General features: G+C 72.1%; 69 protein-coding genes, 1 tRNA gene and 1 pseudogene (2 of these 71 only partly in view). 55 read left to right on the forward strand and 16 right to left on the reverse strand.

What is annotated here, in order from left to right:
• The 5 genes from VMF51_RS17820 to era all read left to right on the forward strand — a co-directional run.
• Positions 1-17 carry the end of a cytidine deaminase gene (locus tag VMF51_RS17820; RefSeq protein WP_325475802.1) on the forward strand. It extends 328 nt beyond the left edge of the window, so 17 of the gene's 345 nt are visible here — the last part of the coding sequence; its start codon lies beyond the left edge, outside the window; the stop codon is at positions 15-17.
• A gap of 101 nt (positions 18-118) precedes the next feature.
• Complete coding sequence (locus VMF51_RS17825; protein WP_325475803.1) at positions 119-1,483, forward strand: FAD-binding oxidoreductase; 1,365 nt, start codon at positions 119-121, stop codon at positions 1,481-1,483.
• Positions 1,480-2,766 carry a cyclopropane-fatty-acyl-phospholipid synthase family protein gene (locus VMF51_RS17830; RefSeq protein WP_325475804.1) on the forward strand — a complete coding sequence of 429 codons (1,287 nt, stop codon included), beginning with the start codon at positions 1,480-1,482 and terminating at the stop codon, positions 2,764-2,766. The genes VMF51_RS17825 and VMF51_RS17830 overlap by 4 nt, the downstream gene beginning before the upstream one ends.
• A 40-nt stretch (positions 2,767-2,806) precedes the next feature.
• Positions 2,807-3,586, forward strand: a complete 780-nt coding sequence (locus VMF51_RS17835) for a siderophore-interacting protein (RefSeq protein ID WP_325475805.1) — start codon at positions 2,807-2,809, stop codon at positions 3,584-3,586.
• Positions 3,583-4,509 (forward strand): GTPase Era, encoded by a 927-nt coding sequence (gene era, locus VMF51_RS17840; protein WP_325475806.1) that lies wholly within the window; start codon positions 3,583-3,585, stop codon positions 4,507-4,509. Before VMF51_RS17835 ends, era begins: the two co-directional genes overlap by 4 nt.
• Before the next feature lie 19 nt (positions 4,510-4,528).
• Here the strand turns inward: era and VMF51_RS17845 are convergent, their stop codons facing one another.
• The 4 genes from VMF51_RS17845 to VMF51_RS17860 are packed head-to-tail and all read right to left on the reverse strand — an operon-like array spanning position 4,529 to position 7,797.
• Positions 4,529-5,344 carry a septum formation family protein gene (locus tag VMF51_RS17845; RefSeq protein ID WP_325475807.1) on the reverse strand — a complete coding sequence of 272 codons (816 nt, stop codon included), beginning with the start codon at positions 5,342-5,344 and terminating at the stop codon, positions 4,529-4,531.
• A 10-nt stretch (positions 5,345-5,354) separates the two neighbouring features.
• A complete protein-coding gene (locus VMF51_RS17850) occupies positions 5,355-6,164 on the reverse strand; it encodes a septum formation family protein (protein ID WP_325475808.1) in 810 nt (269 codons plus the stop codon).
• A gap of 44 nt (positions 6,165-6,208) precedes the next feature.
• Complete coding sequence (locus VMF51_RS17855) at positions 6,209-6,940, reverse strand: GAF and ANTAR domain-containing protein (RefSeq protein WP_325475809.1); 732 nt, start codon at positions 6,938-6,940, stop codon at positions 6,209-6,211.
• A 5-nt stretch (positions 6,941-6,945) separates the two neighbouring features.
• Positions 6,946-7,797 carry a sigma-70 family RNA polymerase sigma factor gene (locus VMF51_RS17860; RefSeq protein WP_325475810.1) on the reverse strand — a complete coding sequence of 284 codons (852 nt, stop codon included), beginning with the start codon at positions 7,795-7,797 and terminating at the stop codon, positions 6,946-6,948.
• A 247-nt stretch (positions 7,798-8,044) separates the two neighbouring features.
• Between VMF51_RS17860 and VMF51_RS17865 the strand changes: the two genes are divergently transcribed.
• Both VMF51_RS17865 and VMF51_RS17870 read left to right on the forward strand, forming a co-directional pair.
• The gene (locus tag VMF51_RS17865) at positions 8,045-10,000 is read left to right on the forward strand and encodes a SpoIIE family protein phosphatase (RefSeq protein WP_325475811.1); all 1,956 of its coding nucleotides are present in this window, start codon (positions 8,045-8,047) and stop codon (positions 9,998-10,000) included.
• Between the two features lie 115 nt (positions 10,001-10,115).
• Complete coding sequence (locus VMF51_RS17870) at positions 10,116-10,457, forward strand: STAS domain-containing protein (RefSeq protein WP_325475812.1); 342 nt, start codon at positions 10,116-10,118, stop codon at positions 10,455-10,457.
• Between the two features lie 10 nt (positions 10,458-10,467).
• Here the strand turns inward: VMF51_RS17870 and VMF51_RS17875 are convergent, their stop codons facing one another.
• Both VMF51_RS17875 and VMF51_RS17880 read right to left on the reverse strand, forming a co-directional pair.
• Complete coding sequence (locus VMF51_RS17875) at positions 10,468-10,956, reverse strand: flavodoxin family protein (protein ID WP_325475813.1); 489 nt, start codon at positions 10,954-10,956, stop codon at positions 10,468-10,470.
• Positions 10,957-10,983: 27 nt separating this feature from the next.
• The gene (locus tag VMF51_RS17880; RefSeq protein WP_325475814.1) at positions 10,984-11,829 is read right to left on the reverse strand and encodes a sigma-70 family RNA polymerase sigma factor; all 846 of its coding nucleotides are present in this window, start codon (positions 11,827-11,829) and stop codon (positions 10,984-10,986) included.
• Positions 11,830-11,971: 142 nt separating this feature from the next.
• On the opposite strand from VMF51_RS17880, the gene VMF51_RS17885 reads away from it, so the two are divergent.
• Genes VMF51_RS17885 through VMF51_RS17895 form a run of 3 tightly spaced genes read left to right on the forward strand, consistent with a single transcriptional unit; the run spans position 11,972 to position 14,772 of the window.
• Positions 11,972-13,837, forward strand: a complete 1,866-nt coding sequence (locus VMF51_RS17885) for a PAS domain S-box protein (protein ID WP_325475815.1) — start codon at positions 11,972-11,974, stop codon at positions 13,835-13,837.
• Positions 13,834-14,616, forward strand: a complete 783-nt coding sequence (locus VMF51_RS17890) for a response regulator (protein WP_325475816.1) — start codon at positions 13,834-13,836, stop codon at positions 14,614-14,616. The genes VMF51_RS17885 and VMF51_RS17890 overlap by 4 nt, the downstream gene beginning before the upstream one ends.
• Positions 14,617-14,625: 9 nt before the next feature.
• Positions 14,626-14,772 carry a DUF1059 domain-containing protein gene (locus VMF51_RS17895; protein ID WP_325475817.1) on the forward strand — a complete coding sequence of 49 codons (147 nt, stop codon included), beginning with the start codon at positions 14,626-14,628 and terminating at the stop codon, positions 14,770-14,772.
• A 152-nt stretch (positions 14,773-14,924) separates the two neighbouring features.
• Here the strand turns inward: VMF51_RS17895 and VMF51_RS17900 are convergent, their stop codons facing one another.
• Positions 14,925-16,415 (reverse strand): FAD-dependent oxidoreductase, encoded by a 1,491-nt coding sequence (locus tag VMF51_RS17900; protein ID WP_325475818.1) that lies wholly within the window; start codon positions 16,413-16,415, stop codon positions 14,925-14,927.
• Entirely contained in the window at positions 16,412-17,497 is a 1,086-nt protein-coding gene (locus VMF51_RS17905; RefSeq protein ID WP_325475819.1) for a YihY/virulence factor BrkB family protein, read from the reverse strand. Before VMF51_RS17905 ends, VMF51_RS17900 begins: the two co-directional genes overlap by 4 nt.
• A gap of 202 nt (positions 17,498-17,699) precedes the next feature.
• Between VMF51_RS17905 and VMF51_RS17910 the strand changes: the two genes are divergently transcribed.
• Positions 17,700-18,638 (forward strand): iron-containing redox enzyme family protein, encoded by a 939-nt coding sequence (locus VMF51_RS17910; protein ID WP_325475820.1) that lies wholly within the window; start codon positions 17,700-17,702, stop codon positions 18,636-18,638.
• The gene (locus VMF51_RS17915) at positions 18,635-18,850 is read left to right on the forward strand and encodes a CDGSH iron-sulfur domain-containing protein (RefSeq protein ID WP_325475821.1); all 216 of its coding nucleotides are present in this window, start codon (positions 18,635-18,637) and stop codon (positions 18,848-18,850) included. The genes VMF51_RS17910 and VMF51_RS17915 overlap by 4 nt, the downstream gene beginning before the upstream one ends.
• On the opposite strand, the gene VMF51_RS17920 is transcribed toward VMF51_RS17915, so the two are convergent.
• Genes VMF51_RS17920 through VMF51_RS17935 form a run of 4 tightly spaced genes read right to left on the reverse strand, consistent with a single transcriptional unit; the run spans position 18,837 to position 20,696 of the window.
• The gene (locus tag VMF51_RS17920) at positions 18,837-19,451 is read right to left on the reverse strand and encodes a class I SAM-dependent methyltransferase (RefSeq protein WP_325475822.1); all 615 of its coding nucleotides are present in this window, start codon (positions 19,449-19,451) and stop codon (positions 18,837-18,839) included. The genes VMF51_RS17915 and VMF51_RS17920 overlap by 14 nt on opposite strands.
• Positions 19,448-19,882, reverse strand: a complete 435-nt coding sequence (locus VMF51_RS17925; protein WP_325475823.1) for an SRPBCC domain-containing protein — start codon at positions 19,880-19,882, stop codon at positions 19,448-19,450. Before VMF51_RS17925 ends, VMF51_RS17920 begins: the two co-directional genes overlap by 4 nt.
• Positions 19,879-20,028: a hypothetical protein gene (locus VMF51_RS17930; RefSeq protein ID WP_325475824.1), complete on the reverse strand. Its 150-nt coding sequence runs from the start codon at positions 20,026-20,028 to the stop codon at positions 19,879-19,881. The genes VMF51_RS17925 and VMF51_RS17930 overlap by 4 nt, the downstream gene beginning before the upstream one ends.
• 50 nt (positions 20,029-20,078) lie before the next feature.
• The gene (locus tag VMF51_RS17935; RefSeq protein ID WP_325475825.1) at positions 20,079-20,696 is read right to left on the reverse strand and encodes a response regulator transcription factor; all 618 of its coding nucleotides are present in this window, start codon (positions 20,694-20,696) and stop codon (positions 20,079-20,081) included.
• 257 nt (positions 20,697-20,953) lie between these two features.
• Between VMF51_RS17935 and leuA the strand changes: the two genes are divergently transcribed.
• The 4 genes from leuA to VMF51_RS17955 all read left to right on the forward strand — a co-directional run bounded on the left by leuA (position 20,954) and on the right by VMF51_RS17955 (position 26,062).
• On the forward strand, positions 20,954-22,663 hold the full coding sequence (leuA, locus tag VMF51_RS17940) for a 2-isopropylmalate synthase (RefSeq protein WP_325475826.1): 1,710 nt from the start codon (positions 20,954-20,956) through the stop codon (positions 22,661-22,663).
• 136 nt (positions 22,664-22,799) lie between these two features.
• Entirely contained in the window at positions 22,800-23,528 is a 729-nt protein-coding gene (gene recO, locus VMF51_RS17945) for a DNA repair protein RecO (protein WP_325475827.1), read from the forward strand.
• Between the two features lie 60 nt (positions 23,529-23,588).
• Positions 23,589-25,241 (forward strand): sensor histidine kinase, encoded by a 1,653-nt coding sequence (locus tag VMF51_RS17950; RefSeq protein WP_325475828.1) that lies wholly within the window; start codon positions 23,589-23,591, stop codon positions 25,239-25,241.
• 41 nt (positions 25,242-25,282) lie between these two features.
• On the forward strand, positions 25,283-26,062 hold the full coding sequence (locus VMF51_RS17955) for an isoprenyl transferase (protein WP_325475829.1): 780 nt from the start codon (positions 25,283-25,285) through the stop codon (positions 26,060-26,062).
• An 11-nt stretch (positions 26,063-26,073) separates the two neighbouring features.
• On the opposite strand, the gene VMF51_RS17960 is transcribed toward VMF51_RS17955, so the two are convergent.
• The 4 genes from VMF51_RS17960 to VMF51_RS17975 are packed head-to-tail and all read right to left on the reverse strand — an operon-like array spanning position 26,074 to position 29,264.
• Positions 26,074-26,475, reverse strand: a complete 402-nt coding sequence (locus VMF51_RS17960; RefSeq protein WP_325475830.1) for a Fur family transcriptional regulator — start codon at positions 26,473-26,475, stop codon at positions 26,074-26,076.
• Positions 26,462-27,466, reverse strand: coding sequence for a metal ABC transporter permease (locus VMF51_RS17965; RefSeq protein ID WP_325475831.1), 1,005 nt, complete (start codon positions 27,464-27,466; stop codon positions 26,462-26,464). The genes VMF51_RS17960 and VMF51_RS17965 overlap by 14 nt, the downstream gene beginning before the upstream one ends.
• Positions 27,463-28,266, reverse strand: a complete 804-nt coding sequence (locus VMF51_RS17970) for a metal ABC transporter ATP-binding protein (protein WP_325475832.1) — start codon at positions 28,264-28,266, stop codon at positions 27,463-27,465. Before VMF51_RS17970 ends, VMF51_RS17965 begins: the two co-directional genes overlap by 4 nt.
• The gene (locus tag VMF51_RS17975; protein ID WP_325475833.1) at positions 28,263-29,264 is read right to left on the reverse strand and encodes a metal ABC transporter substrate-binding protein; all 1,002 of its coding nucleotides are present in this window, start codon (positions 29,262-29,264) and stop codon (positions 28,263-28,265) included. The genes VMF51_RS17970 and VMF51_RS17975 overlap by 4 nt, the downstream gene beginning before the upstream one ends.
• 70 nt (positions 29,265-29,334) lie before the next feature.
• Here VMF51_RS17975 and VMF51_RS17980 point away from each other — a divergent pair, with 70 nt between their 5' ends.
• From VMF51_RS17980 to VMF51_RS18165, 39 genes and pseudogenes are all read left to right on the forward strand, one after another.
• On the forward strand, positions 29,335-29,655 hold the full coding sequence (locus tag VMF51_RS17980) for an antibiotic biosynthesis monooxygenase family protein (RefSeq protein ID WP_325475834.1): 321 nt from the start codon (positions 29,335-29,337) through the stop codon (positions 29,653-29,655).
• 63 nt (positions 29,656-29,718) lie between these two features.
• On the forward strand, positions 29,719-31,116 hold the full coding sequence (locus VMF51_RS17985; RefSeq protein ID WP_325475835.1) for a glycine--tRNA ligase: 1,398 nt from the start codon (positions 29,719-29,721) through the stop codon (positions 31,114-31,116).
• A gap of 23 nt (positions 31,117-31,139) precedes the next feature.
• Complete coding sequence (locus VMF51_RS17990) at positions 31,140-31,775, forward strand: hypothetical protein (RefSeq protein ID WP_325475836.1); 636 nt, start codon at positions 31,140-31,142, stop codon at positions 31,773-31,775.
• 51 nt (positions 31,776-31,826) lie between these two features.
• On the forward strand, positions 31,827-32,963 hold the full coding sequence (gene dusB, locus VMF51_RS17995; RefSeq protein WP_325475837.1) for a tRNA dihydrouridine synthase DusB: 1,137 nt from the start codon (positions 31,827-31,829) through the stop codon (positions 32,961-32,963).
• A gap of 224 nt (positions 32,964-33,187) precedes the next feature.
• Positions 33,188-33,961, forward strand: coding sequence for a hypothetical protein (locus tag VMF51_RS18000; RefSeq protein ID WP_325475838.1), 774 nt, complete (start codon positions 33,188-33,190; stop codon positions 33,959-33,961).
• Positions 33,962-34,010: 49 nt separating this feature from the next.
• On the forward strand, positions 34,011-35,261 hold the full coding sequence (locus VMF51_RS18005) for a deoxyguanosinetriphosphate triphosphohydrolase (protein WP_325475839.1): 1,251 nt from the start codon (positions 34,011-34,013) through the stop codon (positions 35,259-35,261).
• 11 nt (positions 35,262-35,272) lie between these two features.
• Positions 35,273-36,187, forward strand: coding sequence for a 2-hydroxyacid dehydrogenase (locus tag VMF51_RS18010; protein ID WP_325475840.1), 915 nt, complete (start codon positions 35,273-35,275; stop codon positions 36,185-36,187).
• Positions 36,188-36,215: 28 nt separating this feature from the next.
• Positions 36,216-36,401, forward strand: a pseudogene (locus VMF51_RS25900) (CHC2 zinc finger domain-containing protein); the annotation flags it as partial.
• A 417-nt stretch (positions 36,402-36,818) separates the two neighbouring features.
• Positions 36,819-39,050, forward strand: a complete 2,232-nt coding sequence (gene dnaG / locus VMF51_RS18015; RefSeq protein WP_414689484.1) for a DNA primase — start codon at positions 36,819-36,821, stop codon at positions 39,048-39,050.
• Positions 39,047-39,526 carry a hypothetical protein gene (locus VMF51_RS18020; protein WP_325475842.1) on the forward strand — a complete coding sequence of 160 codons (480 nt, stop codon included), beginning with the start codon at positions 39,047-39,049 and terminating at the stop codon, positions 39,524-39,526. Before dnaG ends, VMF51_RS18020 begins: the two co-directional genes overlap by 4 nt.
• A gap of 63 nt (positions 39,527-39,589) precedes the next feature.
• Positions 39,590-39,662 (forward strand) — tRNA-Asn (locus tag VMF51_RS18025).
• 412 nt (positions 39,663-40,074) lie between these two features.
• Entirely contained in the window at positions 40,075-40,290 is a 216-nt protein-coding gene (locus VMF51_RS18030) for a MerR family DNA-binding transcriptional regulator (protein ID WP_325475843.1), read from the forward strand.
• Positions 40,287-40,592, forward strand: a complete 306-nt coding sequence (locus VMF51_RS18035; RefSeq protein WP_325475844.1) for a hypothetical protein — start codon at positions 40,287-40,289, stop codon at positions 40,590-40,592. The genes VMF51_RS18030 and VMF51_RS18035 overlap by 4 nt, the downstream gene beginning before the upstream one ends.
• On the forward strand, positions 40,592-41,062 hold the full coding sequence (locus tag VMF51_RS18040; protein WP_325475845.1) for a hypothetical protein: 471 nt from the start codon (positions 40,592-40,594) through the stop codon (positions 41,060-41,062). Before VMF51_RS18035 ends, VMF51_RS18040 begins: the two co-directional genes overlap by 1 nt.
• 40 nt (positions 41,063-41,102) lie before the next feature.
• A complete protein-coding gene (locus VMF51_RS18045) occupies positions 41,103-42,677 on the forward strand; it encodes a ParB/RepB/Spo0J family partition protein (RefSeq protein WP_325475846.1) in 1,575 nt (524 codons plus the stop codon).
• Positions 42,674-42,832, forward strand: coding sequence for a hypothetical protein (locus VMF51_RS18050; RefSeq protein ID WP_325475847.1), 159 nt, complete (start codon positions 42,674-42,676; stop codon positions 42,830-42,832). The genes VMF51_RS18045 and VMF51_RS18050 overlap by 4 nt, the downstream gene beginning before the upstream one ends.
• Positions 42,829-43,641: a hypothetical protein gene (locus VMF51_RS18055; RefSeq protein WP_325475848.1), complete on the forward strand. Its 813-nt coding sequence runs from the start codon at positions 42,829-42,831 to the stop codon at positions 43,639-43,641. The genes VMF51_RS18050 and VMF51_RS18055 overlap by 4 nt, the downstream gene beginning before the upstream one ends.
• A complete protein-coding gene (locus VMF51_RS18060) occupies positions 43,638-43,826 on the forward strand; it encodes a hypothetical protein (protein ID WP_325475849.1) in 189 nt (62 codons plus the stop codon). Before VMF51_RS18055 ends, VMF51_RS18060 begins: the two co-directional genes overlap by 4 nt.
• Entirely contained in the window at positions 43,823-44,188 is a 366-nt protein-coding gene (locus VMF51_RS18065; RefSeq protein ID WP_325475850.1) for a hypothetical protein, read from the forward strand. The genes VMF51_RS18060 and VMF51_RS18065 overlap by 4 nt, the downstream gene beginning before the upstream one ends.
• Complete coding sequence (locus VMF51_RS18070) at positions 44,185-44,340, forward strand: hypothetical protein (protein WP_325475851.1); 156 nt, start codon at positions 44,185-44,187, stop codon at positions 44,338-44,340. The genes VMF51_RS18065 and VMF51_RS18070 overlap by 4 nt, the downstream gene beginning before the upstream one ends.
• Entirely contained in the window at positions 44,340-44,738 is a 399-nt protein-coding gene (locus VMF51_RS18075) for a hypothetical protein (protein ID WP_325475852.1), read from the forward strand. The genes VMF51_RS18070 and VMF51_RS18075 overlap by 1 nt, the downstream gene beginning before the upstream one ends.
• Positions 44,735-45,247, forward strand: coding sequence for a hypothetical protein (locus VMF51_RS18080; protein ID WP_325475853.1), 513 nt, complete (start codon positions 44,735-44,737; stop codon positions 45,245-45,247). Before VMF51_RS18075 ends, VMF51_RS18080 begins: the two co-directional genes overlap by 4 nt.
• Entirely contained in the window at positions 45,247-45,603 is a 357-nt protein-coding gene (locus VMF51_RS18085; RefSeq protein ID WP_325475854.1) for a hypothetical protein, read from the forward strand. The genes VMF51_RS18080 and VMF51_RS18085 overlap by 1 nt, the downstream gene beginning before the upstream one ends.
• Positions 45,600-45,914: a hypothetical protein gene (locus tag VMF51_RS18090; RefSeq protein WP_325475855.1), complete on the forward strand. Its 315-nt coding sequence runs from the start codon at positions 45,600-45,602 to the stop codon at positions 45,912-45,914. Before VMF51_RS18085 ends, VMF51_RS18090 begins: the two co-directional genes overlap by 4 nt.
• Positions 45,915-45,928: 14 nt before the next feature.
• Entirely contained in the window at positions 45,929-46,876 is a 948-nt protein-coding gene (locus VMF51_RS18095; RefSeq protein WP_325475856.1) for a hypothetical protein, read from the forward strand.
• Positions 46,873-47,148 carry a DUF3263 domain-containing protein gene (locus VMF51_RS18100; RefSeq protein ID WP_325475857.1) on the forward strand — a complete coding sequence of 92 codons (276 nt, stop codon included), beginning with the start codon at positions 46,873-46,875 and terminating at the stop codon, positions 47,146-47,148. Before VMF51_RS18095 ends, VMF51_RS18100 begins: the two co-directional genes overlap by 4 nt.
• Entirely contained in the window at positions 47,145-47,546 is a 402-nt protein-coding gene (locus tag VMF51_RS18105; RefSeq protein WP_325475858.1) for a hypothetical protein, read from the forward strand. The genes VMF51_RS18100 and VMF51_RS18105 overlap by 4 nt, the downstream gene beginning before the upstream one ends.
• On the forward strand, positions 47,543-48,331 hold the full coding sequence (locus VMF51_RS18110) for a hypothetical protein (protein WP_325475859.1): 789 nt from the start codon (positions 47,543-47,545) through the stop codon (positions 48,329-48,331). Before VMF51_RS18105 ends, VMF51_RS18110 begins: the two co-directional genes overlap by 4 nt.
• Positions 48,328-48,717: a hypothetical protein gene (locus VMF51_RS18115; protein WP_325475860.1), complete on the forward strand. Its 390-nt coding sequence runs from the start codon at positions 48,328-48,330 to the stop codon at positions 48,715-48,717. The genes VMF51_RS18110 and VMF51_RS18115 overlap by 4 nt, the downstream gene beginning before the upstream one ends.
• On the forward strand, positions 48,714-49,418 hold the full coding sequence (locus tag VMF51_RS18120) for a hypothetical protein (RefSeq protein WP_325475861.1): 705 nt from the start codon (positions 48,714-48,716) through the stop codon (positions 49,416-49,418). The genes VMF51_RS18115 and VMF51_RS18120 overlap by 4 nt, the downstream gene beginning before the upstream one ends.
• On the forward strand, positions 49,415-49,543 hold the full coding sequence (locus VMF51_RS18125; protein WP_325475862.1) for a hypothetical protein: 129 nt from the start codon (positions 49,415-49,417) through the stop codon (positions 49,541-49,543). Before VMF51_RS18120 ends, VMF51_RS18125 begins: the two co-directional genes overlap by 4 nt.
• Positions 49,544-49,554: 11 nt before the next feature.
• On the forward strand, positions 49,555-50,001 hold the full coding sequence (locus tag VMF51_RS18130) for a hypothetical protein (protein ID WP_325475863.1): 447 nt from the start codon (positions 49,555-49,557) through the stop codon (positions 49,999-50,001).
• Positions 49,991-50,932 (forward strand): ParB/RepB/Spo0J family partition protein, encoded by a 942-nt coding sequence (locus VMF51_RS18135; RefSeq protein ID WP_325475864.1) that lies wholly within the window; start codon positions 49,991-49,993, stop codon positions 50,930-50,932. Before VMF51_RS18130 ends, VMF51_RS18135 begins: the two co-directional genes overlap by 11 nt.
• Entirely contained in the window at positions 50,929-51,276 is a 348-nt protein-coding gene (locus VMF51_RS18140; protein ID WP_325475865.1) for a hypothetical protein, read from the forward strand. The genes VMF51_RS18135 and VMF51_RS18140 overlap by 4 nt, the downstream gene beginning before the upstream one ends.
• Positions 51,273-51,806 (forward strand): hypothetical protein, encoded by a 534-nt coding sequence (locus VMF51_RS18145; RefSeq protein WP_325475866.1) that lies wholly within the window; start codon positions 51,273-51,275, stop codon positions 51,804-51,806. Before VMF51_RS18140 ends, VMF51_RS18145 begins: the two co-directional genes overlap by 4 nt.
• On the forward strand, positions 51,803-52,282 hold the full coding sequence (locus tag VMF51_RS18150) for a hypothetical protein (protein ID WP_325475867.1): 480 nt from the start codon (positions 51,803-51,805) through the stop codon (positions 52,280-52,282). Before VMF51_RS18145 ends, VMF51_RS18150 begins: the two co-directional genes overlap by 4 nt.
• Positions 52,279-52,776 (forward strand): hypothetical protein, encoded by a 498-nt coding sequence (locus VMF51_RS18155; protein ID WP_325475868.1) that lies wholly within the window; start codon positions 52,279-52,281, stop codon positions 52,774-52,776. The genes VMF51_RS18150 and VMF51_RS18155 overlap by 4 nt, the downstream gene beginning before the upstream one ends.
• Complete coding sequence (locus VMF51_RS18160) at positions 52,773-52,991, forward strand: hypothetical protein (protein ID WP_325475869.1); 219 nt, start codon at positions 52,773-52,775, stop codon at positions 52,989-52,991. Before VMF51_RS18155 ends, VMF51_RS18160 begins: the two co-directional genes overlap by 4 nt.
• Positions 52,992-53,111: 120 nt before the next feature.
• On the forward strand, positions 53,112-53,225 hold the 5' portion of the coding sequence (locus tag VMF51_RS18165) for a hypothetical protein (protein WP_325475870.1). The gene runs 102 nt beyond the window's last position; only the first 114 of its 216 coding nucleotides appear in the window; it begins with the start codon at positions 53,112-53,114; its stop codon lies beyond the right edge, outside the window.

Consider the following 53,225-nt stretch of genomic DNA (forward strand, 5'->3'; position numbering starts at 1 on the left):
AGACGACCCGGACCTGACGAGCTCGTCGGCACGGCGCGGAGGAGACCGCCGTCACTCCGCGCGCCCTGGTTACCCACCCGTAACGACGGGCGGTCCGCACAGGAGTAACTTGCACTACGTGAGTCGTGCGAGCGCTTGGGAAGCGCACGAGCAGGCCGTCGACCGGCTGCGTGCGTCGTACACCGCGATCCCGTCGGGATCGCCCGTCCGCCTGGCCAAGAGGACCTCCAACCTGTTCCGCCCGCGGGCCGCGACGACGGCTCCGGGACTGGACGTCTCGGGCCTGACCGGGGTCATCGAGGTCGACCCGGAGACCCGCACGGCCGAGGTCCAGGGCATGTGCACCTACGAGGACCTCGTCGACGCGACCCTCCCGCACGGCCTGATCCCGCTGGTCGTCCCGCAGCTGCGCACCATCACTCTCGGCGGCGCCGTCACCGGCCTCGGCATCGAGTCGACCAGCTTCCGCAACGGCCTGCCGCACGAGTCGGTCCTCGAGATGGACGTGTTCACGGGGGCGGGCGAGGTGGTGACGACCCGGCCCGGCGACGAGCTGTTCGACACGTTCCCCAACAGCTACGGCTCGCTCGGCTACGCCACCCGGCTGCGGATCGAGCTCGAGCCCGTGCCGTCGTACGTCGCCCTGCGCCACGTGCGCTTCGACGACGTCGGGCTGCTCGCCAAGGCGGTCAACGCGATCGTCGAGACCGGTGAGTACGACGGGCGCCGCGTCGACGGCCTCGACGGGGTCGCGTTCGAGCCGGGGGAGTACTACCTCACGCTGGCCACCTGGCAGCGCGAGCCCGGCGAGACCAGCGACTACACCGGGCAGCAGATCTACTACCGCTCGATCCGGGAGCGGGAGACCGACCTGCTCACGATGTACGACTACCTGTGGCGCTGGGACACCGACTGGTTCTGGTGCTCGGGCGCGTTCGGCGTCCAGAACCCCCGGGTCCGGCGGGTGTGGCCGCGGCGCTGGCGGCGCTCGGACGCCTACCACCGGCTGATCGGGCTCGACAACCGTCTAGGCATCGTCGACCGGCTGGACCGCCGGGCGGGCCGGCCGCAGCGTGAGCGGGTGATCCAGGACATCGAGGTGCCGGTCGAGCGGCTGGGCGAGTTCCTGGAGTGGTTCGACGACGAGGTCGGGATGCGGCCGGTATGGCTGTGCCCGCTGCGCCTACGCGGCGAGAAGGAGTGGTCGTCGTACCCCCTGGCGGTCGGGACGACGTACGTCAACGTCGGCTTCTGGGGCACCGTCCACGTCGGCCCCGAGGCACCGCACGGCCCGACCAACCGTGCCATCGAGACGCGCGTGCACGAGCTGGGCGGCCACAAGTCGCTCTACTCCGAGGCGTTCTACGACCCCGAGACCTTCGACCGGCTCTACGACGGCGACAACCTCGCCGCCGTGAAGCGGCGCTACGACCCTGATGACCGGCTCACGAGCCTCTACGACAAGGCGGTGAAGAAGAGATGACCCTCCTCCAGCGACCCACGATCTCCATCGGCGAGGCCGTCGCCTCCCTGCTGCGCGACGGCATGCCGGTGCGCTTCACGGCGTACGACGGCAGCAGCGCCGGCCCGGAGGACGCCGAGTTCGGCCTGCACCTCGTCAACGAGCGCGGGCTGCGCTACCTGCTGACGGCGCCGGGCGACCTCGGCATGGCGCGCGCGTACGTCGCCGGCGACCTGGAGCTGATCGGCGTGCACCCGGGCGACCCGTACGACGCGATGGTGCTGCTGATGAACCACCTGCGCTTCCGCAAGCCGACCGCCGCGGAGGCGCTCCACCTGGTGCGCGGGCTCGGTCTCGGCAACCTGCTCCGCCCGCCCCCGCCGCCGCCGGAGGAGCACCTGCCGCGCTGGCGCCGGGCCGTGGAGGGGCTGCGGCACTCGATGGCCCGCGACGCGGAGGCCATCCACCACCACTACGACGTCTCCAACGCCTTCTACGAGATGGTGCTCGGCCCGTCGATGGCCTACACCTGCGCGGTCTTCCCGACCGAGGACGCGACCCTGGAGGAGGCCCAGTTCGAGAAGTTCGACCTGGTCTGCCGCAAGCTGGCGCTGCAGCCCGGGCAGCGGCTCCTCGACGTCGGCTGCGGCTGGGGCGGCATGGTCATGCACGCCGCGAAGCACTACGGCGTGAAGGCCCTCGGGGTCACGCTGTCGCGCGAGCAGGCGGAGTGGGCCAAGCGGGCCATCGACGACGCCGGTCTCAGCGACCTGGCCGAGGTCCGTCACCTCGACTACCGCGACGTGCTCGAGGAGGACTTCGACGCCGTCAGCTCGATCGGCATGACCGAGCACGTCGGCGTGAAGAACTACCCGGCGTACTTCGAGTTCCTGCGCAGCCGCCTGCGCCCCGGCGGGCGCCTGCTCAACCACTGCATCACCCGCCCGCACAACCGGCCCACCGACACCGGCGCCTTCATCGACCGCTACGCGTTCCCCGACGGGGAGCTCACCGGCTCCGGCACGATCGTCACCGCGGCGCAGAACGCCGGCCTCGAGGTCATGCACGCGGAGAACTTCCGCCCGCACTACGCCATGACCCTGCGGGAGTGGTGCCGCAACCTGGAGGAGAACTGGGACGCGTGCGTCGCCGAGGTCGGCGAGGGCACGGCGCGCGTGTGGGGTCTGTACATGGCCGGGTCGCGGATCGGGTTCGAGCGCAACGAGATCCAGCTGCACCACGTGCTGGCGACCCGGACCGCCGACGACGGGACGAGCGGCTACCCGATCCGGCACGACTTCTGAGGCTTATCGGTTCCGGCGTGCGCACCGGTAGCCTCGTCCGGTGAGCACGAGGGCCCAGCAGTACGACGCGCAGGTGCTGCGGCGGGAGCGGCTCTCGCCGCACCTGCTGCGGCTGGTGCTCGGCGGACCCGGTCTGGCGGAGTTCGCCTCGACCGGCATCGCCGACGAGTGGGTCGGGCTGGTCGTCCCCGGGCAGTTCCAGAGCCGCTACTACACCGTGCGGTCGTGGGCCGAGGGCGAGCTGACCCTCGACGTGGTGGTCCACGACGTCGGCCTGGTCACCGAGTGGGCGCAGCGCGACGACGCCGTGGTGGGGGAGACCGTCACAATCACCGAGCCCAAGGGCTCCTTCCTACCGCCGGGCGACGCCGGCTGGCTGATGCTGGTCGGTGACCTCACCGCGCTGCCGGCGATGTCGCGGATCGCGTCCGAGACCACGTTGCCGACCCGGATCTGGGCCGAGGTGCCCGAGCGTCCCGAGGGCTACCTGCCCGACGGGGTCGAGGTGACCTGGCTGGCCCAGCCCGGCGACGGGCAGAGCGCCCTCGCCGAGGTGGTCGAGGACCTGGTCTGGCCCGACGGCCCGGGGTACTTCTGGATGGCCGGCGAGTCCGCGCAGATGCGGGCGATCCGCAAGCACCTGATGCGCGAGCGCCAGCTCCCGTCGACGGCGTACGACGTGATGGGCTACTGGCGCGGTGTCGCGCAGCGCCAGCCCCGCGCGGTCGACCCCGGACCGATCTGGCGGGCCGGCAAGGCGGCGGGCAAGAGCGACGAGCAGATCTGGGCGGAGTACGACGAGGCGAGGGAGCAGGGATGAGCGGGACCGAGGAGCACCGCAGCGGGTTCGTCTCGTTCGTCGGCCGTCCCAACGCGGGCAAGTCGACGCTGACCAACGCGCTGGTCGGGCAGAAGGTCGTGATCACCTCCGACAAGCCGCAGACGACGCGGACCGTCGTACGCGGCATCGTGCACCGCCCGGACGCCCAGCTGATCCTGGTCGACACCCCGGGCCTGCACCGCCCGCGCACCCTGCTCGGCGAGCGGCTCAACGACCTGGTGACGACGACCCTCGCCGAGGTCGACGTCGTGGCCGTGTGCTTCCCGGCGAACGAGAAGATCGGGCCGGGGGACCGGTTCATCGCGACCGAGATGGCCAAGATCAAGCGCACGAGGAAGGTCGCGATCGCGACCAAGACCGACCTCGCGACCCCGGAGCAGATCGGCCGGCACCTGCTGGACATCCAGGCGCTCGGCGGCGAGATCGGCGTCGAGTGGGCCGAGATCGTCCCGGTGTCGGCCGTCGCCGGCGACCAGGTGTCGCTGCTGCAGGACCTGCTGGTCGGGTTGCTGCCCGAGGGGCCGCAGCTCTACCCCGACGGCGACCTCACCGACGCGCCGGAGGAGATCCTGGTCGCCGAGCTGGTCCGCGAGGCGGCGCTCGAGGGCCTGCGCGACGAGCTCCCGCACTCCGTGGCGGTGGTCGTGGAGGAGATGCGCCTGCGCGAGGACCGCCCCGAGGACAAGCCGCTGCTCGACATCCACGCCAACCTGTACGTCGAGCGCGACTCCCAGAAGGGCATCATCATCGGCCCCAAGGGCGCCCGCCTGCGCGACATCGGCACCCGTGCCCGCCAGCAGATCGTCGCCCTCCTCGGCACCCCCGTCTACCTCGACCTGCACGTCAAGATCGCCAAGGACTGGCAGCGCGACCCCCGCCAGCTGCGCAAGCTCGGCTTCTGATCGATCCGGCGACCCGGCGTCAGGCCGGGGCCCAGCAGCGGCCGTAGGTCTGGCCGGCGCGCCACTGCTTCGCGGTGGGCCACTCGTAGCCCCAGCGGAAGTCGAGGGGGTCGTCGGCGGCATCGCGGCCGGCGTCCTCGCAGGGGGTCTGGCCGGCGTCGCGGACGGCCCGGGGGCCGGGGTACGACCCGGCCGGCAGGTCGACGACGCTGACGGCGCGCCAGGAGTGGTCGGCCGAGCAGGGGACCCGGGTGAAGTCACGGGCGTCGGGGGCGGCGGTGCCGCACATGCCCCACCGGTCCCGGCCCTCCGGCTTGCCGAGGACACCCTTCAGGGTGCCGGTCACCGGAGCGAGCCGCTCGGGACCGGCGAGGGCGATGACGTCGCAGCGGTACCACGCGGCACCGCCGTCGGAGTCCTCCACGGTCGGGGTGAACCAGACGGCGCGGAGCATGCTCAAGCGCCGGTCGTCCTCGGAGCCGCCGACGAAGTCGCCGAGCGCCCGCGGGCAGGCGCGCGCGACCTGCTTGCGCACCCGCGCCGAGTCGACGGCGAGCAGGTGACCGTCGACGACGGTGTCGAGCCGCCCCACGACGTACGTCTGCGAGGTGTGCCGGCGAGCGCAGTCCACCGGCTCGCGGTCGTTCGTGGGGGCGAGGGCGTCGTCGTACGCCAGCCGGTAGCAGACGCCCTCGGGCGGGACGGGCGCCTCGGTCGCGCTCGGCAGCACGGTCGGCGTCGGGGTGGGGGACGGGTCGGCCCCCGGCTCGTCGGACCCGGTGCACGCGCCGAGCGCGAGCGTCGCGATCGCCACCGGGACCAGCAGGGCTCTCACGGGGTCGTCCTCACTGGGTGGTCTTCGCCCAGCACACCGAGCGGCGGTTGCCGGCGTCCCACTCGGCCTCGCGGAACCAGGTGTAGGCGAAGTCGTACTTGACCGGGTACTTCAGCCACGCCGCGACCGACCTGGAGCAGAAGTCGCGGCTCTTGACTTCGACCAGCCGGTCGCCGGGGTACGGCGCGTCCTGGTCGGCCGGGATCTTGATCGTCGTGACCGCCCGCCAGTCGTGCTTCTCCGAGCAGGCGACCCGCGGCGCGCCGGGGACGCTCGGCCCGGCCACGCAGGCCATCCAGGTGTCGTCGGGGAGCCCCTCGAGCATGCCGGCGGCGTCCTCCGGGAGATCGACGTACGACGCGGACTGCTCGCCGCCGCCGATGACGTCGCAGCGGTACCACCGGGCGCCCTCGTCCCAGGCCTTCGGGGAGGGTCGGAACCACGCCCAGCTCACCATGGTCCGCATGACCGTGCTCTCGTCGGCCTTCATGAACTCCCGGAACGCCTTCGAGCAGGTGCGGTAGGCGAACGAGCCGAGCCGCGGGTCGTCGTGGTCGAGGTCGGTGTGCGTCTCCGGGAGCTCGCCGACCGCGAAGGTCTGCGCCGTGTGCGGCTCCGCGCAGTCGACAACCGGGCTCGCGTTGCTGGGCTCGGCGACGTCCTCCGGGGACAGCACCCGGCACACGCCGTTCTCGGGTGCCTCGACCGTGTCGATCGGGTCAGGCTCCGTGTCGGCGCCGCAGCCGGCGAGGAGCGCGGCGGCGAGCACCAGCGCGACCGCCCACAGGGGGAGGGGCCGGAGCCGGGAGTCGCGCAGCACGGGCGCGATGCTACCCGCGTGTCGCAACGCGGCCGGGGTCGCACTCAGGCCGGGTCCAGGTCGCCAACGTCTGCGACGACGGGTCCGCGCGGGGCGCTGGGCAGCTCGCGCGACTCCAGCACCGTCCGGGCGACGTCGCGCAGCTTGATGTTGTTGTCATTGGAGTAGCGCTGCAGGACGGTGAAGGCCGACTCGTACGACACGTCGTAGCGCACCGCGATGACTCCCTGCGCCATCCCGATGACGTGGCGCGACTCCAGGGCGGCCTCCAGGTTGCCGACCAGCCGCGCCTTGCTGAGCGCCTCGGCGGCGTGGGTGGCGAAGATCAGGGCGGTGTCGACGGAGTCCTGGTCGAAGGCGCCGGCGCGTCCCGCGTAGAGGTTCAGGGCGCCGAGCGTCGTCCCTCCGGAGTGCAGCCGGATCGCCAGCGCCGCGTGGACGCCGTGATCGGCTGCGACCTGCGACCACCGCGGCCAGCGGTCGTCGGCGCGCACGTCGTCGACGACGCAGCTCCCGGACTCGAACGCGGCGTCGAGGCAGGGACCCTCGCCGAGGGCGTACTGGGCGGCGTCGACAGCGAGGACGACGTCGCCGGTCGCCGCGACGGTCTCCGCCCGGCCGCGGCGCTGACGCAGGGTGATGCCGCAGTGGTCGGCCGGGGGCACCACCTCCACGGCCCGCCGGACGACGCGGTCGAAGGTGAGCTCGCCCGGGTCGGCGAGGAGATCCTCGGCGACCTGGGCGAAGTACGCCGCCCACCTCATGTCGTCGTTCACGGTGCTCAGCCGACCTCCGCCCTGATGTCCTGGAGGATGCGGGAGAGCAGACGCGAGACCTGCATCTGGGTGACCCCGAGGTCCGCACCGATCTCCTCCTGGGTGCGGTCCTCGAAGAAGCGCAGGTAGAGAATGCGCCGATCGCGCTCGGAGAGCCGACGTACGACGGGGGCGAGCGTGACCCGGGCGTCGGCGGCGTCGCGGTCGACGTCGTCCTCGGCGATCAGCGCCCCGAGCGTCGTCGGGGACTCCTGGCCGACGGGAAGGTCGAGCGAGGTCGGCTGGAAGCACCCCGACGCCTCGTGGGCCTCGCGGTACTCCTCCACCCCGATGTCGAGGTGGCCCATCACCTCCGCGTCGGTGGGCTCGCGGCCCAGCTCCTGAGCGAGGTCCTCCTGGGCGCGGTTGACGCGCCACTGCAGCTCCTGGATCCGGCGTGGGGGCCGGACGGTCCAGCCCTGGTCGCGGAAGTAGCGCTGGATCTCGCCGCGGATCGTGGGGACGGCGTAGGTCAGCAGGTCGTTGCGCAAGTGGGGGTCGAAGCGCATCACGGCCTTCGTCAGGCCCTCGTAGGCGACCTGGACGAGGTCGTCCTGGGCGATGCCGCGGTTGCGGTAGCGCGAGGCCACCGCCTCGGCGACGCCGCGGTTGATGAGGACGACCTGCTCGAGGAGCCGTCGGCGGGTGTCCTCGTCCGCCTCGCAGGCACGATCGAGCAGTTCGGCGGTGCGCTCGGAGCGCTGCCGACGGGTCAGCCCCCGGTCGCGGGGGCGGGAGTTCGATGCGTTCGCGTCGGAGTGTCGAGGGTCCGTCGCGGTGGCGGGCCCGGCATCGTCGGGGGCGATCGGAGTGGACATGGAGCTCCCATCCGAGGGGGCGATCCCGCCGGTCTGCTCCAGCGGGTGCTGGTGGGCGCCGAAAAACTGCGCTTGACAAGCCCCTACCCGGGCACTGGTCCAGACAAGCGCGCGCGGGGGGAAACCACCCGTTGGGGTGGCCCGTTTCCGGTCTCGGTCCTGGGGATACCTCATGACGACCGAGGGGCACCTACGACCCGCGGTGGTCGAGGGCTCGGGCAGGATGTCGCACGATGAAGGGAGACGCGTGAGCGCGGACGACGAGCTCCAGGCTCAGCTCGACGACCTGCTCGGCGCGGGGACGGACCCGGACTCGGTGCTCGGCGCCTTCGAGCAGGCCCCGTCGCTGCTGGCCGTCTGCGAGGGACCTGACCTCCGCATCACGGCCCTCAACGAGGCCGCGCGTCAGGTGTACGGCGACCGTGTCGGCGTCGCGGTCGCCGTGGCGCTACGCGGGGCTGCCGCGGAGATCGCGGATTGGACCGAGCACACGTTCCGCACCGGCCAGCCCATCCACGGCCGGATCTGGCACCTCAAGGGCGAGGACGATGGTGCCGAGGCCTGGCTGAGCTTCTCGATGGTGCCGCGCCACGATGTCGACGGCTCGGTGCGCGGCGTGGTCAGCCAGGCCGTGGACGTGACCGACCAGGTCCGCACCCGCGCACGCACCGAGCGGCACTCCCAGGAGCTCCAGCACCGCCTCGAGCTCGCTCGGGAGAACCTCGTCAGCCTGCACGACGCCCTCCTGCCCGAGGGGCTGCCCCTCGCGCCTGGGGTCCAGCTCGCAGCCCGCTACCTGCTCGCCGAGGACGGCGCCCGGGCCGGTGGCGACTGGTTCGACGCCATCGCCCTTCCCGACGGTCGCATCGTGCTCGTGGTCGGGGACGTCGTGGGTCACGGTGTCCGGGCCACGGTCGCGATGGGGGAGCTGCGGACGCTCTTCGAGGAGCGGGTTCGCGCCGGCGGCGACCTGGTGTCCGCACTGGAGTTGCTGGAGGCTCGTACGGCACGGGTGCCCCAGGCGCGTGCCGCGACCGTTTGCGCCGCGCTGCTCGACCCCGTTACCGGCATGCTGACCTACTGCACCGCTGGGCATCCACCGCCGTTGATGATCTCGGCTACGGGAGACGCGACGTACCTCCCGGTCACCGGTTCCGGCGCTCTGGGCTCGGGGCTGCCCTTCGTCCTCGTCGAGCACCGCCTCGAGGTCGACGACATCGTGCTGCTCTACAGCGACGGCCTGGTCGAGCGACCCGGACGCTCGCCCGTCCAGAACACTCTGGATCTCGCCCGAGTGGCCGCGCGGACGGTGCGGCCGGACACCGTCGAAGGTGTCCGCCCGGCCGAGCAGCCCGTGCAGCGCCTGACGCGCACCACGGTGGAGGAGCTCACCGCGGCCGCGGGGTACGACGACGACATCACCCTGCTCGCGGCCGCCCGGGTCAGCCTTCCCCAGCCGCTCGAGATGACGGTGCCCGCGTTCCCCGACACGCTGCGAGCGGTTCGGCAGAACCTCGGCGACTGGCTCGTCGGGCTCGGCGTCGGGCAGATCGACGAGCTCGCGCTGCAGCACGCGGTCGGCGAGCTCGTCAGCAACTCGGTCGAGCACGCCTACGAACCCGACCGGCCGCGGCACGAGACGGTGGTCTCGGTGACCGCCCAGCTGCTGCCCGGCGGCGTCGTGGAGATCGAGGTGGCCGACCGCGGAACGTGGCGACGACCGGGACCGGCCGGCGGCCGGGGACGGGGGCTGGCCATGGCCAGCGGGTTCTCCGACGACCTGCGGGTCAGCCACGACGAGCACGGCACCCGCGCGGTGCTGCGGCAGCGCCCGAGCACGCCCGTCGACCTGTTCAAGGGGGCGGCGGTCGCGGCAGCCGCTCCCAGCGAGCCGATGGAGCTGCACCAGGAGGGCGCGGTCGTCGAGCTGCGCGGAGCGCTCGACCACCGCTGCGCGGACGAGCTGCGGCGCCGGCTCTCGCACGCCACCCGCGGCGGCACCGTCGGCGTGGTTGTGGACCTCGAAGGAGTGACCCATCTCGGCAGTGCGGGCGTCCAGGTCCTCTACGAGGAGATGATCCCGCGCCGCGGCGACGGCGCGGGTCTCCTCCTGATCGCGCCGCCCGGCTCGCCCGCCCAACACGTATTGGAGCTGGTGCGCCTCCCGTACGCCACCGCGCGGGAGGACGCCCGCCCCGCCTGATCGCCCGCATTCCGGCTGAGAGAAGGCCAAGAAGTACGCCGACAGCGACAGTTCACCCCGGCGGGTGAGGTGTCCGGCTGTACGTCCCGGGCCGGAACGGCCTAGGGTCGGGAGCATGGAAGAGAGGCCGTTCTCGGCAACCCCTAGCCCAGGTCTGCTGACCGTCAGTGGGTCCGTCGACGAGTACGCCGTCATCGCCCTGCGCAACGCACTGCGCGAGCAGACCGCGGAGTACACGTCGTCCCTGTCAATCGACCTGACCGACGCCGACTACCTCCCGAGTGTCGCGGTCAGCGTCCTCGTCGCGGCGATGCGCTCCTGCGAGCAGCACGGCGCGGAACTCTCGCTCGTCGCGGCCAGCGGGACGATCGCCCAGCGCGTGCTCATGGTCTGCGCCCTGCCGTACCGCGAGACCGTCGACGGCACCACGCCGCCGGAGAATCCGGTCGTCGCCTGACCCGTCGGGCCTAGCCCATCAGTACAGCCGCCACGGTGCCTCCGAGCTCGTAGGCGGCTTTCTGCTGTTCGGGGCCGACCTCGCCCAGCACCTCGAGGATCTCGGCGGACTGTCGCCAGCCCAGGGCCCCGACGATGGAGAGCACCGAGCGCACCGCGCCCGTGGTGTCGTAGCGCCCGTGCACCCACAGGCCGAACGGCTTGCGCGGACCAGAAGCGCCGCCGGCGGCGGAGCCGTCGTCGGAGAGCGCGCCACCGGCCTCCAGGAAGACGGTGTCGAAGAAGTGCTTGAGCGCGCCGCTCATGTAGCCGAAGTTGGCCGTCGTCCCGAGCAGATACCCGTCCGCCGCGAGGACGTCGGCGGGAGTGGCCTCGAGGGCGGCGCGGACCACGACCTCCACCCCCTCGAGGGCATCGTCGTGGGCGCCCTCCACCACCGAGTCGGCCAGGGAGCCAGCCGACCCGGTGGGGGAGTGGTGGACGATCAGCAGCCGGGCCATGGACCCGACGCTAGCGCCCGGTCCTTCTCAGCGGCGGGCGTCGGCCCGGTCGCGGTGGGCGGTGCGGTCCGGCCCACTGGCCGCCTCGGGCTGCTCGGTGGTGAGGTCCTCGCGCATCTGGCCGAGGATCCGGTTCAGCAGCCGCGAGACCTGCATCTGGGTCACACCCAACTCCTCGCCGATCTGCTGCTGGGTGCAGTCCTCGGCGAAGCGCAGGTGCAGGATCCGGCGGTCGCGCTCGGAGAGCTGACGCATCACCGGCTGCAGCATCACCCGGGCCTCGAGGGCCTCGCGGTCGGCCTCGTCGTCGAGGGTGAGCAGGTCACCGACGGTGACGTCGCCCTGCTCGCGGACGGGGTGGTCGAGGGAGGCGGGCTGGAAGCAGCCGCGGGCCTCGAGCGCCTCCAGCACGTCGGAGACGGGCACGTCGAGCTCGGCGGCGATGTCGGCGGCCGGCATGGGGGAGCCGTCGTGACGGCCCGTGCGGCGCAGGTGGTGGACCTTCGCGTGGATCTCCTGGATCCGGCGCGGGGGACGGACGGTCCAGCCGTGGTCGCGGAAGTAGCGCTTCAGCTCACCCGACATGGTCGGGACGGCGTAGCTGAGGAAGTCGCGCTCCTGGGTGACGTCGAACTTGCGGGCGGCACGCACCAGCGCGCACGCCGCCACCTGCTCGAGATCCTCCAGCGCGACGCCCCGGTTGCGGAACCGTCGAGCGACGGCGTGCGCCACCTGCAGGTTGAGCACCACGACCTCGTCGAGGAGGTGGTTGCGCTGCTCGGGGGGACAGGTTGCCGCTTCGGCCAGCAGGGAAGCGGTCTTCTCGCGCCGGACGTCGTCCGGCGTCTCGCGGTGGAGCGCTCCAGAGGTCATGAGAGGTTCCTGCCCCGAACCCCGACAAGTTGAAACTCGACTTATCAGATCTTCACCCAGATGGGTGAGAGTTCGGGGCAGGCGGACCCGACGACATGGACCGGGCGTTCGCGGCCGGCGTCGTCCGGTACGTTCATCGGCCATGAGCGCGGCGCCCACCATCGTCATCGTCGATGACGCGCCCGAGGTCCGCCGCCTGCTGCGTCGGCGGCTCGGCATCGGAGGTCGCCTCGAGGTGCTCGACGAGGGGGCGAACGGTGCTGAGGCCGTCGAGCTCGTCGCCCGCCACCGGCCGGCACTGCTGCTGATGGACGTCTCGATGCCGGTCGTCGACGGCCTCCAGGCCCTGCCGGACGTGCGGAGGGCGTCGCCCGAGACCGTCGTCGTCATGTACAGCGGCTTCGACGAGCAGGGGCTGGCGGAGCGGGCGCGCGAGCTCGGGGCGGCGGCGTACCTGAAGAAGTCGGGCTCGCTCGCCACCATGGTCGACGACCTGCTCTCGATCCTCGCGGGGCACGTGCCCTCGCCGGACGCCGCGACGCCCGGAGCGGGCGATCCGGTCCTCGACGCCCACCTCGAACGGTTCCGCGAGGTCTTCGAGGACGCGGCCATCGGCATGGCGACGCTGACCCTCGCCGGCCGGGTCGTCCGCGCCAACCGCAGCTTGGCCCGGCTGACCGGCCGTCCCATCGAGGCCCTGGTCGGTCGCGAGTACGCCGAGCTGATGGACGTGCACGCGAACGCGCTGGTCTCCGCGCTGGAGCGGATCGTGGACGGGGGCGAGGACGCGGTCCAGGTCGAGCACCCGGTGACCGACCGGCCCGGCGTGCACCTGCTCGCGACCGTGACCCCGGTCCGCGACGCCGAGCGGGCCCCGCTCTACCTGTTCCTGCAGGCCCAGGACGTCAGCAGCCAGCGGGGGGCCGAGCAGCAGCTGCGGCAGAGCGAGCAGCGGTTCCGGCTGCTGGTCGACGCGGTGCAGGACTACGCGATCTTCATGCTCGACCCCGACGGCCACATCGCCAGCTGGAACGCCGGGGCGCAGCGGAGCAAGGGCTACCGGGCCGAGGAGATCGTGGGGCGGCACTTCCGGGTCTTCTACCCGCCGGAGGTCCAGGCGTCGCGGCACCCCGAGCACGAGCTCCAGCTGGCGCTGCGCGACAACCACTACGAGGAGGAGGGCTGGCGGATCCGGAAGGACGGCAGCCGCTTCTGGGCGCACGTCACCATCACCACGGTGCGCGACGCGAACGGACGCCACGTCGGCTTCGCGAAGGTGACCCGTGACGTCACGGAGCGGCTCCGGGCGGCCGAGGCGCTGGAGTCGGCGAACCTCCAGTTGCAGCGGGCGGCCGACGAGCAGGCGCAGTTCCTGGCCGTCACCGCGCACGAGCTGCGCGGTCCCGTCGGGGTGCTGGCGATGTCGGCCGAGACCCTCCAGCGGCACTGGTCGGAGCTCGACGAGGACGAGCGCGACGAGTTCCTGCTCAGCATGTCCACCAGCGCGGTGCAGCTGAACCGGCTCCTGTCCGACCTGTTGACGACCTCGCGCCTGCAGGCGCGCTCCCTGGACCTCCGGCCGCAGACCATCGACGTCCGTCAGCACCTGTCGGTGCTTGCGGCGACGCTGCAGAAGGCGCATCCTCAGGCGGTGGTGGTCCTCGACGGGGACGAGGACGCCAGGATCTTCGCCGACCCCGGAAGGTTGACGCAGGCCATGGACAACCTGCTGACGAACGCGCTGCGGCACGGTCGTTCGCCGGTGCACGTGCACACCCGCGCGCGCGGTGCCGTGGTCGACCTCGTCGTGCGCGACGGCGGCGAGGGCGTCGCGGCCGAGATGCAGCCGCGCCTGTTCGACCGGTTCGCCACGGGCAGCCGGGGCGGCACCGGGCTCGGGCTGTACATCGTGCGCGAGCTCGCCCGCGCCCAGGGCGGCGACGCGTCGTACGACGCCGCGGAGCGCGCCTTCGTCCTGACCCTGCCCGCGGTCCCGGGTCCGGCGTGAGCACCCCGGTGACGGACGGCGAGGTCGGGGTCCCGATCCGGGTGCTGCTGGTCGACGACGCTGTCGACGTCCGCCGGCTGGTGCGCACGGCGCTGCGCTTCCGCGGCGGGTTCGAGGTCAGCGGTGAGGCGTCGACGGGCGCCGAGGCGGTCGACCTGGTGACCGCCCTGCAACCCGACATCGTCGTGCTCGACCTGGGCCTGCCCGACCTGGCCGGCCGCGACGTGCTGACCCGGGTGCGCGAGGCCGCCCCGGGCACCAAGGTCGTGGTGTTTTCGGGCGCCGATCCCGACGACCGCTCGTGGTTCGAGGAGCAGGCCGCCGGCTACGTCCTGAAGAACGAAGACCTCGACTACCTGGTCGACCTCCTCGTCGCGGTCGTGCGCCCGGCGCGGACGATGGCGGTCGCGGACCTCCCGCAGGAGCTCGGCAGCGTGCGGCAGGCGCGCTCGCTGGTGCGTCGCACCCTCGCCGACTGGAACCTGTCCCACCTGGAGGACGAGGCGATCCTGGTCGTGAGCGAGCTGGCCGCCAACGCGCTCAACCACGCGCAGTCGTCGTACCAGGTGCGGGTCTACCACAACCCGAGCACGGTCCGGATCGAGGTGCACGACGGCGGGGCCGGAACCCCCGAGCCGCAGCCCACCAGCGCGACCCGGGAGGGCGGCCGCGGCCTGCTGCTGGTCTCGGCCATGTCGGCCTCGTGGGGGCTGGAGCAGACGGCGGACGGCAAGGTGGTCTGGGCCGAACTCGCCCACGGCCTCGGCACGACGGCGTAGTCTGCCGCCGTGAAGACCAGGCTGACCTGTCCCTGCGGGACCACCGTCGTCGGCAAGGACGAGGACGAGCTCGTCACGCTGACCCAGAAGCACCTCGCCGCGGAGCACCCCGGCATGACCTACGGCCGCGACGAGATCCTGTTCATCGCGACCTGAGGGACGAGTCTCCTCACCCGTGCGGGTGAATCTCATCGGATGTAAGTTTGTGCGCAGGCAGTGCGGGCACCTGAGTTCTCAGGAAAGCGGTCCGCCCCCGCCACTGGACTTACGCAGGCCCTGACGGGGGCGGACTTTCCTCTCCCAGCCTCTCAGCGCTGGGAGAGACCACAGACGGCGGGGCCTTCGAGGACCCGGCCGTCGGGACCGAACCGCGAGCCGTGCAGCGGGCAGTCCCAGCTCCGTTCGGCGTCGTTCCAGCGCACGATGCCGCCGAGGTGGGAGCACACGCCCGAGACCCGTCGCTCGACGCCGTCGACCCGCGAGGTCGCTGTCGGGGTGCGGAGGGCGTCGTACCGGACGGTGCCGTCCCCCTCACCGGGCGCCGGTCCCACGCCGGGGTGCAGCGCCGGGCGCAGCCAGCCCCCCGCCATCTCCAGCCCGACCTCGCCGTTGATCCGGGCCGCGTCGAGCAGGCCGCGCAGCTCGCTGCCGGTCCACGGCTGGAAGGCCTGCGCCCACTCCAGGTGGCCGCCCAGCACCTGGCCGCTGATGGCCAGGGCGGCGGCGACGCCGTTGGTCATTCCCCACTTGGAGTAGCCGCCCGCGACGAGGACCTCGTCGCGCCCGGGGAGGATCGGCCCGGCGAAGGGGAGCGCGTGGTGCGGCACGTAGTCCTGCGCGGACCAGGCGTGGGTCTCCACGGCGTCGGGGAACCAGCGGGCGGTCCACTCGCGCAGCTCGTCGACCCGGCCCTGCTCGGAGCCCGACGCGCCGACCTTGTGGCCGTTGCCGCCGACGAGCAGCAGCGTGTCGTCGCCGTCGGGGGCGTCCCGCAACGAGCGGGAGGGGGAGTCGGCGGAGAGGTACATGCCGTCGACGAGAGCGGTCGGCGTACGGAAGGCGAGGCCGTAGGAGCGCGACGGCGACATCCGCGCGAAGAAGCCACCGCGGTCGAGCACCGGCATGTTCGTGGCCACCACGACCCGGGTGGCGGCGACCTCGCCGGCGTCGGTGAGGACGCGCACGGGCTCGTGGCCGCTGACGCCCGTCACCCGCGCCCCCTCGACGATCCGGACGCCGTGCGCCGCGGCCTGGAGCGAGAGTGCGTCGAGGAGCGCGCACGGGTCGAGCTGGACCTGGTCGTCGAGCCGGATCGCCCCGCGGGTCGGGTAGGGCAGCGGCACCTCGTCCTGCCAGGCCACGTCGAGCCCCGCGGTCCGGGTCGCCTCGAGCTCGGCGCGGATCGACTGCTCGCCGGACGCGCCGTTGGCGTAGGTGTACGCCGGCCGCCGCTGGTAGTCGACCTCGTGCTCGTCGCAGAAGCGTACGACCCAGGCCTGCGCCTCGCGGTTCGCCTCGGCGTACTGCCTCAGGACGGAGTCCGGATGACGACGCGAGATGCGGGAGTACTGCGTGCCCTGCAGCAGGCTGACCTTGGCGGTGCTCCGCCCGGTGGTGCCCACCCCGACGTGGTCGGCCTCGAGGAGGACGACCGACTGTCCGCTGCGGGCGAGCAGCAGCGCGGTGGTCAGTCCGGTGATGCCGCCCCCGACCACGACGGTGTCCGCCTCGCCCGGGAGGTCGCCCACCTCCTCGGGGGTGCGGGGGTGACGGTCCTGCCAGAGCGAGACGAGCGTCATGCGGTTCCTCCGTCGTGGGCGGTGGAGTCGTCGGTGGTCGAGTCGTGGTGTCGCCGGATGGCACGGCCGCGGCGGATGTCCTCGGCCTCCTTCTCGCGGGCCTTGTCGATCTTGCGGGTGTCGCGGGGCGGCAGCTGGATCGTCTCCTCCGCCGCGATACCGGACTGCAGCTCGCGCCCGCGCTCCAGCTCGGCGTCGAGCTCGGCCCCGAAGAGCAGGGCCAGGTTGGTGATCCACAGCCAGAGCAGGAAGGCGATCACGCCGCCCAGCGCGCCGTACGTCTTGTCGTAGGAGGAGAAGTTGGCGACGTAGAAGCCGAAGGCAGCCGAGAGCAGGATCCAGGTCACGATCGCCAGGGCCGCGCCCAGGCTGATCCAGCGGAACTTCGGCTGCTTGACGTTAGGCGTGGCGTAGTAGAGCAGCGCGACCATGAGCACCACGACCCCGAGCAGCACCGGCCACTTCACAATCTGCCAGACGAGGACGACGGTGGAGCCGAGCCCGATCGCGTCGCCGACGGACTGCGCCACCGGTCCGGTGAGGATCAGGGCGAGCAGCACCGCGGCGGCGAACAGCACCAGGATGACGGTGAGCAGCAGCATCACCGGCCGGAGCTTCCAGATCGGGCGGCCCTCGTCGATCTCGTAGATGCGGTTCATCGCGCGGCCGAAGGCCCCGACGTACCCGCTCGCCGACCAGAGGGCGCCCGCGAGACCGAGGACCAGGGCGAGGCCGGCGCCCTGCGAGGAGCTGAGCTCGCGCAGCGTAGGACCGATGCTGTCGACGACGCCGCCCGCGCCGAGGTCGTCGAGGATGCTCAGCACCTCGTCGACGGCCCTCGTGCCCTGGCCCACCAGGCCGAGCAGCGACGTCAGCGCGATCGCGGCGGGGAACAGGGCGAGCACGGCGTAGTAGGTCAGCGCGGCGGCCAGGTCGGTGCACTCGTCGTCGCTGAACTCGCGGACGGTCTTGCGGACGACGTACGACCAGGACCGCTTGTCGAGGTCGGTGAGGGAGTCCACCTTGCCCTCGTCGGGATCGCGGTCGGTGTCCAGCTCCCGGTCCTGCCTGGTCTCACTCATGCCCGCTCGGTTCCCCCGTCGTCGCGGGATGATGCAGGGCGCGTGGCTCACCCCTTCGGTTCGCGTGTGCGTCGAGGGACGCGGGTACCCCCCACGACATGAGTACGACGACGACCGCGTCCCCGCAGGCGAGCGGCGCGATCCCCGGCTTCGAGGACTGCCGCGGCCATTGGCACGAGCTCGAGTCCGGCGAGGAGCGCGGGTGCTGACGCCGAAGGCCCGCGGCCCGCTGAGCGCGGCCGTGCTCGACGCGCTCGCGGCGGCGCCCGAGCGGTTGGAGACGCCCTCGCCCGAGTCGCCGGAGGACGCCGCGATCGCGCTCTGGACGCTCTACGAGCTGCACTACCGGGGGTTCGACGGCGTCGACGACGCGCTGGAGTGGCACCCCGGCCTGTTGGGCGTGCGCCGGGACCTCGAGACCGATCTCGAGGACCGGCTGCGGCAGCGCTACGTCCCGCACGCCTGGGAGGGCGACCTCGCCGAGGCGCTGTTCGCCTACGTCGCCGACCACGACGGCCCCTCGCTCGCGCGGCACGTCCACACCACGGCGACCGAGGACCAGGTGCTCGACCTGTTCCGGGTCCGCTCGATCTACCACCTCAAGGAGGCCGACCCGACCTCGTGGGTGATCCCGCGGCTCCCGACCGGGCCGAAGGCCGCGCTGATGGAGCTGCAGTACGACGAGTACGGCGGTGGCGATCCCAACCGGTTGCACAGCCACCTGTGGGCGCTCGGCATGGACGCGCTCGGCCTGCGCGCGGACTACGGCGCCTACATCGACGACGCGCCGCTGGAGGTCCTCGAGCAGAACAACACGATGTCCCTGTTCGGCCTGCACCGCCGCCTGCGGGGCGCGGCCCTCGGACACCTGGCCGCCTTCGAGATGACCAGCTCGATGCCGTCGCGGCGGATGGCCCAGGGACTGGAGCGCCTCGGCCTGGCGCCGGCGATGGTCGAGTACTACACGGAGCACGTCGAGGCGGACGCGGTCCACGAGCAGCTCGCGGCCCGGACGATCTGCGGGGCGCTCGTCGAGGTGGAGCCGGCGTTGGCCGACGACGTCTTCCTCGGGGCCTTCTCGTGCCTCGACCTGGAGGACCGCTTCGCCCACCGCCAGCTCGCGGAGTGGGGAGCGGCATGAGCGAGGCCGAGAGCTACGAGCACCCGGACGTGATCCTCTGCCCGGGCGGGCCGATGCTGCTGCGCGGCGACCACGTCGTGCAGGACGCCGACGGGGTCGCGCACCGCACGACCCGACCGGTCTCGGCCGTGTGCCGGTGCGGGAAGTCGGCGAGCAAGCCCTGGTGCGACGGCACGCACCAGGTGCTGCCGCCGAAGCTCAGGCCCGCCTGAGCCGGGCCACGACCCCGCCGTCGTGCTCGCGGACCTCGGCGAGCCGGAGGTCGTACGACGCGAGCCCGTCGCCGACCTGCCGCGCCTGGGTCGCGGTGCCGAGCTGGAGGAGGGCGGACCCGCCGTCGACGAGGTGCTCCGACGCGGCGGCGACGCAGTGCCAGGCGACCTCCAGGCCGTCGTCCCCGCCGTCGATGGCGAGCAGAGGATCTTCCGGGAAGGTGCCGGTCTCCGCGCGGCGTACCCACGGCGGGTCGGCGATCACCAGCGCGAACCGCTCCTGGGGGCGGAGCACGTCGCCGATGGCGCCCTCGCGGACCTCGACGAGCTCCGCGACGCCGGCGGCGGCCGCGTTGTGACGGGTGAGCTCGCAGGCGGCGGGGTTCAGGTCGACGCAGACCAGGCGACGGGGCTCCTGCGCGATCGCGAGCAGCCCGATCTGACCCGCGCCGCAGCAGAGCTCGAGCACCGGCCCCTCCGGGGCGCTGCGTAGCAGCTCGGCGCCCCAGTCCGACTGGGCAGCGGTCCACGGACGGGGTCGCAGGACGCGGTCGTCGTACCTGATCCGCAGGGTCCCGAACTCGATCGTGGCGGCGCTCACCGGCGCCGCTCCGCCAGGTAGGCGAGGCGACGCAGCGTCTCGACGTTGCGCCAGCCGAGGGGGACGTCGCGCAGCGGCTTCGGCACCAGCCGTGCCGGGCCGGCGACCGCGTCCTCCTCGATGACGACCTCGGTCTCGGTGCCCGCCGGCTCCAGACGGATCGTCACCTCGGCCGACCCGCCCGGCCAGGCGCGGGCACGCAGCCGGAGCAGCGAGCCGGGGACGCACTCGAGGACCTCCGTGGTGTCGTCGATCAGCATCGGCCAGGTGCCCACGGAGTGGTGCAACTGCGCACCGACCTCGGGCCAGTGGTCGTCGACCTCGCGAATCCGGGAGGCGCCGACCACCCAGAGCGGGTAGAGCCAGCCGTCGGCCAGGACCGCCCACACGTCGTCGGGCGTGGCGTGCAGCAGGCGGGTGTTGCGGCTCATCGGACCGAGGCCAGGCTGTCGGCGGGCTGCTGGTTGACGTTGTCGGTGTCGTCGCCCTCGAGCACTCCGATCAGGATCAGCACCAGGCCGATGACGATGAACACGGCGATGGCCCAGAAGGCCAGGGCACGGTTGGAGAGCTTCATACCGACCGGGTACCCGACCCGCCGACCGGCACGCCGCCCGTCGGGGTGGGTCAGTGGGAGAAGCCCTGGCGGTGCGCCCAGGCGACGGCCTGGGTGCGCCGCGAGACGCCCGTCTTGGAGTAGATCTGCCGGATGTAGGTCTTCACCGAGTTGACGCTGACGTACAGCTCCGCGGCGATCTCGAGGTTGCTCATGCCGCGGCAGATGAGATGGAGGACGTCGGACTCGCGCTGGCTCAGCAGCGGGAACAGGTCGATCATGTCGCGGGGCACGCCGTCGACCTTCTCGCCCCGGTGGGCGGCCTCGACGGCCGCAAGCAGCTCACGCGTCGTCGACGACTTCGGCACGATGCCGAGGGCGCCGGCCTCCATCACCTCGCTGAGACCCGAGGCCCGGGTGTTCCAGGTGTAGACGAGCACCCGCGCCGTGCCCAGGCCCGAGACCTGCTCGACGTGGTCGCGGGCGGTCCGCTCGCGCATGAGCGGGTCGCAGAGCACGACGTCGAGATCGTCGGTGGAGGTCGTGGAGCCGTCCAGGACGGCCAGCTCCACACGGTCGCGATGGGGTCCCAGCATGCCGGCCAGGCCGGTGGCGACGAGCTCGGGCTCGTCCAGCACGCCGAGTCGCACCGGGGTCGGCGCGGCGCGCCGATCGGTGGTCGACGTCATGGCCATGAACCTAATGTGGCGCGGCTTCCGGACCCGTCCGAGAAGCCTCACCCTTAGGGATGATTTTGGCTGAGACCGCTCTGACCTGCTCGTTTCCCGGGGCTCCGGGTCGCCTGGCCAGGGGGTGCGCTACCCTGGCGTGGTCATGACGCGACTGCTCCTCCTTCGCTGCCGCAGCGAGGCCTGACCGCCGGCCTCCTCGCTGCGGGTGAGTGCTGCGCGACCGGCGCCCCAGCAACCAGCGAACCGAGGACCCCATGACCATCCCCGCGCAGAAGACCGGCGGCATGCCGCACGAGCGCTACCGCCCGTTCCCCCCGATCGACCTGCCCGACCGCACCTGGCCGTCGAAGACGATCACCGAGGCGCCGCGGTGGCTCTCCACCGACCTCCGCGACGGCAACCAGGCGCTGATCGACCCGATGAGCCCCGCGCGCAAGATGAAGATGTTCGAGCTGCTCGTGAAGATGGGCTACAAGGAGATCGAGGTCGGCTTCCCGTCTGCCTCGGAGACCGACTTCTCCTTCGTGCGCCAGCTGATCGAGGGTGACCACATCCCCGACGACGTCACCATCTCCGTGCTGACCCAGGCCCGCGAGGACCTGATCGAGCGCAGCGTGCAGTCGCTGGTCGGCGTACCCCGGGCGAACATCCACCTCTACAACGCCGTCGCCCCGCTGTTCCGTCGCGTCGTGTTCCGCGCGAGCAAGGACGAGATCAAGGACATCGCCGTCCGCGGCACCGAGCTGGTCATGAAGAACGTCGAGAACTATCTCGACACCACCGTGATCGGCTACGAGTACAGCCCCGAGATCTTCACCTCGACCGAGCTGCCCTTCTCGCTCGAGGTCTGCGAGGCCGTCTCCGACGTCTGGCAGCCGGAGGACGGCCGCGAGATCATCCTCAACCTGCCGGCGACCGTCGAGTCCGCCACCCCCAACGTGTACGCCGACCAGATCGAGTGGTTCTCCCGGCAACTGACCCGGCGCGAGAACACCGTCATCTCGCTGCACCCCCACAACGACCGGGGTACGGCGGTCGCCGCGACCGAGCTCGCGATGATGGCCGGGGCCGACCGCGTCGAGGGCTGCCTGTTCGGCCACGGCGAGCGCACCGGCAACGTGTGCCTGGTGACCCTCGGCATGAACCTGTTCAGCCAGGGCATCGACCCGATGATCGACTTCGGCGACATCGACGAGATCCGTCGTACCGTCGAGTACTGCACGCAGCTGCCGGTCCACCCGCGCCACCCCTACGCGGGCGACCTGGTCTACACGGCGTTCTCCGGCTCCCATCAGGACGCGATCAAGAAGGGCCTGGAGGACCTCGAGGTCCGCGCCGCCGAGCAGGGCATCCCCGTCGGCGAGATCGCCTGGGAGGCGCCGTACCTCCCCATCGACCCGAAGGACGTCGGCCGCACCTACGAGGCCGTGATCCGGGTCAACAGCCAGTCCGGCAAGGGCGGGGTCGCCTACGTGCTGAAGGCCGAGCACAACCTCGACCTGCCGCGCCGGGCCCAGATCGAGTTCAGCCGGGTCATCCAGCAGCACACCGACGCCGAGGGCGGCGAGGTCACGCCGGAGGACATCTGGGGGATCTTCCGGGGCGAGTACCTGGACCGCGAGGTGCCGCTGAAGCTCAACTCCGTGCACACGTCGTCGGCCGCGGGGGAGAAGGACGCGCTCACCGTCAACGTCTACGTGGACGGCGAGATCCGCACCCTCGAGGGCACCGGCAACGGGCCGATCGCGGCGTTCGTCAACGCGATCAACGAGCTGCCCAACGAGTTCGACGTGCGGGTGCTCGACTATGCCGAGCACGCCCTGTCCTCCGGCGGCGACGCCCTCGCGGCGGCGTACGTCGAGTGCGCCGTCGGTGACGAGATCCTGTGGGGTGTCGGCGTCGACGCGAACATCGTGACCGCCTCCCTGAAGGCCGTCATCAGCGCCGTCAACCGCCGCGCCTGACCCCGCGCCGAGTCGGCAGTAGTTGCGCCTCGAGTCGGCAGTAGTTACTGCCGACTCGACGCGCAACTACTGCCGACTCGGCCGTTTCACGGGGCGTCGCCGCGGCGGCACGGGCTGAGCGACGCAGAATAGGGAGGTGCCTCTCTATCGCGACGAGGCGATCGTGCTGCGCACCCACAAGCTGGGGGAGGCCGACCGCATCATCACCCTGCTGACCCGCCACCGTGGTCGGGTCCGCGCCGTCGCCAAGGGAGTACGCCGCACCACGTCCCGGTTCGGCTCGCGCCTCGAGCCGTTCACCCACGTCGACCTCCAGCTCGCGGAGGGCCGCAACCTGGACACGGTGACGCAGGCGGAGACGCTGACCCTCTTCCACGCCGGGCTCGGGCTCGACTACGACCGCTACACGGCCGGCACGGTGATGCTCGAGACGGCGGAGCGGCTGGTCTCGGAGGAGAAGGAACCGGCGCTGCAGCAGTTCCTGCTCCTCGTCGGCGGACTGCGGGTGCTGGCCTCGGGGGAGCGCGGACCCAGCCAGGTGCTCGACTCCTACCTGCTCCGCTCGCTCGCCGTCGCGGGCTACGCGCCGTCGTTCCACCACTGCGCCCGGTGCGGCCTCGAGGGCGAGCACCGCTGGTTCAACCACTCGATGGGCGGGGTGCTGTGCACCACCTGCCGGGTGCCCGGATCGGCGAGCCCCGCGCCCGAGACGCTGCACCTGATGGGGGCGCTGCTCGCCGGCGACTGGCCGACGGTCGAGCTGGCCGAGGCCCGGCACCTGAAGGAGGCCAGCGGCGTGGTGGCGGCGTACCTCGCCTGGCACCTGGAGCGGAGCCTGCGCTCGCTGGAGTACGTCGAGCGCTGAGCACCGCGCTCAGGTCGGTCCCTCTCCTGCCGATGGGTTCGCGAGGAGAGGAGGTCCGTCATGCGCGTCGGTGCTCGGCGACTCCGATGGGTGGTCGCCCACCTGTTCTGGAACGACGGCGAGCCCGATCCACGGGTCCTCCAGCTCGGCTTCACCCTCGCCCTGGTCGGCCTGATGCTGCTGCGTGCCGCGGGCGGTCGGCTGCCCGCCCTGATCTCCTGGCCGTCGGCGGGACTGCTGGTCTCGGTGGTCGGCGGCGTCGTCGTCCTCGCCGTCTCCCGGGAGCGGGTCCCGCTGGTCTCCCGCGCCATGGCGGTGGTGCACATCGCCGTGCTCGGCATGTTCGCGGCCGGCTCCGACCTCGGGGGCTCGTCCCCGTTGCTGCTGCTGCCGGTCCTGTGGCTCGGCATCGACCTCGGGCTGCGCGGGGCCGCCATCGCGGTCGTGGCGGTCCTGGCGTGCATCACCCTGCCGGGCCTCGCCGCGCACGGCGCCGATGCGGCGACCCTCGAGCGGCTGCTGGTCCTGCCGGTCGTGGCGGGGATCGGAGGGGTGGCGATCGCCGCGGGGCTGACGGCCGCGCGCCGGGCACAGGAACGGGCGGAGACCCGGGAGCGGGAGCTCGAGGCCGCGCTCGCGATCATCGAGCGGAACCGGCGCTCGGCGCACGCGATCTTCGAGGCCGTGGACGTCGGTCTCGCCCTGCTCGACCGCGACGGCCGGCCGACGCTGATGAACCAGCGGCTGGCGGAGCTCTCCGAGCTCGCCTACCCGGGCGGTGACGTCTCCCGGGCGCAGGTCTTCGACGAGTCGGGGAAGCAGCAGGTCCCGATCGAGCGGGTGCCGACGGTCCGCGCCCAACAGGGCGAGGAGTTCGACGACGTGCGGGTCTGGATCGGGGCCGAGCAGAAGACGCGCCGCGCGATGTCCATCTCGGCCCGGCGGGTGGAGGACCCGGACGGCGACCTGATGGGCGCGGCGGTGTCGTACACCGACGTCACGGACCTGATGCGTGCCCTGCAGGTCAAGGACGAGTTCATCGCCCTGGTCTCGCACGAGCTGCGGACGCCGCTCACCTCGATCGTGGGGTACGTCGCCATCGCGCTCGACGAGGAGGACCTCGAGCCGATGCTGCGACGGCAGCTGGAGGTGGTGGCCCGCAACGCCCGGCGTCTCGAGCGGCTGGTGGGCGACCTGCTCGACGAGGTGCAGCACAGCGGGCGCCCACCGTCGTTGCGGGAGCAGTCCGCGGACCTGGCCACGATCGCACGGGAGAGCGTCGCCGCCGCCCGCCCTCATGCCGAGGCGAACGAGGTCGAGCTGGTGGCGGAGATCGCGGAGTCGATCGCACTCACCGGCGACGGCCAGCGGCTGGCCCAGGTGGTCGACAACCTGGTCTCCAACGCGATCAAGTACACGCCCTCCGGAGGCAGGGCGACGGTGCGGGCGAGCATCGAGCACGGGCGCGCCGTACTCCGGGTCAGCGACACGGGCATCGGGATCGACCTCGAGGACCAGGACCGGCTCTTCGCGCGGTTCTTCCGGACCCGCGAGGCCACGCTGCGCGCCATCCCGGGCGTCGGACTCGGCCTGTCGATCAGCAAGACGATCGTGGACGGTCACGGCGGCGTGATCGAGGTCGACAGCGAGGTGGGGCGCGGCAGCGAGTTCCGCGTGAAGCTGCCGCTGGACCTCGCCGAGGTCACCTCCTGAGGCCGGTCCCGACGCCGCGAGGACGGCACTAGGCTCGTCCCGTGAAGCGTCGCGTCCGTCCCCCCACTCCGCACCCGTCGGGCGCCACGCCCCCCGCGATCCCGGCCGAGTTGGTGCCGCGGCACGTCGCCATCGTCATGGACGGCAACGGCCGGTGGGCCAAGGAGCGGGGACTGCCGCGAACCAAGGGCCACGAGCAGGGGGAGAGCTCGCTCTTCGACGTGGTCGAGGGTGCCATCGAGATCGGCGTGAGGGCCGTCTCGGCGTACGCCTTCTCTACCGAGAACTGGAGCCGCTCGCCCGACGAGGTCCGCTTCCTGATGGGCTTCAACCGCGACGTCATCCGGCGCCGGCGCGACGAGATGCACGAGCTCGGCGTCCGGGTCCGCTGGGCCGGGCGGGCGCCGCGGCTGTGGAAGTCGGTGGTCAAGGAGCTCCAGGTCGCGGAGGAGCTCACCCGCGACAACGACGTCTGCACCCTCACGATGTGCGTCAACTACGGCGGCCGCGCCGAGCTCGCCGACACCGCGCGCAGCATCGCGCGCGAGGTCGCCGCGGGGCGGCTGAACCCCGAGAAGATCGACGAGAAGGTCTTCGCGCGCCACCTCTACGTGCCCGAGCAGTCCGACGCCGACCTGGTGTGGCGCACCTCGGGGGAGCAGCGACTGTCGAACTTCATGCTCTGGCAGGCGGCGTACAGCGAGTTCGTCTACTCCGACGTGCTCTGGCCCGACGTCGACCGTCGGCACCTGTGGGCGGCGATCGAGGAGTACGCCCGGCGCGACCGGAGGTACGGCGGCGCGCTGCCGAACCGGGTCTGAGGGCGGCAGACCTAGGCGCAGCTCGGGCAGGTCCCGAAGATCTCCAGGGTGTGGCTCACCTCGCCGAAGCCGTGCTCGGAGGCCATGGTCCGGGTCCACCGCTCGACCGCCGGCCCCTCGACCTCGACGGTCCGGCCACAGGAGCGGCACACCAGGTGGTGGTGGTGCGTGCCGGAGCAGCGGCGGTAGACGGCCTCCCCGTCCTCGCTGCGCAGCATGTCGACCTCACCGGCGTCGGCCAGCCGCTGCAGGGTGCGGTAGACGGTCGCGAGGCCGACGTGCTCCCCGCGGGTGCCCAGCAGCTCGTGGATCTCCTGCGCCGAGCGGAAGTCCGCGAAGGACGCCATCGCCTCGACGACCGCGATCCGCTGCCGCGTGGGCCGCAGGGGGCCGGTCGCCTCAGTGCTCGTCATAGTGCCTCCCGTGGACCGCGTGCCGGTGACCGTCGTGGACGTAGTCGACGTGGTCGCCGTGCGGAACGGCCACGTGACCGCAGTCCGGGCCGTGCTGGTGGTCGTGCTCGCCGCAGACCTCGTGGGCCTCCGGCTCGCCGGCGGGGAACGGCGTCCGCATCCGCGCGCGCCGCCGGTAGACCATGCCGACCGGCCAGGTCGCGACGAAGCACGCGAGCGCCAGCAGCACGATCGTCGCGCCCGGGGCCACGGTGAGGTCCCGGTTCACCGAGAGGTACGCCGACACCAGCAGGCCGCCGACTCCCGACCCGGCACCGACCACCACCGCGCCGACGATCGTCGCGCGGAACGAGCGCGCCAGCTGCTGGGACGCGGCCACCGGCACGATCATCAGCGCCGAGACCAGCAGCAGCCCGACCGTGCGCATCGCGATCGTGACCGTCACCGCGGCCAGCACGGCGACGAGCAGGTTGTACGCCCGGACGTTGAGCCCGGCGACCCGGGCGAAGTCCTGGTCCTGGGCGACGGTGAACAGCTGGGGGAGCAGGCCGAGGCCGAGCAGCAGGATGACCAGGGCCAGGCCGAGGGTGAACCAGATGTCGGTCAGCGAGATCGAGGTGATGGAGCCGAACAGGTAGCTCTGCAGGGTGGCGGCGGTGTTCCCGGCCAGCCCGGTGATCATCACCCCGCCCGCGAGCCCGCCGTAGAACAGCAGGGCCAGGGCGAGGTCGCCGCTGGTGTGACCGCGCTCGCGGATCACCTCGATCGCGACCGCGCCCAGGATCGCGACGACGACGGCGGTCCAGGTCGGCGCGATGCCGGTGAGCAGGCCGAGGGCCACACCGGTGACGGCCACGTGGCCGAGCCCGTCGCCGAGCAGGGCCAGCCGGCGCTGGACGAGGTAGGTGCCGATGACGGGTGCGGCGAGGCCGGTCACGAACGCGGCCAGCAGTGCCCGCTGCATGAAGGGGTAGCCGAGGAGCTCGATCACCAGGTCACGTCCTCGGTGTGCGGGTCGGGCGTGCGGTCCAGGGGAGCGACCACCCCGGGATGGTGGTCGTGCCGACCGTGCGGCGGGTGGTGGTGGCCGTGGGCGTCGTCGACGGCGAGCGGCGGGCCGTCGTACACGAGCCGGCCGTCGCGGAGCACCACGGTGCGGTCGACCAGCGGGGCGAGCGGGCCGAGCTCGTGGGTCACCAGGACGATCGTGCTGCCCGAGCGGGACAGTGCGGCCAGGGCCTCGGCGAGCGCGTGCTGGTTCGGGAGGTCGACGCCGGCGGTCGGCTCGTCGAGGAAGAACAGGTCCGGCTCGCCGGCCAGCGCGCGGGCGATCAGCACCCGCTGCTGCTGGCCGCCGGAGAGCGTCGCGACGCTGTCGCGGGCGCGGGAGGCGAGACCGACGAGGTCGAGCGCCGCGGCGACCGCGGCCCGGTCGGCCCGGCTCGGCGGCCGCAGCAGCCGGCGTCGGGTCAGTCGCCCCGAGGCCACCACCTCGGAGACGGAGGCGGGGACGCCGCTGGCAGCGCTGCTGCGCTGGGGCACGAACCCGAGGCGGTGCCAGTCCCGGAAGGACTCGAACGGGGTGCCGAAGAGGGTCAGCGTGCCGCGCGACAGCGGGCGCAGGCCGGTGAGCGCCCGCACCAGCGTGGACTTGCCGGACCCGTTGGGACCGAGCAGCGTCACGAACTCGCCGGAGCGCACCGTGAGGTCGATCTGGCGCAGCACCGGTCGGCCCGCGATGGCGACGGCGCCGTCGGCGAGCTCGATCACGGGCGGGGGTGCTCCGGTCAACAGCGGTTCGCCTGCTCGAGCTTCGCGAGGTTCTGGCGCATGAGAGAAAGGTAGTCCTCGTCCGCGGTCTCGTCGGTGAGTCCCTCGACGGTGTCCAGCACCTCGGTGCGGACCCCGACGTCGGAGGCGAGCGTCTCGGCGGCCTTGGGGCTGACCAGGCTCTCGGAGAACACGGTCGTGATGTCGTCGCTCTTGATCAGGTCCTGCAGGTCGGCGAGGGCCGCGGGGGTCGGCTCGGCGTCGGGGGAGATGCCGGTGATCGACTCCAGGTGCAGGCCGTACTTCTCCAGGTAGCCGAACGCGTCGTGGTTGGTGACGACCGTGCTCGTCGCGCACTGGGCGAGACCGGCGGCGTACTCGGCGTCGAGCTCCTCGAGGTCGGCGCGCAGGTCGGCGGCGTTGGCCGCGAAGTCCTCGGCGCCGTCGGGGTCGAGGTCGGCGAGCCGGTCGGCGATCGCGTCACCGAGGTCGGCCATCCGGAGCGGGTCCTGCCAGAAGTGCGGGTCGTTCTCGCCGTGGTCGTGGCCCTCGTGCCCCTCCTCGTTGGCGTGCTCCTCCTCGGCGTGACCTTCGTCGTGGCCCTCCTCGCCGGCGTGGTCGTGGTCCGCGTGCTCCTCGTGGTCGTGTCCGTCCTCGAAGGGGAGCAGTTCGACCACGCTGGCGACGTCGAGCACGTCGCCCTTGGCGACCTCCTCGGCGGCCTCCTGGACGCTGGGCTGCAGGGAGTCGACGTACACCAGCAGGGCGGAGTCGGCGACGATCGCCGTCTCGCGCACGTCGAGGGTCAGGTCGTGCGGCTCGCCGCCCGGGGTGGTGAGGTTCTCGACGTCGAAGGCGTCGCCGGCGACGCGCGAGGCGACGTACTCCAGCGGGTAGAGGCCGACCGCCACCGTCTTCGAGTCCTCGGCGCCCTCGCTGCTGTCGGTCAGCGCTCCGCACCCGGCGAGGAACAGGGTGCAGGCGACGGCGGTGACGGGGACGAGGAGACGGGAACGCATGAGAACGATTCTCACCCTCAATGAGAATCGTTGTCAATTCGGGCGGATCCGTGGCCGCTAGGCTGGCGTCGTGCTGGTGGTCAACAGGTTCCGCGTCCCCGAGAGCGAGGCGACGACCTTCCGGGTCGACGTCGAGACCGCGCGGGCGGCGCTCGCGGATCGCCCGGGCTACGTCTCCGGCACGATCGGCCGGAACCTCGACGACCCGGAGCTGTGGGTGCTCACGACCACCTGGGTGCACGTCGGCGCCTACCGCCGCGCGTTGTCGTCGTACGACGTGAAGCTGTACGCCGTCCCCCTGCTCGGCCGGGCCCTCGACGAGCCGAGCGCGTACGAGCCCGTCGAGCCCGGGACCGATCTCAATGTCTCGGCGGCCCGGTCGCTAGGCTGACGCCCTTCCCTGACAGCAGGCCGGCAGCCAGCCGACCGACCACCCGCACAGGAGCTGAACCCCGTGGCCAAGTCGCCCGCAACCACCGTCGACCACGTCGTGTCCCTCGCGAAGCGGCGAGGTTTCGTCTTCCCCTGCGGCGAGATCTACGGAGGCACCCGCTCGGCCTGGGACTACGGCCCGCTCGGCGTGGAGCTGAAGGAGAACATCAAGCGCCAGTGGTGGCGCTCGATGGTCCAGAGCCGCGACGACGTCGTCGGCCTCGACTCCAGCATCATCCTGCCGCGCCAGGTCTGGGAGGCCAGCGGCCACGTCGACACCTTCACCGACCCGCTGACCGAGTGCCAGTCCTGCCACAAGCGCTTCCGCGCCGACCACCTGCAGGAGGCGGTCGCGGAGAAGAAGGGGCTCGACGACCCCGACTCGGTCGACATGACGACCGTCGCGTGCCCCAACTGCGGCACCCGCGGCGCCTGGACCGAGCCGCGGCAGTTCTCCGGGCTGCTGAAGACCTACCTCGGCGTGATCGAGGACGAGTCCGGCCTGCACTACCTGCGCCCCGAGACCGCGCAGGGCATCTTCGTGAACTTCGCCAACGTCGTGACCAGCTCGCGGCAGAAGCCGCCGTTCGGCATCGCCCAGATCGGCAAGAGCTTCCGCAACGAGATCACGCCCGGCAACTTCATCTTCCGCACCCGCGAGTTCGAGCAGATGGAGATGGAGTTCTTCGTCAAGCCGGGTGAGGACGAGGAGTGGCACCAGTACTGGATCGACACCCGCACGCAGTGGTACGTCGACCTCGGCATCGACCCCGACAACCTGCGCCACTACGAGCACGCGCAGGAGAAGCTCAGCCACTACTCCAAGCGCACCGTCGACATCGAGTACCGCTTCCGCTTCGCCGGTTCCGAGTGGGGTGAGCTCGAGGGCATCGCCAACCGCACCGACTTCGACCTCTCGACCCACGCGAAGCACTCCGGCCAGGACCTGTCGTACTTCGACCAGGCCAACAACGAGCGCTACACGCCGTACGTCATCGAGCCGGCAGCCGGCCTGTCCCGCAGCCTGATGACCTTCCTGGTCGACGCCTACACCGAGGACGAGGCGCCCAACACCAAGGGCGGCGTCGACAAGCGCACCGTGCTCCGGCTCGACCCGCGCCTGGCGCCGGTCAAGGTCGCCGTGCTGCCGCTCTCGCGCAACGCCGACCTCTCGCCGAAGGCCAAGGCGCTCGCGGCCGAGCTGCGGACGAACTGGAACGTCGACTTCGACGACTCCGGCGCGATCGGCCGCCGCTACCGCCGCCAGGACGAGATCGGTACGCCGTTCTGCGTCACCGTCGACTTCGACACCCTCGAGGACGACGCGGTGACCGTGCGCTCGCGCGACTCGATGGAGCAGGAGCGGATCCCGCTGGCGGGGATCACGCGGTTCTTCGCGGAGCGCCTCGTCGGCTGCTGATCCCGGCGATGCACAATGACCAGATGCTGAAGCGCACCACCGCCGGACTCGTCTCCGCGCTGCTGGGAGCCGTCCTGCTGGCGGGCTGCTCGGACGACTCCGACAGCGGGTCCGCGTCGGAGTCGACGGACGCCTCGACGAGCGCGTCCGCGTCCGTGTCGGACCTCCCGGTCCCCGAGGGCGTCGAGCTGACCCCGCAGGGCACCTCGCTCGCCGTGGGAGACACCGCGACGCTGGCCTGGGAGCCGCGCCAGGACACCGTCGGCGTGATCGACGCGCGGGTGGACCGGATGGAGAAGACGTCGTTCAAGCGGTCCTTCGCCGGGTGGCGGATCGACGAGGCGACCGAGCAGACCCGGCCGTACTTCGTCCGCACCACCATCACCAACCGCGGCGAGACCGACCTCGGCGGCCGCCGGATCCCGCTGTACGCCGTCGACGGCGAGAACCGGCTGGTCGACTACTCCAGCTTCGGCAGCTCCTTCAAGCCGTGCCCGAGCACCGACTTCCCGAAGTCGTTCCCGCCGGGGGCGTCGGGCGAGTTCTGCCTGGTCTACCTGGTGCCGGACCGGGGCGACCTGACCGCGGTCAGCTTCCGACCCACCCAGGACGTCAACCCGATCACCTGGACCGGCGAGCTGACCCGGCCCGCGTCCTGACCTCGTCCGCCTGATTTCGCGGGAGGCCGCCCCCGCCCGGAGAATGGGGGCGTGCCCCTGCTCTCCTCGTTGACCCTCGGGTCGCTCCGCGTCGACACCCCGGTGGTGCTCGCCCCGATGGCGGGCATCACCAACGCGGCGTACCGCCGACTCTGCGCCGAGCAGGGTGCCGGCCTCTACGTCTGCGAGATGATCACCAGCCGCGGCCTCGTCGAGGGCGACCAGCACACCCGCGACATGCTCGTCTTCGACGAGCTGGAGACCGTCCGCTCGGTCCAGCTCTACGGCACCGACCCGGCGTACGTCGGCAAGGCGGCCGAGATCCTCTGCGCCGAGTACGGCGTCGCCCACATCGACCTGAACTTCGGCTGCCCGGTCCCGAAGGTGACCCGCAAGGGCGGCGGCGGGGCGCTCCCGTGGAAGCGCGGGCTGCTCGGCGAGATCCTCGAGCACGCGGTCGCCGCGGCCACGCCGTACGACGTGCCGGTGACGATGAAGACCCGCAAGGGCATCGACGACGACCACCTGACCTACCTCGACGCGGGCCGGATCGCCCAGGAGACCGGTGTCGCGGCGATCGCGTTGCACGGCCGCACGGTCTCGCAGGCCTACTCCGGTGCCGCCGACTGGGACGCGATCGCGGCCCTGGTCGAGCACGTCGACATCCCCGTACTGGGCAACGGTGACATCTGGGAGGCCGCCGACGCGCTCCGGATGGTCGAGGAGACCGGTGCCGCCGGCGTGGTGGTCGGACGCGGTTGCCTCGGACGCCCGTGGCTCTTCCGCGACCTCGCGGCCGCGTTCGCCGGTGCGGAGGTCTCGACGCTGCCCACGCTCGGCGAGGTGGCCGCGATGATGCGCCGGCACGCCGAGCTGCTCTGCCAGCACATGGGGGAGGAGCGGGGCTGCAAGGAGTTCCGCAAGCACGTCTCCTGGTACCTCAAGGGCTTCGCCGCGGGCGGCGAGATGCGCCGCTCGCTCGGCCTCGTCGAGTCGCTCGCGAGCCTCGACGTGCTGCTCGCCGGCCTGGACCCGGACGAGCCGTTCCCGGCCTCCGAGCTGGGCGCGCCGCGCGGCCGGCAGGGCTCGCCGCGCTCGCGGGTGGCGCTCCCCGAGGGCTGGCTCGACGACACCGACGGGACGGGTCGGCACGTGCAGGAGGACGCGGGGGAGACCACCGGCGGCTGAGGTCGCGGTGACTCGGAACACGTACTTCTTTACCGTCCGTTATTGGGACACCTCACCCGGCCTGTGGTTTAGTCGTCAACCGAGCCGGACCCGTCACCTCGGATCTGGCCGTCCCCTGTCAGCAACAGCAAAGGACCGACGCTGTGGCAGAGCATCGCCACAAGCGGGAGACCAATGCCCGCCGAATGCCCCGTGCCGCCGTCATCGCAGGACCCCTCGCCGTCGTGGCGACCGCGTCTGCCGTGACCCTGGGCGTTCTCGCCAGTGACCCCGCCACCCGCGACCTGATCGCCGCCGAGGGAGCAGCAGCCGACGTCGCCGCGGCTCCCGTCCAGCCGCGGCAGCAGGTGATCTCCCGGAGCTCGACCCGGTCGACGATCAAGCCGATGACGAAGATCGAGCGGGTGACCGCCCCGGCCGCCACCCGGCAGGCCGTCCGCAAGGCCGAGACCCGGCTGTGGACGAGCGAGGCGCTCAACCTGTGGAGCGAGCCCGGTGAGGACGCGCGCCAGGTCGGCGAGCTCGAGCCCGGCGAGAAGGTGCTCGTGACCGGCCGTTCGCTGGCCGGCCGCGTCGAGATCGTCGTCGACGGCGCCTCGCGCTGGGTCACCGAGGGCTACCTCACCGAGGAGGAGCCTGTCGTGATCGGGGGCGACTGCACCAACGGCACCTCGGTCGCCTCCGGCGTGAGCCCCAACATCGTGAAGGTCCACGAGGCCGTGTGCGCCGCGTTCCCGGAGATCACGACGTACGGCACCTTCCGCGGCGACGGCGAGCACTCCCAGGGCCTCGCGGTCGACATCATGGTCAGCGGGGAGCGCGGCTGGGAGGTCGCGGAGTTCGTCCGCGAGCACTACGCCGACCTCGGGGTCAACTACCTCATCTACTCGCAGAAGATCTGGTCGGTCGAGCGGTCCGGCGAGGGGTGGCGCGGCATGTCGAACCGTGGCTCCGCCACCGCCAACCACTTCGACCACGTCCACGTCACGACGTACTGACCTCCCGCCGTCTCGGAGGTGGGGGCGGCCCTCAGTAGGGTCGTCCCCGATGGACGCCGTGGACCTGTACGACGACGCCGACCGCGAGCGGCTGGTGGCCGAGCCGCCGAAGCGGGTCGACGCACCCGTGCGCACGTCGTTCGAGCGCGACCGGGCGCGCGTCGTCCACGCGGCGGCGTCGCGGCGGCTGGCGGCCAAGACCCAGGTGGTCGACCCGCAGGCCGACGACTTCGTCCGGAACCGGCTGACCCACAGCCTGGAGGTGGCCCAGGTCGCGCGGGACCTGTCGCGCGCGCTCGGCGGCCAGCCCGACATCGCCGAGACCGCCGCGCTCGCGCACGACCTCGGACACCCGCCGTTCGGACACAACGGCGAGCGGGCGCTGGCGGGGCTCGCCGAGGGGTGCGGCGGATTCGAGGGCAACGCGCAGACGCTGCGGCTGCTGACCCGGCTGGAGGCGAAGACGTTCGACGCCGACGGGCGCTCGGTCGGCCTCAACCTCACGCGCGCGACGCTGGACGCCTGCACGAAGTACCCCTGGGCGCGTGACGAGGCGCCCGGGGCCTCCGGCAAGTTCGGGGTGTACGCCGACGACCTCCCGGTGTTCGGCTGGCTGCGCTCGCCGGCGCCGCCGGGCACCCGGCGCTGCCTGGAGGCCCAGGTGATGGACCTGGCCGACGACGTCGCGTACTCCGTCCACGACGTCGAGGACGGCATCGTGGCGGGCCGCGTCGACCTCACCCGGCTCGACCAGCCGGCGGTCTGGCAGACGGTGCGGGGGTGGTACCTCCCCGACGCCGCCGACGACGAGCTCGACGACGTCCTCGCCGGCCTGCGGACGCAGGGCAGCTGGCCGACCACGTCGTACGACGGCTCGCGGCGGGGGCAGGCCGCGCTGAAGAACCTCACCAGCGACCTGATCGGCCGCTTCTGCGGCGCCGCCCAGCACGCCACCTTCGCCGCGGGCGACGGCCCGTTCATGCGGTACGCCGCCGACCTGGTCGTCCCCGGGCGCACCCGCCTCGAGATCGCCGTGCTCAAGGGGATCGCCGCCCACTACGTCATGCAGGCCGAGGACCGGCTCGCGCTGATGGTGCGCCAGCGCGAGCTGCTGGCGGAGCTGGTCGCGGAGCTGTGCCGGCGCGCGCCCGATGCGCTCCAGCGGCCCTTCGCCGACGACTGGCGAGACGCGTCCGACGACAGCGAGCGGCTGCGCGTGGTGGTCGACCAGGTGGCCTCGCTGACCGACGCGAGCGCCGTGACGTGGCACCGGCGCCTGGTCCGCGAGTCCGCTCGTTAGAGTCGACGCTCGTGAGCGAACCCCTGGTGTGGCTGCCGTTCGACCCCGAGCTCCTCGGCGACCCGCCGAGCGGGCTGCGCTACGAGGTGGTCGACCCGACCGAGAGCGTCCCGGACTCGGTCACCGAGGTCGACTTCTACGTCACGCCGTACCAGATGGGTCCGGCGGTGGGGGACGTGCTGCCGCGGATGACGGGCCTGCAGGTCGTGCAGACGCTGTCCGCGGGCGTCGACAACGTGCGCAGCCGGGTGCCGGCGGGCGTGACCCTCTGCAACGGCCGGGGCATCCACGACACGTCGACGGCCGAGCTGACCCTCGCGCTCACCCTGGCCAGCCTGCGTGGCATCCCCGACTTCGTCCGTGACCAGGGCCGCCACGAGTGGCGCACCGGCTGGCGTCCGGCGCTGGCCGACCGGCGGGTCCTGCTCGTCGGGTACGGCGCCATCGGCGAGGCGATCGAGGCCCGGCTGCTGCCGTTCGAGACCGAGGTGGTCCGGGTCGCGCGCACGGCCCGCGACGGCGTACACCCCATCGAGGACCTGCCGGACCTGCTCCCCGAGGCGGACGTGGTCATCCTCATCGTCCCGCTGACCGAGTCCACCCGGGGCCTGGTCGACCGCGACTTCCTGGCCCGGATGAAGCACGGCGCCCTCCTGGTCAACGTCGCCCGCGGCGCGGTCGTCGTGACCGACGACCTGGTCGCGGCCCTGCACGCCGGCACGGTCACCGCGGCGATCGACGTCGCCGACACCGAGCCGCTGCCGGCGGACAGCCCGCTGTGGGACGCTCCCGGTCTGCTGATCAGCCCGCACGTCGGCGGGGCCAGCAGCGCCATGTGGCCGCGCGCCCACCGGCTTGTCCGCGACCAGCTGCACCGCTTCGCCGCGGGTGAGCCGCTCCACAACGTGATGTCCGGCGAGTACTAGCCCCACCCGACAGCCGTAGGATCGCCACGTGCCGGGCCGGATTCGCGAACAGAGCATCACCGAGGTGCGCGAGAAGGCGCGCATCGACGAGGTCGTGTCGGAGCACGTCTCCCTGCGCCACGCCGGCGGCGGCTCCCAGAAGGGGCTGTGCCCCTTCCACGACGAGAAGTCGCCCTCGTTCAACGTCAACCCGAGCCGGGGTTTCTACCACTGCCTGGCGGGCGAGACCCGCGTCCTGACGTGGGACGGTCCCCGCGAGATCCGTGAGCTCGCGGGCGGGACGCATCGGATCCTGGGTGCACGCGGCGACTGGCTGGACGCGCCGTTCGAGTCCTACGGCGTGCAGCAGCTGCATCGCATCGTGGTGACGCGCAACCGACAGCGCAAGGAGCTGTATGCGACGGACGGCCACCGCTGGTTCGTGCGGTCCGGGGCCGACCGCAAGAAGCGCCGTGAGGTCCTCACGACGGACCTGAAGACCGGGGATCGCCTTGCCGCGACGTTCCCCCGATCCCGCATCCAGCGCACCACCCCGTCGCCCTTCGGGATCGCCCACGGGTTCACCTACGGTGACGGGACGCGCTCCGGCACCGGCAGCATGGCGCTGATCTGCCCGCCGAAGGACCTGGCGATGCTGAAGTGGTTCCCCAACAGCCACACCAGCGCCTCCGGCGACAACCTGCTCGTGCATCACCTGCCGCGGTTCTTCAAGGAGCTGCCGCCTCTCGACGAGTCGGTCTCCTATCTCTACGGCTGGCTGGCGGGCTACTTCGCTGCCGACGGGTGCGTGGCCGCCGACGGCACCGTCATCCTCAACTCTGCCCGCCGCGAGGACCTCGAGTTCGTCCGCACGGTGTGCACCCGCCTGGGCATCGCGACCTACGGGATCACCTCGCAGAGCCGGGTGGGGCTCGGCACCGAGCCCACCGATCTCTTCCGGGTCCATTTCGTGAGCGACGACCTGACCGAGGACTTCTTCCTCCTCGAAACTCACCGAAAGCGCTTCGTCGACGCCGAGAAGAAGTACGCACGACTCGGCTGGGTCGTCCAGTCGGTCGAGGCCACGGATCGTGTCGAGGAGGTCTTCTGCGCGGAGGTCGAGGACGGCCACGCGTTCGTGCTCGAGGACAACATCCTCACCGGCAACTGCTTCGGCTGTGGGGAAGGCGGCGACGTCATCGCCTTCGTCATGAAGATCGACGGGCTCGGCTTCGGCGAGGCGGTCGAGCGTCTCGCCGACAAGTACGGCGTCCAGCTGCAGCGCGAGGACGGCGACGAGCGCGACGACCGGCCCCGCGGACCGCAGCGCGGCAAGCTGATCGAGGCGAACCGGGTCGCCCAGGAGTTCTACGCCGAGCACCTGGCGTCGCCGGACGCGCTGCCGGCCCGGCAGTTCCTCGCCGAGCGGAGCTTCGACCAGTCCCACGCCGAGCAGTTCGGCATCGGCTTCTCCCCGCGCGGCGGCGAGGACCTCTTCCGCCACCTGCGGGCGCGCGGCTTCTCGCAGGACGAGGTCGTGGCGGCGGGACTGGTGCGGATCGGGCGCTCGCCGTACGACTTCTTCCGCGGGCGGCTGATGTGGCCGATCCGCGACGCCAGCGGCGACACCATCGGCTTCGGCGCCCGGCGGATCCTCGAGGACGACCGCATCGAGGCCAAGTACCTCAACACCGGAGAGACGCCCGTCTACAAGAAGAGCCAGGTCCTCTACGGCATCGACCTGGCCCGCAAGGAGATCGCCAAGTCGTCCCAGGCCGTCGTGGTCGAGGGCTACACCGACGTGATGGCCTGTCACCTCGCGGGCGTCGGGACCGCCGTCGCCACCTGCGGCACGGCCTTCGGCGACGAGCACTCCCGGGTGCTGCGCCGCTTCCTGCACGACCACGAGGAGTTCCGCGGCGAGGTCATCTTCGCCTTCGACGGCGACGCCGCGGGTCAGAAGGCGGCGCTGCGCACCTTCGCCGGCGACCAGAACTTCGTCTCCCAGACCTACGTCGCCGTCGAGCCCGACGGCCTCGACCCGTGCGACCTGCGCATCAAGAAGGGCGACGCCGCGGTCCGCGAGCTGGTGGCGCGCCGGGTGCCGCTGTACCGGTTCGTGCTCGGCAACATCGTCGGCAAGTACGACCTCGACCGCGCCGACGGCCGCGTGGACGCGCTGCGCGAGGGCGCCCGGCTGGTCTCCAGCATCCGTGACAGGTCGAAGGTCGACGCCTTCGCCCGCGAGCTCGCCGGGATGGTCGGCGCCGATCCCGACGAGGCGCGCGCCGAGGTACGCCGCGCGGCGAAGCGTCCGCCGCAGCAGTCCCGCACGGACGATCGTCGTGCCCCCCAACCTCCGGCCGAGGAGGCCCCGCCGGCGCCCCGCCGCCAGCTCCCCGACCTGCGCGACCCCCGGTTCGCGCTGGAGCGCGAGACCCTGAAGCTGGTCATCCAGCACCCGATGGTGATCGGGCGCACGACCGGGGACATCGGCGCCAACGACTTCCGGCACCCGACCTACCGCGCGGTCTGGGAGCTGATCGCGGCCGCGGGCGGCCCGGCCGCCGGGTCGGGCGACCCGGCCTGGACCAGCCGGATCATCGAGGGGGCGACCGACCCCGAGGTGTCCCTGGCGATCAGCGCCCTGGCCGTCGAGCCGCTGCTGACCCACAAGGAGCCGGACGCGGCGTACGTCGCCGAGCACGTGTTCAGGCTGCTCGAGCTGACCACCGCCCGCCGGATCGCCGAGATCAAGTCCAAGCTGCAGCGCACCAACCCGGTCGAGCACGCCGAGGAGTTCAACCGGATGTTCGGCGAGCTCGCCGCGCTGGAGGCGCATCGGCGCGCGCTGCGCGACCGGCTGGGCGGTTCGACCACGTGAGGCTGCGCCGTACGACGCCCGCGCTTCCCGTCGCACCGGGGGAGCGGTTGCTGGCCTGGGCGGAGAGCTCCGACGGCACGGTCGGCGGAACCCGCGACGCGCTCTACCTCCCCGACGGGACCCGGCTCCCGTGGGAGGAGGTCGAGGCCGCCGGCTGGGACCGCGACGGGTCCGTGCTGAAGGTCAGCGAGGTCGGCTCGTGGGGCGAGCTGCGCCGCGAGCACCGGCTCGCGATCGAGGAGCCGGGACGGCTGGTGGAGCTGGTGCGCGAGCGGGTGTCCGCGAGCGTCGTCCTCCAGCGCCATGTCCCGGTCGACGGCCGCCGGAGCCTGCGGGTCATCGCCCGCCGTGCGCCCCACGGCGACCGCCCCGTCACCTGGCTCTTCGAGTACGACGAGGGCATCGACCCCGACGACCCGATCGTCCGGACCCTCGCCGAGGACGCCCTGGCCGCCGCGCGCACCGAGGTCGAGTAGACCGGACGGGGCTCGATTTCTGTCGGCCCCGCCCCCTTGCTATGGTTTCCCGCGCTGCACCGATCCCCTGTAGCTCAACTGGCAGAGCATTCGGCTGTTAACCGGAGGGTTGTTGGTTCGAGTCCAACCGGGGGAGCCCAGCAGTCGCACCGCCCTCAGGCCCACCGGGCCTGGGGGCGGTCGGCATTTGCAGCCCGAGTAGCCACCAGGCGGGCACTCCGTAGGCCAGTTCGATCCTCTGAGCGATCGAGACCGCGTTCCGCGGCATGTTGATGCTGGTCTCCCAGGCAGCGACGGTCGCCGAGCTGACCTGAAGCTTCTGGGCCATCGTCCCCTGGCTCTCGCCGGCGTCGCGGCGGATCTTGCGCACCTTGTCGCCGAAGAGGAACTCGGGGATGTACGGGGTGGGCTCTGCGCCCACTACGTCACTGGTCATACGCCCGACCCTACCCAAAACCTGCTCAAACCTGTCAATACCTAGGAATGGGTGTGCCACGCCAGGGCCGATGTGCTTGCCCTGGAACTCTGGGCATGCTTAGGTTCCGGCCATGCCGAACGAAACTGGGTATACCCAGGACCCGGCGGACGAGCTGCTCGCGATCGGCCCGACCGCCCGCGAGCTGCAGGTCAGCGTCGAGACCATCCGCCGCTGGGACGCCGAGGGCAAGATCCGCTCCCAGCGCACCCTGGGTGGCCAGCGCCGGTTCCGCCGTGGCGACGTCGACGAGCTGCTCGCCCGGCTGAGGGCTGGGACGTCGTCGTGACCGAGATCGTGACTCTGCCCGGCCTGCTCCAGCTCAGCGACCAGGTCCTCGTCTCGCCGCCTGACGTCGCGGCGGTCACGCAGGATCCCGACTCGCCGGAGACGACCCGGGTGTACCTGCGCGGCGCCGGCACGTCCTGGATCCCGGTCGAGCGGGAGTTCCACGAGGTCGCCACGGCGCTCGCTCAGGCACTCACGCCGCCGCGGCCGGTGGGGACCCTGTCCGTTCGCTGCCCATCGAGCGCGCTCGACGTCCTCCGTGCGCACCAGAAGCTCGAGCACCAGAGGCCGGGGCAGTGCTGATGGAGGAGCAGCTCGACGACGCGCCGCGGCGCGACGTCAGCCGGATGCTGACCTGCTGCTGCACCAGCAGTGACGGTCAGCCTCAGGGGCCGCACCCGTTCACGCCCCACGTCACTTGCGGCACGAAGCGCGTCGCGCCCCTCGATGACGTCCAGGGACCGCCGTGGCAGACCGACACCGTCGCGCAGCTGCAGCAGGCGTACGCCGGGGCGACCGTGCTCGACCTGCTCCTCGCCGGCGTCACGGCCGACGCCCCGGACGAGGTCGACCAAGTGGCGCACCTCTCGCTCGCGCTGTTCGACCACGTCCTGTGCACGACGCCGATCGAGCTCCCCGACGGCCGAGTCGTCGCGTCTCTGCACGCCCACATCTCCGGCTGGCGATACGGGCTCGCCGGCTTCACCACCAGAGAGACACCGACCTCGGGCCTCCTGGCCCGCGGCCGGCCACCGCTGCCCGCATCCACCTGAGGTCCCCAGCCCTCACCCACCGAGAGAACCGAGGTCACACATGAGCACCACCACCGAGACCACGACATCGACGTACGAGCACGAGCTCGACCTCACGCTCGTTGTCCCGCACCCGAAGAACGTCCGCCGCAAGGCCGTCGCCGACGACGAGCTCGTCGCGTCGATCAAGGCCTCCGGCATCCTCCAGCCGCTCATCGTCGCCCCGCACACCGCTGGCGACGACACCTACGTGCTCATCGCGGGGCACCGCCGACTCGCCGGCGCCAAGAAGGCGCGGCTGAAGGTGGTGCCCGCGATCGTCCGCACCGACCTGGTCGACGAGGCCTCGCAGGTCGAGGCGATGCTCGTCGAGAACGGCCGCCGCAAGGACCTGTCTCCCATCGAGGAGGCCGAGGGCTACGAGCAGCTCGCGCTGTTCGGACGCAAGGTCAAGGAGATCGCCGAGATCGTCGGGGTCGACCCGAAGACCGTCACCGCCCGGCGGCGGCTGCTGAAGCTCGCCAAGACCACCCAGACCAAGGTCCACGCCGGCGACCTCACCCTCGACGACGCCCTGGCGATCGCCTCCTTCGCCGACGACCCCGCCACGACGAAGAAGCTCGAGAAGGCCGCGGGCAGCGGCAACCTCAGGTACGAGCTGGAGTACGCCAAGGGCCGCCGTAAGAACCGCCTCGCGGCCGAGAAGCGGGCCGCGACGGACTACCCCGATGTGACGGTCCTGGAGTCCACCGGCGAGATCCACGTCGACATCGAGAAGCACAAGGTCGCCCGGCTCGCTCACACCGGCGTCACCGACCGCGAGGGTCACAAGGACTGCCTCGCCGCGATCCTGGAGTGGGGCATCTACAACAGCGCGGTCATCCTCGTCTGCACCGCACCCGAGACGCACACCGACGAGGAGCGAGACGAGGCCGCGGTCGCCGACCGCGCCCGAGCCGAACGGGCCGCCGCCGAGCGCGAGGCTCGGCAGGAGGCGATCGAGGTCGCGCGCCGCCTCCGCGTCCGCTCGCTGGCCGAAGCCATCAAGCCCGGCATGAAGGTCGACAAGGTCCTCGTCGACCTGCTCCGCAACCTCTTGCCGTCCCTCATCAGCAACCTGGAGCAGGGGCGCCTCGCGCAGTACTTCGACCTCACCGACACCCCGGAGCCCAACCGGTGGGAGCGGTGGGAGTACTCCCGCAAGGACGCCGACCTTCAGCTGTTCCGCCACCACGTCGCGGAGCTGGCCGACGCCTCCGGACCCGAGCTGCTCCGCACCCTTGTCGTCGTGCTCGCCGTGGGGATCGAAGACCGACAGGTCGCCTCGGTCCGCAGCGGCCACAACCACTACACCTGGAACCAGTTGAACGCCGAGCTCGTGCGCGCCTACATCACCCTCGCCGAGCGTCAGGGCCACACCCTCACCGACGACGACCAGGATCTGCTCGGCCAGGCCTCCATCGACGACCCCGAGCCGTCGAGCACGGACCAGGCCGAGACCGCCACGCCCGACGACCCGACCTTCGACCCGCACCCGTTCGCCGGCGACCCCGAGTACGCCTGCACCGACTGCGACCAGCCGGCCGACTCCGCGATCCACCTCGTCGACGACGAGTCCGGTGAGGCGAAGTCATGACCGACGACGCGTGGATCTTCTGGGCGATCCTGCTGGCGCTCCTGTGGATCGCCATCGGCGCGTTCGCCGCTGCGGATCGGCCCAACAGCCGCTTCGGCCGGAGCAAGTTCGGCCTCGCCCTCCTGCGACTCGTGCTGGGAGGTGGCGAGCGGTGAGCGCCCAGGAACTCGACCAGTACCGGGCTCAGCGCCAACGTCTGGTCACCCAGCGCCGGCGGAAGCGCCGCCAGCTCGCACTCCTGCGCGGCGAGGAGACCGGCCTGCTGGACGCCGGCCCCTTCCGAGAGCGGATCCAGGCCCTGCTCGACTGCCAGTGGCCGTACGACGCGATCGTCACGATGGCGGGCGCCGGGTCCGACCAGGGCCTGCGCCTCATCGTGCTGGGCGAGCACCAGCGCGTCGAGCGCCAGCTGCTCCCGCTGCTCGACGTCCCCGTCTCCGTGGCTGTGCCGTCCGTCCTCGACAGCGAGGCGAAGGTCCCCGCGCTCGGCGCCACGCGTCGGGTCCGGGCGATGCTCGCCCTCGGCTGGTCCCACGGCGCCATCAGCGAGCTCACCGGAACCTCCAGCAGCGTGTTCGCGCTCGGCCGGCGGCCGCGCACCATCGCGCGGCGCTGGCGTGCCATCGACGACGCCTACGAGCGCCTGTCCGGCCGCCGCGGCCCGTCGAGCCTCACCGCCCACCGAGCGGCGACGTACGGCTACCTGCCACCGCTCGCCTGGGACGACATCGACGACCCCGCCGAACGCCCCGAACCCACCCGCTGCCGCGACGAGGCCGCCGTCGACGACGTCGTCGTCGACCGGATCCTCAGCGGCCGGACCGCGGAGGCCAACCGGGCGACGCGCACCGAGGTTGTCCGCCGCTGGTCAGACACCGGCCGGTCTCTGAGGGACCTGGAGCGCCTCACCGGCTGGAACACGAACCGCTACATCCCGCGCGACAACGAAGGGCAGGCATCATGACCGAGTCCCGCGTGATCCCCGGCCTGGGCGACGCTGGCGCCGGTCTGCAGCTCGGGCAGGTCCCCGACGCCGAACGCCGCCGTGCGGCGGTCTCCGTCGCCGAGGCCGCGATCGCCGGCGGCTGGCAGGACGAGCTTCTGGACATGCTCGAGCATCTCGGCCTGGACCAGGTGAGCCCCGGATGACCGCCCGCCAGATCGAGGCGTACCGGCGCCGCTTGGCCAAGGTGACGCAGGCCCACCTGCTGACGTCCGAGTGCGTGGGCGCCGTCATCCGCTTCACGGTGCTCGACCTGTTCGGAGCACCCAACAGCGCTGCGAGCAGGACGGTCGTCGGCACCCTGACCTCGTACCGGGTCTACACCGGCTTCGGGCTGATGGGGCCGACGGTCCGCATCGACGTCGTCATCTGTGAGGCGTGCGTCGGCACGCCCGGCGGCGACTCGTGCGCGGACAGCGAGCCCCACACGCTCCACCCCATCGACCTCGTCACGCTCGCCCGCAACGAGGACGGCGTCCGCGAGGTGCTCCTGGGAGCCGGGTCGTGACGCGCTACGCGCTGTGGACCGCGGCGCTGCTGCTCGCCGGGATCACCACCGCGCTGGCGGCAGAGCCGGGCAGTCGGCGGCGGGCATTCCTGGTCACGGTTCTCGCCGGCGTCGTGGTCGTGCTCGCTCTCGCCGGGGCGGAGGCGAGCTGATGGGCAACCGACGCAAGCCGAGGAACCCTGCGGGCGCCCGCGGACCTGCGGGCGGCCGCCCGGCCGACCTCGACGACGACTTCTTCCGTGCGGCCGCCGCGATGGTCCCCAGGGTCGGTGCCCGGTCCTTCCAGGTGCGCTACTGCGACGAGGATGACCCGGTCGTATGGATCGCGGTCGCGAGCTTCGGTGGCCGTCGCTTCGAGGTCGGGGCCGGCCCGAACCCCGAGGTCGCGATCATGCGGCTGCTCCAGGTGCTCGTCGACGGCGGCACCTGCCGTCACTGCCACCGGCCGACCAGCATCACCCGGAGCTTCGATCAGCAGCTCGCCTCCCAGATCGTGTGCTGGTACCAGTACGACCCCGAGCTGAAGAAGTTCCGCCGGGGGTGCGCATGACCCGGCCGTGGTTGACCTGCACCTACCCGCTCGCCGACGGGTTGTGCGGGAAGCAGGCGCAGCAGTTCATGAACGCGCGCCGATGCCCGGACCACACGCCAGCGAAGATCGCCGGCCATCCCGAGCCGCCAACCCCGGATCCGGCCCGGACGATGGTCGGGCTGATGGAGGCCGGCCGCCGGCGCGACGCGCGTCGGCTGGCCCGCGCCCGTGCGGCGTACGAACGGCTGTGCGTCCCCACGCCGGTGGTCGAGCCGGGTCACGTCCACCGGTGGCTCCCGCGGCCGTTCTCGTTCGGGCCGCGGGAGAAGGTCGGCGGGGACATCAAGTACCGCACGGGCTGCTGGTGCGGCGCGTGGAAGGGTCCCTGGCCGCCCCCGGTGGTTCACGGCCGCGCGCGCACCGGTCAGCAGTACTCCATCGCCGTCGTCGACGAGACGACGGTCCTGACGCCGGACGTCGCCGCGGCGGTCGCCGGCGTCGGCCGGCTCGTTGGGTGGACGGACTGATGCCGCGCCGTACCCGCCCGCGGCCGCGGCCCCTGCCGCGCTGCCAGCACTGCCAGGCCCGGATCTCGTTCTTCTGGGTCCGCGGCCGCGACGGCAAGCCTGGACGCGCCCGACCGTTCGATCCCATCCCGGTCCGTGACGAGGACCGGCTTCAGCCGCTCGTGCCGGCGCTGCCGGTGTCGGGCCGCACTGCCTGGGACCCCGACGAGCTGATCGCCGAACTGGAGTCCGCCCGGCCCGGCTGGACCACCGACGACGCCCGCGACGAGGTCATGGCGATGCCGTGGCACCGCGTCCACCAGTGCCTCGACCACGTCGCGGCGAAGCACACCGAGAGGGAGACCCAGCGCCCGTGAAGATCATCAGCGACCCCTTCAGAGAGCACGGCCAGCCGGGACCGGTCGTCGTCGACACCGACGGCGGAGCCGCGCTGCAGCACGTCCAGGCTGCAGGCGTGGAGGGCCGCGGTTCCGGGCCGCTCCTCGCGGTCGAGCTGGAGGGGCCGCTGCTGCACCAGGACGGTCGCTTGGACGTGATCTACCTGGTCGACGCCGACGGGGCGGCGCAGCTGTGCGCCCACGTCATGAACACCCTCGTCCGGTTCGACGCGGGCATGGCCCTCACGTTCCACGCTCGGCTGCACGAGCTCCTCGAAGCGGCCAAGTAGGGACTCGGGTGGTCGTGAACCTCTTCGACTGGCAGCGCGCCGTCCTGGTCGCCGACATGACCGAGGACCTGCGCTGGTGGGCGCTACGCGTCTCCCTCGACTCCGACGGTGCCTCCGGGCTCAACGTCGTGATCAACGAGCAGGCGCTGGCGTCCGACCGGGCCGTCTCCACCCGCACGGTGTGGCGGCGCCTGGAATCCCTCGTCGAGGCCGGCTGGATTGCCCAGGTCGTGAAGCCGACCCGCCCTGGCCGCGACGGCCAGCGGGGTCGTCGTGCCCGCTACCGACTGTTCCTCCCGGGCCAGCTGACCGAAGAGTCGTCTGACACGGCCCCGCTGGACCTGTCAGACGACCACCCCGGATCGCCTGACACGGACACGGGGGGATCTGTCACACGATCGCCCGAGTCGTCTGACACGCGCCCGCTCGCGGTGGCAAACGACCTCCCGCGACCGTCTGACACCGTCCCGCCCGGATCTGTCACACGATCGCCCGAGTCGTCTGACACGCCACGCGGACAGGTGGCAAGCACTCAGACAAGAACTACAACTACTGCAGCAGCAGCGGCCGCGATCGCCGTCGACCAGGAGCCGCAGACCGTGGCCTCCGGCCCGGTCGCGATCCTCGCCTCGAAGGTCAACCAGCACGCCCCGCTGCGCGGTCTGCGCTGGGACTCCCTCGGCGCCGAGAAGACCGCCCGCATCGAGGCGCTCATCGAGCTCCACGGCGACGACGCGCTTGTCGACCACGCCGTGCTGACCTGCCGGGCCACCCCGCCCGTGTTCGCCCAGGCCTTCCTCGCCGGCTGGGAAGCCATGCCGCCGCCCGGCCGGCGCCTCGCCGTCGTCCGAACCAAGGCGGCCATGTGCCCCGAGCACGCCTGGCGGCAGCTGAAGAGCGACGGGACCTGCATCGACTGCGCCGGCGAGGCGAACGAGCGACGCCGCGGAGGTGACCAGTGACCGAGCACCCCGACCAGCTCGACGCCCGCCTGTCCGTGCGCCAGGCCGAGGTGATCGCCTTCGAGCGCGCCGGCTGGTTCAAGTTCGCCGGCATCCGCGACGCACTGGTCCTGGAGCGCTTCGGCCGAGGGCCGACCCGCCACGCCCAGGTCCTCCACCACGTCCTCAGCCTGCCCGCCGCCGACGCCTACGACCCGGCCACCGTGCGCCGCCTCGTCGAGCGCCGCGACCTCCTACGCGCCCACCGGTCGACGAAGGGACTCCTCCCGTGACCCTCAACCGCCGCCGCGCCACCCGCCGGCCCAAGCGCGCCAGCACCGGCCCCGGCGAGGAGACCCAGATGCTCCTGTTCCACCGCGCCGGCGCCCGCTGCGAGCTCTGCGCGACCGACCTGTCCGCCGGCGCCCCGTCCTCGAAGCACCACCGCCGCCCCCGAGGCATGGGCGGCTCGTCGACGACGTGGATCAACGACGTCTCGAACCTGCTCCTGCTCTGCGGCACCGGCACCACCGGCTGCCACGGACGCATCGAGTCCCACCGCACCGCGGCGTACGACGCCGGCTGGCTGCTCCGTACCGGCTTCAACCCCTGGGAGGTCCCCGTCGTGCTCCACGGCCACCGAACCGTCTATCTCACCCGGGACGGCCAGTACGCCGTGGGGGCACCGTGAGCGCGCAGCCCGCCCGCCAGCCCGACGAGCTGCCGACCACCCAGGCCGAGCTGCTCGAGCTGGCCCTGGCCGACTGCTCCAAGCTGCTCGGCGACGTCTACCGCCAGCTGCCGCTCCTGCAGAATCTCGCGGACTCGCGCCAGCCCGGCCTCACCTTCACTCCGGCCGCGACCCGAGCGCAGATGGGCAAGCAGTTCCTGGCCGACAGGTTCGCCCGACGCCAGGCCGAGGCCGCCGGCCTGCCCGCCGGCAAGGGCGCGACGGCGGCACCGGGCAACGTCAGCGGCTGGGCACTGGTCGCGGAGATCGAGATGACCCTGCGGCACCTGATCAGGTTCATCGTCCGTCACGACCCCGAGTCCGCCATCCCGGTCCCGGACGAGGGCGAGACCACCGGCCAGCTCGTCAACCGGTTCCGCACCCTGCTGTGGACCGTCACGCAGCTGCGCGTGGCTCGCGCGATCCAGGTCGACCTGCGCCACCTCGCCGAGCTCGCCGGCCGCCTCCTCGACGGCGAGGACCGCACCGCCCTGGCCGCCGAGTGCCCGCACTGCCGCAACCGGACCCTCGTGGTCTACCTGCACTCCGGCGTCATCCGCTGCGAGCGCCCCCGCCGCGCCGACGGCACCCGCGCGACGTGCCAGTGCCAGCACCCGATCTGCCCCTGCAGAACCGAGCGCCGCTTCGTCCACAGCTGGGTCCGCGAGTCCAACGACCCCGTCACCTCGTGGGGCGCCCTCGCCGGCCGCCTCACCCTCGCCAAGCACCTGAAGGAGACCCCGTGACGCCCCGAACCTGGGCCGAGGGCACGATGCCCACCCCTGAGCAGTGGCTGGACTGGCTGCTCGAGCAGGACCGCGTCGACCAGCTGCGCGTCGGCGATGGCGCCCTCAACGACGCGGGCCGGGCCGCGCGCTGCGTGATGGCCGATCATGACTCGCTGCTCACCCAGCTGCGCAGCATCAACGAGATCAACGGCGATCTCGCCCGCATGGCTGGCCGCTACCGGCGCGCCTGGCAGTCCGCCCGCCGCCGCGGCACCAGCACCCGCGCGACCTTCCGCCTCGGCTACAGCGAGGGCCACCGCGACGGCTACACCGACGGGCTCGGGAAGGCGCTCGCCGACCTACGCGCCGTCCAGACCGCTCTCCGGGCGGGTGACGAAGCGTGAGCACCGCAGAGACCAGCAACGTGGTCCAGCTGCACGCTGACTCGGTCGACCTGGACCGGCTGGTGCACATGACCGTCACCGAGGGCTCCGACGAGGCCGGTTGGACGGTCCGCTGCCGGCAGCCGTGCCGGTTCCAGGAGGGCACCTTCCCCAGCCAGCACGACGCCCGCAAGGTGGGCAACGAGCACATCGCCTCCACGCTCCCAGCGCCCGAGAAGGTCGCGCTGTCGTACGACGACTTCGTGGTCACGCTGGAGCGGTACAGCGCCCCGCACGAGTCGCCGGTCGACCCCGGCGACTCGGCCGCTCCACTGCCCGGCATGCCCGAGCGCATCACGCCAGCGTGGGTGTCTGACGGCATCCGGTTCACCTGGCTCGGCGAGGACGGCGAGTACGCCCTGGCGCTCGGCCACCTCGACGACGACGGCCTGGATCACTTCGCCGCCGCGCTCGCGCAGAGCGAGGGGTTCAGCATGAGCGCCGCCGACTACCCGATGGACGGCGTCGAGCGCCTGTGGGTCCTCCCGGCCGGTCACGCCGCCGTATGCCGCCGTTGTACCGACGACTACGACGCCGAGGACCTAGAGGACCACCCGCTCGATGCCTGTGGCTGCGGTGATGAGTACGTGGCCGCTTGGTACGCCGTCGCCGTCACCGCCGCGACCCCGGGCGCGATCGCCATCACCAGGTGGTCGGCGTGACCTGCGAGGCGCGGCTGGCCGGTGACGGCCTGGCCTGCACCCGCATCGATCCCCACGAGCCGCACCGCGGCTGCGTCTACGAGTCCACCTCGGGAGTCCCGGGCTCGCCCAAGGAAGAGCTGTGAAGGAGACCCCCTTGTTCCGAGCGATCGTCATCATCTGCCTGCTCGTCGCGCTCACCGCCGCGCGTCGCCGGGCGCGCCACTGGCGCCGCGTCGCCCAGATGCACGGCGCCCCCACCCACCGACCCGGCGCTAGCGCCGACCGGGGGGTCGACGACTGGGCGCGAGCGAACCCCACGATGGGCAACTTCACGACCCGGTCGGTGCCCATCGACCGGCTGGCGATCGGCATGGACGTTCTCCGGGTGCCGATCATCGGCCGGCTGAAGGTCGCCGCCGACGCCACGGGCATCCTCGACGCTCACGGCCAGAGCGAGGCCGGCCGCATCGTCGCGTTCCGCCTCGACACCCGCGGCGGCACGCCCCGGATGATCCGCTTCGACAACGGTGCCCGGGTGTACGTGGCGGCCGACGCCGAAGCGCTGGTGGCGGTCCGGCTGGAGGTGCGTCGTGTCCGGTGACATCCCGAAGGGCGTGAAGGCGGCGATCCTCCGCGCGGCCGCGGACGCCCGCTACCCGAACCAGGCGCTGCCGACGATCGCCGCGAACCACAACCTCGGCATCGCCCAGGTCAAGAGCGTCGTCGAGCAGCACGGATGGCCCCAGCCCGATTCGATGCGCCGCGCCGCGGACATCCTCGCCCGAGCAGCTCGACGCGACTCCGAGGTCGACGACGCCGACGAGGGCGACGTCTACCTCGAGATCGCGATCGAGCGCCTGCAGGCCGACCCGGAGAACGTCCGCGAGGACCTGGGCGACCTCGCCGAGCTGATGGACTCGATGGTCCGCGAGGGCCTGGTGCAGCCCGTCGTCGCACGCCGCCACCAGAGCCTGCTGATCATCGTCTCCGGGCACCGCCGCCACGCGGCCGCGGTGAAGCTCGGATGGACCCACATCCCGTGCCTGATCAAGGCCGGCGTCCACCCCGACGACGTCCTCGGGAAGATGCTGATCGAGAACGGCCAGCGCAAGGACCTCGACCCGATCGAGGAGGCCCGCGCGCTGCAGCGGCTGAAGACCCGCGACCGCCTCACCGACGCCGCCCTGGGCTCGAAGATCGGGCGGTCCCAGCCGTACGTCTCGGGCCGGCTCGCGCTCCTCGACCTCCCACCGGCCGAGCAGGAGCGGATCCGCGAGGGCACCATGACCCTCGCCGCCGGCACGACCGCCGGCCGACGCCAGGGCGGCCACCACCGGCCCGGCGCTCAGGGGAAGAAGTCCGCGGCCCACCTGACCAGCCACCACCCGCTGGCCCGCGCCGTCGCGCAGCTGTGCCAGCAGCAGGGCCACAGCAAGCACACGCCCGGCCGCGTCGGGGGAGTGGGCTGCGGTCGCTGCTGGGAGGACGTCATCCGCTCCGACGAGCGCTCGAAGATCGAGGCTCGGTCGTGACGGCCCGTCGCCCGGTCCCGGGCATGCAGGCGAAGTGCCGGACGTGCCAGGCCGCGATCGTGTTCGCCGTCACGGTGGCGTCCGAGCGCGGACCGGGCGGCAAGTGGCAGCCGTTCGACCCGCTGGAGGACCCGAAGGGCAACGTCGCCGTCCGCGCGATCAACCCCCGCCGCTCTCACGCGCGGGCGCTCGGCAAGGACGACATGATCGACCGCGAGACCGAGGTCCGCGCGATGCCGCACGCCGCGACGTGCCAGCCCGCGCTGGTCGACAAGCCCGAGCCGCCGGCGCCAACGAACGTGCTCGACCTCGCGGTCGCGCGAGCGAAGCGGGGACGTCGATGACCGCCCGCCTGAAGGTCACGCTGACCGCCCAGGAGCGCCGCCAGCTGCACGCCGGCGTCTGCGGCCGCCACGCCGACACGGTGCCCGGGGTGTACGTCTGCGGGCCTTGTGAGAGCGCCGGTGACCGGGCTGTCGAGGAGATCGTCGCCTCGCGGCTTGCCCTGGCCGCTGACGCTTGCTGCACCTGCCACGTCGCCGACGCGCCTCACGAGGACTGGTGCGTCTCGGTCGGCATCCTCGCCATGCTCGTCGACGAGCGGAGCGTCGAGGTCACCTGGACCGTCGAGACGCGCAGCCGCCGCGGCGGGAAGACCTCGGAGGCGGCCGAGGCGCTGGAGCGGGCAGTACTGCAGCTCGCCCAGGCCGAGGCCGCGCGGATCGAGCAGGCATGTGAGACCGCGCTGCAGCAGGGACGCGGTGTCCGCGTCGTCACGCACGAGGGCTTCACCACGGTCGAGGTGACGGCCGAGGTGCCCTTCGGCACGATCCACCGCTACCCGCGCGGCCGAGACGGGGGAGCGAGCTCGTGAGGACCCTGCGCGCGATCACCGTCCAGCAGCCCTGGGCGTGGGCGATCGTCCGCGGCGGGAAAGACGTCGAGAACCGCCGCAACCGCACTGGGCTGCACGCCGCGGTCGCGCAGTTCAACCGCCCTGGCCCGATCGCGATTCACGCCGGCCTCCGGTACGCCGGCACCGACGCCTGGAACCGGATGCGCCGCCTGTCGACGGTCGACCCGGGCTTCGGCCCGGGAGGGCCTGGCGCTGACCCGGCCTGGATGTTCGGCCACGTCCTGGCGATCGCCACGCTCGCCGGCATCCACACCTCCGAGCAGTGCCTCGCGTCGGGCCGGCTCTGCTCGCCCTGGGCCGAGGACAACGCTGCGCATCTGCAGATCACGAACGTGCGGCCGCTGTACCGCCCCGTCGAGCTGCGCGGCTCTCAGGGGATGTGGGAGATCAAGAACCCCAGCGTCCTGTCGGAGATCCGCAGGCAGGCCGCATGACCGGCTGGCGCATCGACCCGGCCGGCGCCGACCCCGCGGTGGTGGCCTTCGTGTCGGAGGAGCTCGGGATCCCGGTCGTCGACGTCGGCGAACCGCAGGACGCGCTGCGGCTCGGCTCCGAGTGCCTGTTCTCCCGCTTCGGGTTCAACGACGGCGACGTCCCTGCGCAGCTACTCGACTACTGCGACACCTTCGGCCTGCCGTACCCGACGGACGATCCAGCCGGCCGAGTGCTGTACGACCCGACATCCGCCTGGCACGTCACCCTCGCGGCTCTGGTCAAGGAGCGTCTGGTCCCGCTGCTGCCCGTCGAGGTCGCCGTTGAGGAGATCGGCACGAACCACAACCCGATCCGCGCCAAGTCGGTCGCCGGCGTCGACGTCGACTGGTCGTCGTACGACGCCGCTGAGGCGGCCCACACGTGGCCAGAGGTCGCGATCTGGATCCCGTACGACCAGGTCCTCGCCGAGCACGAGCGGCTGGCGCAGTCGTGACCGCCCGTGTGCTGGTGAACGTCTCCGAGGCCGCTCGGACTGCCGGTGTACCGCGCACCACGGTCGCGACCTGGATCTCCTCCGAGCGCCTGTTCCCGGTCGGCCTCGATGCCGACGGCAGGACGGCGCTGTACGACCTCGCGAGCGTGAAGGAGCTCGCGGCCGCCACCCCTCGGCGCAAGAGGCGCCGGAGCACTCGAAGGAGCTCGACATGAACGACCGCATCCCCAGCGACCGCGAGGTCCGGGCATGATCGCCGTCCTCGAGGCCGCAGGCTGCTGCGCGGCGATGTTCTCGCTGCCCATTGCTGCCCTGAGCGTGTTGTGGGGACGGCCGTGAGCGCCGCCGAGCAGGTGCACGTCGAGTGCAGCAGCACAGTCACGGCCGAGCCCGGGAGCTACCTCATGGCGCACCAGATCAAGGCGTGGCTGCCTGGCATCCCGGACGGA

Origin of the sequence: Nocardioides sp., assembly GCF_035503875.1 — a bacterium.
Lineage (GTDB): Bacteria > Actinomycetota > Actinomycetes > Propionibacteriales > Nocardioidaceae > Nocardioides.

Excerpts from the sequence above, each read along its gene's own strand:
- VMF51_RS17950 (WP_325475828.1), top strand. The coding sequence starts at position 23,589 with ATGCGCGTCGGTGCTCGGCGACTCCGATGGGTGGTCGCCCACCTGTTC.
- VMF51_RS18085 (WP_325475854.1), top strand. The coding sequence starts at position 45,247 with ATGCCGCGCCGTACCCGCCCGCGGCCGCGGCCCCTGCCGCGCTGCCAG.
- VMF51_RS18155 (WP_325475868.1), top strand. The coding sequence starts at position 52,279 with ATGACCGGCTGGCGCATCGACCCGGCCGGCGCCGACCCCGCGGTGGTG.
- VMF51_RS17900 (WP_325475818.1), bottom strand. The coding sequence starts at position 16,415 with ATGACGCTCGTCTCGCTCTGGCAGGACCGTCACCCCCGCACCCCCGAG.
- era (WP_325475806.1), top strand. The coding sequence starts at position 3,583 with ATGAGCGGGACCGAGGAGCACCGCAGCGGGTTCGTCTCGTTCGTCGGC.
- VMF51_RS17960 (WP_325475830.1), bottom strand. The coding sequence starts at position 26,475 with ATGACGAGCACTGAGGCGACCGGCCCCCTGCGGCCCACGCGGCAGCGG.
- VMF51_RS17975 (WP_325475833.1), bottom strand. The coding sequence starts at position 29,264 with ATGCGTTCCCGTCTCCTCGTCCCCGTCACCGCCGTCGCCTGCACCCTG.
- VMF51_RS18030 (WP_325475843.1), top strand. The coding sequence starts at position 40,075 with ATGCCGAACGAAACTGGGTATACCCAGGACCCGGCGGACGAGCTGCTC.
- VMF51_RS18050 (WP_325475847.1), top strand. The coding sequence starts at position 42,674 with ATGACCGACGACGCGTGGATCTTCTGGGCGATCCTGCTGGCGCTCCTG.
- VMF51_RS17930 (WP_325475824.1), bottom strand. The coding sequence starts at position 20,028 with ATGAAGCTCTCCAACCGTGCCCTGGCCTTCTGGGCCATCGCCGTGTTC.
- VMF51_RS17885 (WP_325475815.1), top strand. The coding sequence starts at position 11,972 with ATGAGCGCGGCGCCCACCATCGTCATCGTCGATGACGCGCCCGAGGTC.
- VMF51_RS17880 (WP_325475814.1), bottom strand. The coding sequence starts at position 11,829 with ATGACCTCTGGAGCGCTCCACCGCGAGACGCCGGACGACGTCCGGCGC.
- VMF51_RS17875 (WP_325475813.1), bottom strand. The coding sequence starts at position 10,956 with ATGGCCCGGCTGCTGATCGTCCACCACTCCCCCACCGGGTCGGCTGGC.
- VMF51_RS18065 (WP_325475850.1), top strand. The coding sequence starts at position 43,823 with ATGACCGCCCGCCAGATCGAGGCGTACCGGCGCCGCTTGGCCAAGGTG.
- VMF51_RS17915 (WP_325475821.1), top strand. The coding sequence starts at position 18,635 with ATGAGCGAGGCCGAGAGCTACGAGCACCCGGACGTGATCCTCTGCCCG.
- VMF51_RS18060 (WP_325475849.1), top strand. The coding sequence starts at position 43,638 with ATGACCGAGTCCCGCGTGATCCCCGGCCTGGGCGACGCTGGCGCCGGT.
- VMF51_RS17905 (WP_325475819.1), bottom strand. The coding sequence starts at position 17,497 with ATGAGTGAGACCAGGCAGGACCGGGAGCTGGACACCGACCGCGATCCC.
- dnaG (WP_414689484.1), top strand. The coding sequence starts at position 36,819 with ATGCTGAAGTGGTTCCCCAACAGCCACACCAGCGCCTCCGGCGACAAC.
- VMF51_RS17990 (WP_325475836.1), top strand. The coding sequence starts at position 31,140 with ATGCTGAAGCGCACCACCGCCGGACTCGTCTCCGCGCTGCTGGGAGCC.
- VMF51_RS18145 (WP_325475866.1), top strand. The coding sequence starts at position 51,273 with ATGACCGCCCGCCTGAAGGTCACGCTGACCGCCCAGGAGCGCCGCCAG.
- VMF51_RS17830 (WP_325475804.1), top strand. The coding sequence starts at position 1,480 with ATGACCCTCCTCCAGCGACCCACGATCTCCATCGGCGAGGCCGTCGCC.
- VMF51_RS18005 (WP_325475839.1), top strand. The coding sequence starts at position 34,011 with ATGGACGCCGTGGACCTGTACGACGACGCCGACCGCGAGCGGCTGGTG.
- leuA (WP_325475826.1), top strand. The coding sequence starts at position 20,954 with ATGACCATCCCCGCGCAGAAGACCGGCGGCATGCCGCACGAGCGCTAC.
- VMF51_RS17870 (WP_325475812.1), top strand. The coding sequence starts at position 10,116 with ATGGAAGAGAGGCCGTTCTCGGCAACCCCTAGCCCAGGTCTGCTGACC.
- VMF51_RS17925 (WP_325475823.1), bottom strand. The coding sequence starts at position 19,882 with ATGAGCCGCAACACCCGCCTGCTGCACGCCACGCCCGACGACGTGTGG.
- VMF51_RS18075 (WP_325475852.1), top strand. The coding sequence starts at position 44,340 with ATGGGCAACCGACGCAAGCCGAGGAACCCTGCGGGCGCCCGCGGACCT.
- VMF51_RS18045 (WP_325475846.1), top strand. The coding sequence starts at position 41,103 with ATGAGCACCACCACCGAGACCACGACATCGACGTACGAGCACGAGCTC.
- VMF51_RS18080 (WP_325475853.1), top strand. The coding sequence starts at position 44,735 with ATGACCCGGCCGTGGTTGACCTGCACCTACCCGCTCGCCGACGGGTTG.
- VMF51_RS17860 (WP_325475810.1), bottom strand. The coding sequence starts at position 7,797 with ATGTCCACTCCGATCGCCCCCGACGATGCCGGGCCCGCCACCGCGACG.
- VMF51_RS17935 (WP_325475825.1), bottom strand. The coding sequence starts at position 20,696 with ATGACGTCGACCACCGATCGGCGCGCCGCGCCGACCCCGGTGCGACTC.
- VMF51_RS18040 (WP_325475845.1), top strand. The coding sequence starts at position 40,592 with ATGGAGGAGCAGCTCGACGACGCGCCGCGGCGCGACGTCAGCCGGATG.